This is a genomic window from Paracoccus gahaiensis (assembly GCF_005048225.1).
GTDB lineage: Bacteria > Pseudomonadota > Alphaproteobacteria > Rhodobacterales > Rhodobacteraceae > Paracoccus > Paracoccus gahaiensis.
In genome coordinates this window covers 1-57671 of record NZ_SUNI01000017.1, presented here as the reverse complement: position 1 = coordinate 57671, position 57671 = coordinate 1, and the positions used below count along the sequence as shown (strand labels likewise).

At 68.4% G+C, this 57671-nt stretch carries 49 protein-coding genes (1 of these 49 running past the window's edge); 11 read left to right on the top strand and 38 right to left on the bottom strand.

Translation table 11 applies throughout. The features are described 5' to 3' along the window. The 3 genes in view from FA743_RS15595 to FA743_RS15585 are tightly spaced (at most 3 nt apart) and all read right to left on the bottom strand, a layout consistent with a single transcriptional unit that may run on beyond the window. Positions 1–1479, bottom strand: the 5' portion of a protein-coding gene (locus tag FA743_RS15595; RefSeq protein WP_211242291.1) for a chemotaxis protein CheA. Its footprint begins 696 nt before the window's first position; the window shows 1479 of its 2175 coding nt (coding positions 1–1479); it begins with the start codon at positions 1477–1479; its stop codon lies beyond the left edge, outside the window. A gap of 3 nt (positions 1480–1482) precedes the next feature. Beyond that, positions 1483–1851: a response regulator gene (locus FA743_RS15590; RefSeq protein ID WP_136887021.1), complete on the bottom strand. Its 369-nt coding sequence runs from the start codon at positions 1849–1851 to the stop codon at positions 1483–1485. Continuing rightward, positions 1848–2123 (bottom strand): STAS domain-containing protein, encoded by a 276-nt coding sequence (locus tag FA743_RS15585; protein WP_169308912.1) that lies wholly within the window; start codon positions 2121–2123, stop codon positions 1848–1850. The genes FA743_RS15590 and FA743_RS15585 overlap by 4 nt, the downstream gene beginning before the upstream one ends. A gap of 162 nt (positions 2124–2285) precedes the next feature. Here FA743_RS15585 and FA743_RS15580 point away from each other — a divergent pair, with 162 nt between their 5' ends. From FA743_RS15580 to FA743_RS15570, 3 genes are all read left to right on the top strand, one after another. Further along, a complete protein-coding gene (locus tag FA743_RS15580) occupies positions 2286–3251 on the top strand; it encodes a CheB methylesterase domain-containing protein (protein ID WP_136887019.1) in 966 nt (321 codons plus the stop codon). After that, the gene (locus tag FA743_RS15575; protein ID WP_136887018.1) at positions 3248–3763 is read left to right on the top strand and encodes a chemotaxis protein CheD; all 516 of its coding nucleotides are present in this window, start codon (positions 3248–3250) and stop codon (positions 3761–3763) included. Before FA743_RS15580 ends, FA743_RS15575 begins: the two co-directional genes overlap by 4 nt. Positions 3764–3842: 79 nt before the next feature. Then, complete coding sequence (locus FA743_RS15570) at positions 3843–6044, top strand: methyl-accepting chemotaxis protein (RefSeq protein ID WP_246054989.1); 2202 nt, start codon at positions 3843–3845, stop codon at positions 6042–6044. Positions 6045–6291: 247 nt separating this feature from the next. Here the strand turns inward: FA743_RS15570 and FA743_RS15565 are convergent, their stop codons facing one another. Next, positions 6292–7233 (bottom strand): DMT family transporter, encoded by a 942-nt coding sequence (locus FA743_RS15565; RefSeq protein WP_136887017.1) that lies wholly within the window; start codon positions 7231–7233, stop codon positions 6292–6294. 86 nt (positions 7234–7319) lie between these two features. Continuing rightward, a complete protein-coding gene (locus FA743_RS15560) occupies positions 7320–7889 on the bottom strand; it encodes a DNA-3-methyladenine glycosylase (protein WP_136887016.1) in 570 nt (189 codons plus the stop codon). Positions 7890–8180: 291 nt separating this feature from the next. Here FA743_RS15560 and FA743_RS15555 point away from each other — a divergent pair, with 291 nt between their 5' ends. From FA743_RS15555 to malQ, 4 genes are read left to right on the top strand one after another with little or no spacing between them, the layout of a single operon-like run. Beyond that, positions 8181–10154 (top strand): alpha-1,4-glucan--maltose-1-phosphate maltosyltransferase, encoded by a 1974-nt coding sequence (locus FA743_RS15555; protein ID WP_136887051.1) that lies wholly within the window; start codon positions 8181–8183, stop codon positions 10152–10154. After that, complete coding sequence (gene treS, locus FA743_RS15550; RefSeq protein WP_136887015.1) at positions 10154–13444, top strand: maltose alpha-D-glucosyltransferase; 3291 nt, start codon at positions 10154–10156, stop codon at positions 13442–13444. The genes FA743_RS15555 and treS overlap by 1 nt, the downstream gene beginning before the upstream one ends. Then, entirely contained in the window at positions 13441–15624 is a 2184-nt protein-coding gene (glgB, locus tag FA743_RS15545) for a 1,4-alpha-glucan branching protein GlgB (RefSeq protein WP_136887014.1), read from the top strand. The genes treS and glgB overlap by 4 nt, the downstream gene beginning before the upstream one ends. Beyond that, positions 15621–17414: a 4-alpha-glucanotransferase gene (gene malQ / locus FA743_RS15540; protein WP_246054988.1), complete on the top strand. Its 1794-nt coding sequence runs from the start codon at positions 15621–15623 to the stop codon at positions 17412–17414. Before glgB ends, malQ begins: the two co-directional genes overlap by 4 nt. A 99-nt stretch (positions 17415–17513) precedes the next feature. Here the strand turns inward: malQ and FA743_RS15535 are convergent, their stop codons facing one another. The 6 genes from FA743_RS15535 to FA743_RS15510 all read right to left on the bottom strand — a co-directional run bounded on the left by FA743_RS15535 (position 17514) and on the right by FA743_RS15510 (position 22812). Further along, positions 17514–18209 (bottom strand): prolipoprotein diacylglyceryl transferase, encoded by a 696-nt coding sequence (locus FA743_RS15535; protein ID WP_136887013.1) that lies wholly within the window; start codon positions 18207–18209, stop codon positions 17514–17516. Between the two features lie 97 nt (positions 18210–18306). Further along, entirely contained in the window at positions 18307–19602 is a 1296-nt protein-coding gene (locus FA743_RS15530; protein ID WP_136887012.1) for a PQQ-dependent sugar dehydrogenase, read from the bottom strand. A 94-nt stretch (positions 19603–19696) separates the two neighbouring features. Continuing rightward, the gene (locus FA743_RS15525) at positions 19697–20314 is read right to left on the bottom strand and encodes a YitT family protein (RefSeq protein WP_136887011.1); all 618 of its coding nucleotides are present in this window, start codon (positions 20312–20314) and stop codon (positions 19697–19699) included. A gap of 143 nt (positions 20315–20457) precedes the next feature. Continuing rightward, positions 20458–20883 (bottom strand): GlcG/HbpS family heme-binding protein, encoded by a 426-nt coding sequence (locus tag FA743_RS15520; RefSeq protein WP_136887010.1) that lies wholly within the window; start codon positions 20881–20883, stop codon positions 20458–20460. Between the two features lie 114 nt (positions 20884–20997). Next, entirely contained in the window at positions 20998–21579 is a 582-nt protein-coding gene (locus tag FA743_RS15515) for a response regulator (protein ID WP_169308911.1), read from the bottom strand. A 165-nt stretch (positions 21580–21744) separates the two neighbouring features. Continuing rightward, the gene (locus FA743_RS15510) at positions 21745–22812 is read right to left on the bottom strand and encodes a Fic family protein (RefSeq protein ID WP_136887008.1); all 1068 of its coding nucleotides are present in this window, start codon (positions 22810–22812) and stop codon (positions 21745–21747) included. A gap of 219 nt (positions 22813–23031) precedes the next feature. Here FA743_RS15510 and repA point away from each other — a divergent pair, with 219 nt between their 5' ends. The 3 genes from repA (at position 23032) to repC (ending at position 26485) form a co-directional block, all read left to right on the top strand. Continuing rightward, entirely contained in the window at positions 23032–24216 is a 1185-nt protein-coding gene (gene repA / locus FA743_RS15505; RefSeq protein ID WP_136887007.1) for a plasmid partitioning protein RepA, read from the top strand. Next, positions 24216–25136: a plasmid partitioning protein RepB gene (gene repB, locus FA743_RS15500; RefSeq protein WP_136887006.1), complete on the top strand. Its 921-nt coding sequence runs from the start codon at positions 24216–24218 to the stop codon at positions 25134–25136. The genes repA and repB overlap by 1 nt, the downstream gene beginning before the upstream one ends. Positions 25137–25321: 185 nt before the next feature. Beyond that, positions 25322–26485, top strand: a complete 1164-nt coding sequence (repC, locus tag FA743_RS15495; protein WP_136887005.1) for a plasmid replication protein RepC — start codon at positions 25322–25324, stop codon at positions 26483–26485. Between the two features lie 109 nt (positions 26486–26594). Here repC and FA743_RS15490 read toward each other — a convergent pair whose 3' ends face one another. The 7 genes from FA743_RS15490 to FA743_RS15460 all read right to left on the bottom strand — a co-directional run bounded on the left by FA743_RS15490 (position 26595) and on the right by FA743_RS15460 (position 34032). After that, positions 26595–28079, bottom strand: coding sequence for a mannitol dehydrogenase family protein (locus tag FA743_RS15490; RefSeq protein WP_246054987.1), 1485 nt, complete (start codon positions 28077–28079; stop codon positions 26595–26597). A 72-nt stretch (positions 28080–28151) separates the two neighbouring features. Continuing rightward, positions 28152–29165, bottom strand: a complete 1014-nt coding sequence (locus FA743_RS15485) for an ABC transporter ATP-binding protein (RefSeq protein WP_136887004.1) — start codon at positions 29163–29165, stop codon at positions 28152–28154. Between the two features lie 10 nt (positions 29166–29175). Continuing rightward, a complete protein-coding gene (locus FA743_RS15480; protein ID WP_136887003.1) occupies positions 29176–30000 on the bottom strand; it encodes a carbohydrate ABC transporter permease in 825 nt (274 codons plus the stop codon). A 10-nt stretch (positions 30001–30010) separates the two neighbouring features. Next, on the bottom strand, positions 30011–30880 hold the full coding sequence (locus FA743_RS15475; protein ID WP_136887002.1) for a carbohydrate ABC transporter permease: 870 nt from the start codon (positions 30878–30880) through the stop codon (positions 30011–30013). A gap of 79 nt (positions 30881–30959) precedes the next feature. Beyond that, a complete protein-coding gene (locus tag FA743_RS15470; RefSeq protein WP_136887001.1) occupies positions 30960–32285 on the bottom strand; it encodes an ABC transporter substrate-binding protein in 1326 nt (441 codons plus the stop codon). A gap of 134 nt (positions 32286–32419) precedes the next feature. Continuing rightward, entirely contained in the window at positions 32420–33376 is a 957-nt protein-coding gene (locus tag FA743_RS15465; RefSeq protein ID WP_136887000.1) for a sugar-binding transcriptional regulator, read from the bottom strand. Further along, complete coding sequence (locus FA743_RS15460) at positions 33373–34032, bottom strand: HAD-IA family hydrolase (RefSeq protein WP_136886999.1); 660 nt, start codon at positions 34030–34032, stop codon at positions 33373–33375. Before FA743_RS15460 ends, FA743_RS15465 begins: the two co-directional genes overlap by 4 nt. Before the next feature lie 179 nt (positions 34033–34211). Between FA743_RS15460 and FA743_RS15455 the strand changes: the two genes are divergently transcribed. Continuing rightward, complete coding sequence (locus tag FA743_RS15455; RefSeq protein ID WP_136886998.1) at positions 34212–35615, top strand: ferredoxin reductase family protein; 1404 nt, start codon at positions 34212–34214, stop codon at positions 35613–35615. A 107-nt stretch (positions 35616–35722) separates the two neighbouring features. On the opposite strand, the gene FA743_RS15450 is transcribed toward FA743_RS15455, so the two are convergent. The 20 genes from FA743_RS15450 to mmsA form a co-directional block, all read right to left on the bottom strand. After that, positions 35723–36811 carry a mechanosensitive ion channel family protein gene (locus tag FA743_RS15450; RefSeq protein WP_136886997.1) on the bottom strand — a complete coding sequence of 363 codons (1089 nt, stop codon included), beginning with the start codon at positions 36809–36811 and terminating at the stop codon, positions 35723–35725. Positions 36812–37059: 248 nt separating this feature from the next. After that, positions 37060–38013, bottom strand: a complete 954-nt coding sequence (locus FA743_RS15445) for an ornithine cyclodeaminase family protein (RefSeq protein WP_136886996.1) — start codon at positions 38011–38013, stop codon at positions 37060–37062. Positions 38014–38042: 29 nt separating this feature from the next. After that, entirely contained in the window at positions 38043–38930 is an 888-nt protein-coding gene (gene yghX, locus FA743_RS15440; protein WP_136886995.1) for a YghX family hydrolase, read from the bottom strand. Positions 38931–39013: 83 nt separating this feature from the next. Next, a complete protein-coding gene (gene arsJ / locus FA743_RS15435) occupies positions 39014–40264 on the bottom strand; it encodes an organoarsenical effux MFS transporter ArsJ (RefSeq protein WP_136886994.1) in 1251 nt (416 codons plus the stop codon). Beyond that, the gene (locus tag FA743_RS15430; protein ID WP_136886993.1) at positions 40261–41271 is read right to left on the bottom strand and encodes an ArsJ-associated glyceraldehyde-3-phosphate dehydrogenase; all 1011 of its coding nucleotides are present in this window, start codon (positions 41269–41271) and stop codon (positions 40261–40263) included. Before FA743_RS15430 ends, arsJ begins: the two co-directional genes overlap by 4 nt. A gap of 7 nt (positions 41272–41278) precedes the next feature. After that, positions 41279–42127, bottom strand: a complete 849-nt coding sequence (locus FA743_RS15425) for a metalloregulator ArsR/SmtB family transcription factor (protein ID WP_136886992.1) — start codon at positions 42125–42127, stop codon at positions 41279–41281. Between the two features lie 106 nt (positions 42128–42233). Continuing rightward, positions 42234–42395 (bottom strand): hypothetical protein, encoded by a 162-nt coding sequence (locus FA743_RS20375; RefSeq protein ID WP_169308910.1) that lies wholly within the window; start codon positions 42393–42395, stop codon positions 42234–42236. A gap of 124 nt (positions 42396–42519) precedes the next feature. After that, complete coding sequence (locus FA743_RS15420) at positions 42520–42939, bottom strand: response regulator (RefSeq protein ID WP_136886991.1); 420 nt, start codon at positions 42937–42939, stop codon at positions 42520–42522. 16 nt (positions 42940–42955) lie between these two features. Beyond that, positions 42956–43951, bottom strand: coding sequence for a PAS domain-containing sensor histidine kinase (locus FA743_RS15415; RefSeq protein WP_136886990.1), 996 nt, complete (start codon positions 43949–43951; stop codon positions 42956–42958). 235 nt (positions 43952–44186) lie between these two features. Continuing rightward, positions 44187–45167: an aldose epimerase family protein gene (locus FA743_RS15410; protein WP_136886989.1), complete on the bottom strand. Its 981-nt coding sequence runs from the start codon at positions 45165–45167 to the stop codon at positions 44187–44189. After that, complete coding sequence (yjfF, locus tag FA743_RS15405) at positions 45164–46138, bottom strand: galactofuranose ABC transporter, permease protein YjfF (protein ID WP_136886988.1); 975 nt, start codon at positions 46136–46138, stop codon at positions 45164–45166. The genes FA743_RS15410 and yjfF overlap by 4 nt, the downstream gene beginning before the upstream one ends. Next, on the bottom strand, positions 46135–47181 hold the full coding sequence (locus FA743_RS15400) for an ABC transporter permease (RefSeq protein WP_136886987.1): 1047 nt from the start codon (positions 47179–47181) through the stop codon (positions 46135–46137). The genes yjfF and FA743_RS15400 overlap by 4 nt, the downstream gene beginning before the upstream one ends. Further along, entirely contained in the window at positions 47178–48686 is a 1509-nt protein-coding gene (locus tag FA743_RS15395) for a sugar ABC transporter ATP-binding protein (protein ID WP_136886986.1), read from the bottom strand. The genes FA743_RS15400 and FA743_RS15395 overlap by 4 nt, the downstream gene beginning before the upstream one ends. A gap of 58 nt (positions 48687–48744) precedes the next feature. After that, positions 48745–49695: a galactofuranose ABC transporter, galactofuranose-binding protein YtfQ gene (gene ytfQ / locus FA743_RS15390; RefSeq protein WP_136886985.1), complete on the bottom strand. Its 951-nt coding sequence runs from the start codon at positions 49693–49695 to the stop codon at positions 48745–48747. 43 nt (positions 49696–49738) lie between these two features. Further along, complete coding sequence (locus tag FA743_RS15385) at positions 49739–51247, bottom strand: aldehyde dehydrogenase (NADP(+)) (RefSeq protein WP_136886984.1); 1509 nt, start codon at positions 51245–51247, stop codon at positions 49739–49741. A 10-nt stretch (positions 51248–51257) separates the two neighbouring features. Continuing rightward, the gene (locus FA743_RS15380) at positions 51258–52169 is read right to left on the bottom strand and encodes a Gfo/Idh/MocA family protein (protein ID WP_136886983.1); all 912 of its coding nucleotides are present in this window, start codon (positions 52167–52169) and stop codon (positions 51258–51260) included. Continuing rightward, the gene (araD, locus tag FA743_RS15375; RefSeq protein ID WP_136886982.1) at positions 52169–53911 is read right to left on the bottom strand and encodes an L-arabinonate dehydratase; all 1743 of its coding nucleotides are present in this window, start codon (positions 53909–53911) and stop codon (positions 52169–52171) included. The genes FA743_RS15380 and araD overlap by 1 nt, the downstream gene beginning before the upstream one ends. 11 nt (positions 53912–53922) lie before the next feature. Continuing rightward, positions 53923–54912, bottom strand: coding sequence for an AraD1 family protein (gene araD1, locus FA743_RS15370; protein WP_136886981.1), 990 nt, complete (start codon positions 54910–54912; stop codon positions 53923–53925). Positions 54913–54916: 4 nt separating this feature from the next. Next, positions 54917–56104: a multiple monosaccharide ABC transporter permease gene (gene mmsB, locus FA743_RS15365; RefSeq protein ID WP_246054986.1), complete on the bottom strand. Its 1188-nt coding sequence runs from the start codon at positions 56102–56104 to the stop codon at positions 54917–54919. Positions 56105–56119: 15 nt separating this feature from the next. Next, positions 56120–57640 (bottom strand): multiple monosaccharide ABC transporter ATP-binding protein, encoded by a 1521-nt coding sequence (gene mmsA, locus FA743_RS15360; RefSeq protein ID WP_136886980.1) that lies wholly within the window; start codon positions 57638–57640, stop codon positions 56120–56122. Positions 57641–57671 lie beyond the last annotated feature (31 nt).

The following is a 57671-nucleotide window of genomic DNA, read 5'->3' as shown; positions in this document are numbered from 1 at the left end:
ACGGGGCCGGTCGATGCCGCCGCCATCGTCCGACACCTCGATCTGCACCCGTCCCGAGCGATGCGCGGCCGACAGGGTGATGACCCCCTCTGCCGGCTTGCCCCGCCGCTGGCGGGTCACGCTGTCCTCCAGCCCGTGATCGACCGAGTTGCGGATCATGTGCGTCAGCGGATCGACGAGGCGCTCGATCATGGTCTTGTCGACCTCGGTCTGCTCGCCCAACGTGATCAGCCGCACCGGTTTTCCGGTCGCATCCGCCGCCTCGCGCAGGATCCGGTGCATGCGCTGAAACACCAGCTTGAGGGGCTGGGCGCGGATCGCCATCACGCTTTCCTGGATCTCTCCGGCCAACTGGCGGATGGAATCCAGTCCGGCGACCACGTCGGGTGCATCCTGCAGACCCGCCGTCTGGATCGTCTGCGACAGCATGGCCTCCTTGATGACCAGTTCGCCGATCATGTTCATCAGCCGGTCCACCCGTTCCAGACCGACCCGGATCGTAGGGGCCGGGGCGGCGGCAGCCTCGGGCGCGGACGATGCGACCCGAAGGCCGGGAACGGCCGGGATCGGATCGGCCGGTTCGGGATCGGGGGTCGCCGGTGTCTGGGGGGCCAGTTGGACCGGCGCCGGATCGATCCGTGCAGGACCCGGCGGCGGCAAAGGGGCCATCGGGGGCGCCGCGTCGGGCGCCGGCACGGCGAGGAAATCGGCCAGCGGCGCAAGCGAGAGCGCAGGACCCGGCACCTCCGCCAGCCTGTCGATGAACAGCCGGCAGCAATCCTCGACGAATTCGAAGACCGTGAGGATCTGGGCCTCGGTCACCGAGGAGGGCATGCGGATGTCCCAGGCCAGGCCGGGCTGATCGGGATCCCAGGATTCGAGCGGCGCGACCTCCTCCGCCAGAAGCGAGACCTCGGCGGGCCCCAGCTTGCGCAAGGCGGTCATCAGCGCGACCGGATCGTTGCCGGACCGGTAGAGATCGGCCGAGGGGGACATGCGGATCCTGAGCGCGGCGGCGGGCGGGCTTGCCGCGACATCGCCGAAATCCAGCGTGATCGGGGTGAAGACGATGGGCTCGCCCTCGTCCGACCCGTCGCTGTCGATCAGCGCGTCCAGTTCGGCCAGAAGCGCGCCGGTCAGGCCGCGATCGGCATCCAGCCCCGCGCGCGCCGATTCGATCAGATCCGCCAGCCCGTCCGAGCAGCGATGCAGCAGCGTCATCACCGGAGCCTCGATCTCCATCCGGTCCGAACGGATGAGGTCCAGCACCGTCTCGAAGCGGTGGGCGAAGGTGACCAGGTCGCTCAGCCCGAAGGCGGCCGCGCCCCCCTTGATTGAATGCACCGCCCGGAACACGCTGTGCACGATTTCCTTCTCGAGATCTGCAGCCTCCATCTGCCGCAGGCCGCCAGCCAGCACCTCGAGCAGCTCGTCGCATTCGACGAAGAACATCTCGCGGAATTCGTCCAGGTTTTCCATCTTTCAGCGCCCCAGAACCTTGTCGATGACCGCGATCAGACGCGCATCCTCGAACGGTTTCACGATCCAGCCGGTCGCCCCGGCGCTGCGGGCCCGCGCCTTGAGGTCCTGCCCCGATTCGGTCGTCAGCACCAGGATCGGCACGTCGGCATAGTCCCCGCTGGACCGGACGTTCTCGATCAGCCCGAACCCGTCCATATGCGGCATGTTGATGTCGGTGATGATCAGATGCGGATCGGCATCGGGCAGGCAGCCCAAGCCCTCGACCCCGTCGGAGGCCAGAAAGACCTCGAACCCGGCGGCGCGCAGGGCCCTGCCGACCAGTGCCCGGATCGTTGGGGAATCGTCCACGGCCAGGATCCTGACGGTCATGTTTGCGGCCCCGTCTGCAGCATGTCCAGATCGGCCCCGAGGGCCTCCAGCGCGGCCAGGAAGGCCGGCGACGGGTTGGTGATCCTGAGCTCGCGGCCATCGACCTGCCATTGCTTGCGGGCCGAGATCAGCGCCTCGACCGCAAGGGCACCAAGGCGTTCGACACCGGCGCCATCCAGCGCGGCATGGCTGCCACGAAGCTCCAGAAGCGATCTTGCAAGCTCTGACGTGGCCTTCCGGTCCAGCGTCCCTGGCAGGGGCAAGGCATGCACGGCGTCCACCTCTCATATCCACGACATGGCTATGGCTAGCAGACGAATCTTAAGAAATCCCTGCCGGCTGGTTCCAATTCGATTCAATTAAGCCGTTTCGACTGAACGACTTTTTAACTTTCTGGCCGTAGGTCTTGGGGAACCCGAGCTGGAGGTCGTCCCGTGTCACAACCGGTCTTGCTGATTGCCGATCCGGACATCATGCGCCGCAACACCGCGTTCCGGCGCTGTGCCGATCACGGGGTCCGCGTCCTTGGCGCGGCCGATCTGGCCGACGCGCTGCAGCTTGCCGAAGGACACCGGCCGGACCGGGTGGCGATCGCCTCGGACCTGACGATCCAGCCGGGATTCGGGGTCCTCAGCGACCTGCTGATGCGCATGAAGGCGCGGGTGGTCATCTATGGCCCGCCCCAGCCCGGGCTGACGCTGTTTCGCACGGTCCAGGCCGATCAGCTGGTCGCGGCGCTGCTGGGCGATCTGCTGGGGGCCCGTCTGCCGGTGCCCAGCCTCGACCTGCAAGGCGATTCGGATGACATGCCGGATCTGATCCTCATCGGCGCCTCGACGGGCGGGATCACCGCGCTGGAGGCTGTCCTGTGCATGTTCCCGGCCGATTGCCCCCCCACCCTGGTCGTCCAGCATATCCGGCCCGGATTCGTCGACGGGCTGATTCGCCGGCTGGACAAGCTGCTGGCGCCGAACGTGCGTGCCGCCGACGACGACACCCCCCTGCGCCGGGGGACCGTCCTGATGGCCGCCGACAGCGACCGGCACCTGCGCCTGATCCTGCGCGGCGGCTTGCGGGTGCGCCTTCAGGACGAGCCGCCCGTCTCGGGCCACCGTCCCTCGGTCGACGTGCTGTTCCGCGACGGTGCCAAGCTGGCCGCCGGTCTGGACGTCCGCGCGGCCCTGCTGACCGGCATGGGCGCGGACGGGGCACAGGGCATGTGCGAGCTGCGCCGCGCCGGTGCGCAGACGATCGCGCAGGATCGGGACAGTTCCGTGGTCTGGGGCATGCCGCGCGTGGCGATCGAGATGGGTGGCGCCTCCGAGGTGCTGCCGCTGGTGCGCATCGGGCAGGCCCTGCTGCGGCCGGTGCAGGCCTCGCGCGCGAGATCCTCGGCATGACCCGCGCCGCCAAGGTGATCCATGTGGTTCAGGGCGAGAACGCCATCTCGGATGACGAGGACGTGATGATCACCACGGTCCTCGGATCCTGCGTCTCGGCCTGCATCTGCGATGCGGATCGCGGGATCGGGGGGATGAACCATTTCCTGCTGCCCGAGGACGGTCCCGGCGGCACCGACATCCGCTATGCCGCCGCCGCGCTGGAACAGCTTGTCAACGGGCTGATGCGGCGCGGCGCGGCGCGCGGGCGCATGCGCGCCAAGCTGTTCGGCGGCGCCCGGATGATGGCCGGGCTTCCCGATATCGGCCGCCGCAATGCCGAGGCCGCGCAGCGGTTCCTGCAGGCCGAGGGGATCGCCCTCATCGCCTGCGATCTGGGCGGGGTCCAGGCACGCCGGATCCGGCTGTGGCCGGTCAGCGGACGGGTCCAGCTGCAATTCGTGGGCGCCGCGCAACTGCCCGCCCGGGAAACCCCGATGCGCCTGCGCGCGCCCGAAGCGGAGCTGTTCTGATGACCCCCCGACCCCCTGGCGGCGTCATGCTCCCGCCCCCGCCCTGCCCCCACACCCTGCTTTCCGAAGGAATGTCCCGATGCTGAAGAACATCAAGATCACGCGACAGGTGATGGCCGGCTTCGGTGTCATCCTGCTGGCCCTGGCGCTGTTTGCCGCGTTTGCCTGGAGCCAGATGAACAGCCTGCGCAGGGTGCAGGAGGGGGCGCTGGCCTCGTCCCGGCTGGCCCTCAGGGTCACCGATATCGGCCAGCAGGTCTCGGAAACGCAAACAGCGCTCAATAGCTTCCTGACGACCGCAGCCCAGCAGGAGGCCGATGCCCTGCTTCGGGAAATGCACGACGTCCGCGACATCGCCGTCGAGATCGCCAAGCTGGGAACCCCCGATGCGGATCGCGTCGTGGCATTGAAGGACCTGCACCTGCGGCAGGCCACCAGCTTCATCGACGCATTTACCGGGCAGGCCGCGCGGGTTGCCGAAAGCCGCGAACTCGGACTGAGCATGCACGGCCTTCTGGACCGTGTCCGGGAACTGGCAGTTGCCCGGGCAAGCCCCGAGCAGATCCTGGCGGCAGAGCGGGCTGCCGGCGCGCTGTCGCTGGCCCAGCTTCGGGTCGAGGAATTCCTGTTGACGCGCAGTACAGGCAGGTACGAAGCCGCCGAAACATCCGTCGATGCTCTGCAAGGCAGCATGTCCGCGCTGACCGTCAGCCTGTTGCCGCCCGAGGCGGCGGCCCTCTTGACCCAAATCCGGACCCAAACCGACGCTTACTGGCAAACGGTCACGGCCATTCACGACAGCGAACCGGCCTTGGCCGCCTCGTTAGAGGAGGTGGTCTCGACCACGAACCAGACGGTCGCCCTCACGGCCCAGCTTCGCCACGCCGCCGTCGCCATCAAGGAGGATTTTGACCTGCAGGCGGCCAGCATCTCGCAGCGCACCGTCTCGTCGATCCTGGTCGGCGTGGCCATCGCGATCCTTCTGGGAACCTGCGTCGCGGGGCTGCTGACCCGGGCCCTGTCCAGGGGTCTGTCGCGGACCGTCGAACAGACGCGTCGCCTGGCCACCGGGGATCTGGATGTCCAGATCACCGGCGGCGAGGGGCGCAACGAGCTGGGCGAACTGGCCCGGGCGCTGACCATCTTCAAGGACAATGCCCTGGAACGCCTGCGCCTCGCCGCCGAGGCCCGCGACATCTCCGAGGCGGCGGCGGCGACGCGCGAGGCCGAGATGACGGAACAGGCCCGCGTCGTGCGGGATATCGGCGACGGCCTGAACCGGCTGGCCGATGGCGATCTGACGGCGCAGATCTCCAGCCCGGCCTCGGACCCCTTCCCGGCCAGCTACGAGGCGCTGCGTCAGGCCTATAACAGCGTCCTTCTGACCCTGTCGGGGACGATGTCGCGCATCTCGGACGTGTCCGATCAGGTGCGCGGCGGGTCCGACGAGATCACCTCGGCGGCCCATGACCTGTCCAGCCGGGCGGAGACCCAGGCCGCCACGCTGGAGCAATCGGCGGCGGCCCTCAACCAGATGAGCGAAAGCGTGCGGTCGACCGCCGAACGCGCCCGCCAGGCCGAGCAGGCCAGCCAGCAGAACCGCGAGATCGCCGAGACCAGTTCGGCCATTGTGCGCGAGGCGGTCGATGCCATGAAGGGGATCGAGAAATCCTCGGACCAGATCACCCGGATCATCGGCGTGATCGACGACATCGCCTTCCAGACCAACCTGCTGGCCCTGAATGCCGGGGTGGAGGCCGCGCGGGCGGGCGAGGCGGGGCGCGGCTTTGCCGTCGTCGCCTCGGAGGTGCGCGGGTTGGCGCAGCGCGCCTCGGAATCCGCGCGCGAGATCAAGGCACTGATCTCGGACAGTGCCGCGCAGGTTAAGGCGGGATCCTCGCTGGTCGGGCGCACCGGCGAAAGCCTGGATCTGATTCTGGAGCGTGCCCGCGAGGTGTCCGAACAGGTCTCGGCCATCGCCCGGGCGGCCAACGAGCAGGCGACGGGCCTGTCCGAGATCAATGCCGGCGTGAACCAGCTGGATCAGGTCACGCAGCAGAACGCCGCCGTCGCGGAAGAGACGAACGCGGCTGCCGTATCGCTGCAGCAGCGGGCCGAGGATCTGATGCGCGAGATCTCGGGCTTCCGGGTCGGCGGCAAGGGACGCGCCCCGGCGGGTCGTCCGCAGGGCGCGCGCCCCAGCCCGGTCGATCACGGCCCGGCTCCGTTGCGGGTGGTGGCCGGACGCGGCGAGGCGGCGGCCCAGCTTTACGAGTTCTGAGCCGATGCCGCGTCCGATCTGCGCCAGGACCTGCCATCGGGGGCATCGCCAACATGCCAGCAGGCGATCTTCCGGAAGGGGGCGTCGTGATCGGGCCGGGACACGATCCATCGTCCATCTGCCAGCGGTCTGGTCGACCCGGAACGGAGAACCGCCATGTCCAGGATCGCCAGCGGGCGGGGACCCCCCCGCCACGGCCGGCGCGGGATCGGGCCTGTGCCCGCGACGCCGGCCTCTGCGCTGCCCATTACCTCCGGGGCGGTTGAGGATCGACCAGTGGCTCGGTGGCCAGCGCGCCGGTCATCTGGCCGCGCCGCTCGGCCAGCACGGCCTGTAGGTTCGACAGCAGGATGATGCCGCCGCCCAGGAACACCCACAGGTCGATCGCCTCGCCATAGGCATAGAAGCCCACCACGGCGGCCATCGGCACGCGCAGGAAGTCGATGGGGATGACGACCGAGGCCTCCAGCCGCTTCAGGGCCTGCGCCTGACAGAAATGCGCCGAGAGCGCACCGATGCCCGCGACCAGCATCCACGGCACGTCGGTGACATGGACCGGGCGCCAGTCGGTCAGCGCCGCGATCAGGCCCAAAGGCAATTGGATCAGGATCATCCAGACGACGATGGCGCCGGGCGAACAATGCCCGGTCAGCCGCTTGACCATGATCAGCGACAGGCCGTAGCCGGCGGCGGCGATCAGCACCAGCCCCGCCGCCGGATCGACCATGCCGATGCCGGGCCGCACGATGACCAGAACGCCGATGAACCCCCCCACCGTCGCCAGCAGGCGCTGGCGGCTGACCTTCTCGCGCAGCAGAAGCCAGGCGAACAGCGTCACCCAGATCGGCATGGTGAATTCCAGCGCGAAAACCGAGGCCAGGGGAAGCAGCACGATGCCGATGGTCCAGAAATACTGCGCGGTGAAATGGACCGCGTTGCGCGCCAGATGCAGCGGCACCTTCTGCATGCGCCGGATCTCGGGGAAGACGGCACGACCGACCGCCAGGATCACGAACAGCCCTACCAGTGCGCGGAAGAACAGCACCTGCCGGATCGACAGCGTCTCGGCCATCTCGCGCGATCCGACCGACATGGCGATGAACGAGACCATGCTGAAGCCCATGCAGATCAGCCCCTGGGTGAAGGGCGATCCGGGCAGGGCGCGGCCAGCGACGGGGATATCGGTCATGACAGACACCTTGGATGCGGAAGGAGGGCTCCCTTGTTGCCCGGAAAGCAGGCAGAGGGAAGGGCTTGCGGTGCTTTTGTGCGCGCCTAGCCCGCGGGCTTGGGAAAGGGCCGGCTGAGGCCCCGCGCCCCCGCCAGACCGAAGCGCCAGAGCCGGTCCTGCGCGCGGCTGATGCCGATGCGCGGACCCTGGAGCAGGTCGGGCCGTGCGTCGGACAGGACCAGCGCCAGATCGCCGCCGTCGAAGGGGGCGCCGTCATCCTCGGGGCGCAGGCCCAGGGCCTGGCTCAGCCGTCCCGGCCCGCTGCACAGCGGCTCCTGCCCGCGGCGGGCATGCATCAGGTCCAGCCCCTCGGTAGGGTCCAGCGCGCGGATCAGCACCGCCTCGCCGGGCAGGCCCACCACGTTCAGGCACAGGTGGATCCCATAGGAGCGATAGACATAGGCATGCCCCGCCGGCCCGAACATCGCGGCGTTGCGGGGCGTCGGCCCTCGGAAGCTGTGCGAGGCGGGGTCGTCGCGCAGATAGGCCTCGGTCTCGATGATCACTCCGCCCGCGCCCCGGACCACCAGCAGCGCGCCGATCAGCCGACGGGCCAAGTCGACCGCGCCGAGGCCGGCGATGGCGAAGGAGAGGGCGGGATCGGGTTCGGTCATCGGCGGATCCTTGGGCCGGGGCGGGATGGCCGGACCCTGCCCCGGATCGGTGGCGAGGACCATGCCCCCCTGTTCCCCGAAAGCGATGCCGCAGCGCGGCAAGATGGGCCTGCCCATCGCGCGGGCGGGGCGTGAGGTTCCCGGCCAAGGCCGCCGGACAGCGGAACATATCCCGCGCTGATCGGTTGAAGGGGCTGACAATTCCGGGAGTGCCACATGACAGCGCAGAAGGTTTCGGCCGACCAAGCGACAGGACAGGCGGCCATATCTGGCAGCACCGACCCGCAGCTGATGGCCCTCGCCGCCGAGCGGCTGGCCATCGAGGGCGTCTCGATCGAGGTCGATGGCGGGCGCTTTGCCGCCAAGGTCGTCGCGGGCCAGCCCTACGAGGTCGAGGCCGACATCTTCTCGGACGGCCATGACAGCATCGACGCGGTCGTGCTGTTCCGGCGCAAGGGCTCGGACGAGGTGGGCGAGACGCCGATGACCTTCGTCGAGAACGACCGCTGGACGGCCGACCTGACCCTGCCCGATCCCGGCGACCACGAGGTGTCGATCCTGGCGTGGCGCGACCTGTTCCTGACCTGGCGCAAGGAGGTGGCCAAGAAGCATGCCGCCGGCCAGTCCATCGCGCTTGAACTGGAAGAAGGGCGCCAGCTTCTGTCCGCCGCTCTGGACGCTGACGGCCGCGCCGACGAGGCCGGTCGCCAGACCATCACCGCGCTGCTGGACGAGGATGCGGCGCAGCCCGCTTCCGAGGCCGATCACGAAGGGCTTCGCTTTGCCCGGCTTGGCGCCCCCGATGTGGTGGCGCTGATGCGCCGGATCGGGCCGCGCACCAATGCGACGCCCTACAAGTGGCTGCCGGTCTTCGCCGACCGCGAGGCCGCCGCCTTCAGCGCCTGGTACGAGTTGATGCCCCGGTCGCAATCGGGCAGTATGGACCGCCACGGCACCTTTGACGACGTGATCGGCCGCCTGCCCTATATCCGCGATCTGGGCTTCGACGTGCTGTATTTCCCGCCGATCCATCCGATCGGCAAGACGAACCGCAAGGGCCGCAACAACACGCTGACGCCCGCGGAGGATGATCCCGGCAGCCCCTATGCCATCGGCGCGCCCGAGGGCGGGCATGACGCGCTGCATCCCGAACTGGGCAGCTTCGACGATTTCGCCCGGCTCGTCTCGGCCGCCCGCGACCACGGGCTGGAGATCGCGCTGGACTTCGCCATCCAGTGCTCGCCCGACCATCCTTGGATCCGCGAGCATCCCGAATGGTTCGACTGGCGCCCCGACGGCACCATCAAGTTCGCCGAGAACCCGCCCAAGAAATACGAGGACATCGTCAACGTCCATTTCTATCGCGGCGCCCTGCCCGATCTGTGGATCGCGCTGCGTGACATCGTGCTGTTCTGGGTGGACAAGGGCGTGCGCATCTTCCGTGTGGACAACCCGCACACCAAGCCCTTCCCCTTCTGGGAGTGGATGATCGCCGAAGTCCGCGCCAAGGATCCCGGCGTGATCTTCCTGGCCGAGGCCTTCACCCGGCCCAAGGTCATGGCGCGCCTGGCCAAGGTGGGCTTTTCGCAGAGCTATTCCTACTTTACTTGGCGCAACACCAAGGACGAGTTGACGGAATATCTGACCGAGCTGACCGCGACTGATGTGCGCCATGTCATGCGCCCGAATTTCTTCGTGACGACGCCCGACATCAACCCGCGCTTCCTGCATGCCAGTGGGCGGCCCGGCTTCCGCACGCGACTGGTTCTGGCAGCGACGCTTGGGGGCAATTACGGCCTGTATAACGGCTACGAGATCTGCGAGGCCGCCGCCGTGCCGGGCAAGGAAGAGTTCCTCGACAGCGAGAAATACCAGATCCGGGTTTGGGACATGGACCAGCCGGGCAACATCCAGGACGATATCCGCCTGATGAACCGCCTGCGGCACGAGCATCCCGCCCTGCAGCAGTTCGAGAACCTGACCTTCTTCGAGGCCGACAGCGACCATGTGCTGGCCTATGGCAAGCAGGCGGGCGACGATTTCGTGCTGGTTCATGTCAACCTGGACCCGCACAATGCGCATGAGTTCCGGCTGGAGGTTCCCCTGTGGAAGTTCGGCCTGCCCGACGAGGCCTCGATCGAGGTCCGCGACCTGATCCACGGCAACAGCTTCACCTGGCACGGCAAGTACCAGTGGCTGACGCTTGAACCTGACACCCGGCCCTATGCGGTCTGGCAGCTGATTGCCCCGGGGGTGGCACGCTGATGAATATTCCGAACGACCAGAAGACCCAGAGCCAGTTTGCCGTGCGCGGCGGCGTCGACCGCAGCGTGTCCGACTGGTACAAGGACGCCGTCATCTATCAGCTGCACATCAAGGCGTTCATGGATTCGAACGGCGACGGCATCGGCGATTTCGCCGGCCTGATGCAGCGGCTGGACTATGTGCAGGAACTGGGGGTCACGGCCATCTGGCTTCTGCCCTTCTATCCCTCGCCTCTGCGCGACGACGGCTATGACATCGCCGATTACCGGTCGATCAACCCGTCCTACGGTGCGATGAAGGACTTCAAGGCCTTCGTGGCCGAGGCGCATCGGCGCGGCATCCGCGTGATCACCGAGCTGGTCATCAACCACACCTCGGACCAGCATCCGTGGTTCCAGAAGGCGCGGCACGCCAAGCCCGGCTCGGCGGCGCGCGATTACTATGTGTGGTCGGATACCGACGAGAAATGGCCAGAGACGCGGATCATCTTCCTCGATACCGAGCGGTCGAACTGGACTTGGGACCCGGTCGCGGGGGCCTATTACTGGCACCGCTTCTATTCCCACCAGCCGGACCTGAATTTCGACAACCCAAAGGTGCTGAACGAAGTCCTCAAGGTCATGCGCATGTGGCTGGAAATGGGCGTCGACGGGCTGCGGCTGGACGCGATCCCCTATCTGGTCGAGCGCGACGGCACCAACAACGAGAACCTGCCCGAGACGCATGACGTTCTGAAGGCGATCCGCGCCGATCTGGACACCCATTTCCCCGACCGGATGCTGCTGGCCGAGGCGAACCAGTGGCCCGAGGACACGCGCCCCTATTTCGGGGACGGCGACGAATGCCACATGGGCTTCCACTTCCCGCTGATGCCGCGCATGTACATGGCGCTGGCGCAGGCGGATCGTCACCCGATCACCGACATCATCCGCCAGACGCCCGAGATCCCCGAAAACTGCCAATGGGGCATCTTCCTGCGCAACCATGACGAGCTGACGCTGGAAATGGTGACGTCCGAGGAACGCGACTACCTGTGGCAGACCTATGCCGCCGACACGCGCGCGCGGATCAACCTCGGCATCCGGCGCCGCCTGGCGCCGCTGATGCAGAACGACCGGCGCAAGATCGAGTTGATGAACTCGATGCTGCTGTCGATGCCCGGCACGCCGATCATGTATTACGGCGACGAGATCGGCATGGGCGACAACTATTACTTGGGCGACCGCGACGGCGTGCGCACGCCGATGCAATGGTCGGGCGACCGCAATGCGGGCTTTTCCACCGCAAAGCCGCAGCAGCTGTACCTGCCCGCCATCATCGACGGCGTCTATGGCCATCAGGTCATCAATGTCGAGGCGCAGGCCGACGACCCGTCATCCTTGCTGAACTGGATGCGGCGCATGATCAATGTGCGCAAGCAGCACCCGGCCTTTGGGCGGGGCACGATGACGCTGCTGTATCCCCGCAACCGCAAGGTGCTGGCCTATATCCGCGAACACGAAGACCGCGCCTATCTGTGCGTGGCCAACCTGTCGGATGCCGCGCAGGCGGCGCAGCTGGACCTGTCGCGCCACCGTGACAAGGTGCCGGTCGAGCTGACCGGGCGATCGGCCTTCCCGCCGATCGGCGACCTGCCCTATATGCTGACGCTGCCGGCCTATGGCTTCTACTGGTTCGCGCTTGGCACCGCCGAGGACATGCCCTCCTGGCACGAGCAGCTGCCCGACATCCTGCCCGAGTTCATGACGCTGACCACGCGGGACGGCCATGTGCAGACCGCGCTGAAGGGCCGCGAGGGCACGCAGTTCCAGAACGACGTGCTGCCGCAATGGCTGCCGCTGCAGCGCTGGTTCGGGGCCAAGGACACGGCCATCTCGGGCGTGAAGATGACCCCCTTGGGCCAGATCGACGCGGATCACGCGATGGTGTCGATCGATGTAGAGCTGGAGGACGGCACCCACAGCTACTTCCTGCCGCTCTCCGCGCGGTGGGGGGACGAGAACCTGCGTCCCGGCGCGCCCAAGCTGTCCTACACGCTTGGCAAGATCCGCCACACCTCGCGCGTCGGCGCGCTGGTCGACGGCGCCTATGACGAGCGCCTGCCGCAGATGCTGCTGGACCTGATGCGCGACGAGGCCACCAAGGGCGACCTGCGCTTCACGGGCAGCGAGACGTTGCGCCAGATCACCGATCCGGGCGAGCCGCGCCAGCTGGGCGTGGAACAGTCCAACATCTCGATCGCCTTCAGCGACCAGGTGATCCTGAAGCTGTATCGCCGCCTGCGCAGCGGGCGCCAGCCCGATGTCGAGGTCGCGCGCTTCCTGACCGAGACAGCGGGCTATGCCCATACCCCGCGCTATCTGGGCCAGTTGGTCCATGACGGCGATCAGGAAACCGTTCTGGCCGCCGCCTTCGCCTTCGTCGCCAATCGCGGCGATGCCTGGGCCGGCGTGCTGGATGCTCTGATGCTGGAATATAACGAGCACGAGGCCTGGCCCTCCGAGCAGGAGCCCCAGATCGACCAGACCGCCTTCGACTTCCCGCTGAGCATCGCCTCGCTGCTGGGCGAGCGCACGGCGCAGCTGCACAAGGCCTTGGCAACACCAACCGACGATCCGGACTTCCAGACCGAGGACCTGACGGCGGACCACCTGAAGGCCTGGGTCCAGTCCGCCGAGGACGAGGCCACCGCGATGCTGTCGCGGCTGGAACAGGCCGAAGGCCAGTTGCCCCCCGAAGCGGCGCCGCTGGCGCGGTCCGTGCTGGACCGGCGCGACGACCTGCTGGCGCGCATCCGTGCCGCCGGGCAGATCGAACCCTCGGGCAGCCTGTCGCGCATCCATGGCGACTATCACCTGGGGCAGGTGCTGCTGGCGCAGAACGACGTGGCGATCATCGATTTCGAGGGCGAGCCCTCGCGGACCCTGGACGAACGCCGCGCCAAGTCTTCGCCGCTGCGCGACGTGGCGGGCATGCTGCGGTCCTTCGACTATGCCGCGCTGTCGGTCATCGCGCGCCACCGGAACGATCCCCCCGCCGGGGCCGAGCGGGCCTCGGCCCGGATCGAGGCCTGGCGCAAATCGGCCGTGGCCGACTTCCTTGCCGCCTATCGCAGCCATATCGAGGGTGCGGCCAATCTGCCCGCCACCCCTGATGCGACGCAGGCCCTTCTGGACCTGTTCCTGCTGCAAAAGGCAGTCTACGAAACCGGATACGAGCTGGGGAACCGCCCGACCTGGGTGGGCCTGCCCCTGCGCGGCATCCTCGACCTGCTGGACGAGGCATCATGAACGACTCCGCCATCCTGAACGACGCTCCCGCCACCTCGGATATCGAGGCGATCCTGCGCGGCAACCACCACGATCCCTTCGCGGTCCTGGGCCGCCATCACGGGACGCTGCGGGTCTTCTCTCCGCAGGCGGCCGAGGTCACGGCCCTGTCGCCCTCGGGCGAGGTGCCTCTGCAGCGCATCCATCCCGAGGGGTTCTTCACCGGCCCTGCCCCCGAGGGCGACTATCGCCTGCGGATGCGGGCGGGCGAGAACACCTGGGAGGCCGAGGATCCCTATCGCTTCGGCCCCGTCATGGGCGAGATGGACGAATACCTGTTGGCCGAGGGCAGCCATCGGCGCCTCTATGACAAGCTGGGCGCCCATCCGGTGACCCATGAGGGCGTCGAGGGCGTGGCCTTCGCGGTTTGGGCGCCCAATGCCCGCCGCGTCAGCGTGGTCGGCCCCTTCAATGCCTGGGACGGCCGCCGCCACCCGATGCGCAAGCGCATCGGCCCGGGCATCTGGGAACTGTTCATCCCCGGCATCGGTCGCGGCGAGACCTACAAGTACGAGATCGTCAGCGCGCATGGCGAACGCCTGCCGCTGAAGACCGACCCGGTCGGCTTTTCGCAGGAGCAGCCGCCCGAGACCGCCTCGGTCGTCGAGGGCCTGAACCGGCACGACTGGCAGGACGGCGACTGGATGTCGGTGCGCGAAGCCCGGCAGGATCGCAAGGCCCCCATCTCGATCTACGAGGTGCATCTGGGATCTTGGCGCCGCGGCGCCGAGGCCGAGATCCTGGACTATGACACCATGGCCGACCTGCTGGTCCCCTATGTGACGCGCATGGGCTTCACCCATGTCGAGTTCCTGCCGGTCAGCGAACATCCCTTCACCGGATCCTGGGGCTATCAGCCGGTAGGTCTGTTTGCGCCGACCAGCCGCTTCGGCGATCCCGAAGCCTTCGCCCGTCTGGTCGAGCGTCTGCACGCGGCCGAGATTGGCGTGATCCTGGACTGGGTGCCCGCGCATTTCCCCTCGGACGCGCATGGTCTGGCCCGGTTCGACGGCACGTCGCTGTACGAGCATGCCGATCCGCGCCAGGGGTTCCACCAGGACTGGAACACGCTGATCTACAATTTCGGGCGCCGCGAGGTGTCGAACTTCCTGCAATCCAGCGCGCTTTACTGGCTGGACCGGTTCCATGTGGACGCGCTGCGCGTTGATGCGGTGGCCTCGATGCTGTATCTGGACTATTCGCGCAAGGATGGCGAATGGGTCCCCAACGAGTTCGGCGGCAACGAGAACCTGGAGGCGATCAGCTTCCTCAAGGATGTGAACGAGCGCGTGCGCCAGGACCATCCCGGCGCCATCACCATTGCCGAGGAATCCACCGCCTTCCCGAAGGTCAGCCGCCCTGTGGACGATGGCGGGCTGGGGTTCAATTTCAAGTGGAACATGGGCTGGATGCACGACACGCTCGGGTACTTCCGGCGCGATCCGCTGCACCGCAAGCATCACCAGCACGACCTGACTTTCGGCCTCGTCTATGCGTTTTCCGAGGATTTCGTCCTGCCGCTGAGCCATGACGAGGTCGTCCATGGCAAGGGATCCCTGATCCGGCAAATGGCAGGCGACCGCTGGCAGAAATTCGCGAACCTGCGGGCCTATTTCGGCTTTATGTGGACGCAGCCCGGCAAGAAGCTGATCTTCATGGGCGGCGAATTCGCGCAGGACCGCGAGTGGAACCACGACCAGTCTCTGGACTGGCACCTGCTGGAGGATCCCCTGCACGAGGGGGTCCAGTCGCTGGTGGCCGACCTGAACCAGGTCTATCGCGACCAGCCCGCGCTGCACCGGCTGGATTGCGACCCGGCGGGCTTCGAATGGATCGATGCCAGCGATACCGAGAATTCGGTGCTGGTCTATCTGCGCAAGTCCGATGACGACGCGCCGCCCTGCCTGGTGATCTGCAACCTGACGCCCACACCGCATCACGACTATCGCATCGGCGTGCCGCTGCCCGGGTTGTGGCGCGAGGTGATGAACACAGACGAGGCGCGCTATGGCGGCTCGAACATGGGCAATCACGGGCTGGTGGCGACCGAGGACGCGTCCTGGCACGGGCGTGACCAGTCGCTGGTGCTGACGCTGCCGCCGCTGTCGACCATCATCCTGATGCCGGAGGCCGCCGCGTGAGCGATCTGCACGACCGGGCCCTGCGCGCCGGGATCCAGCCCGATTACCTCGGGATGGGCGGCGAAGTCCATCAGGCGCCCGACGCCACGCTGGAAAGCCTGTTGCAGGCGCTTGGCGCCGATACCGGTGCGGTCGCCTCGGGCAATCACGCGCTGGAGGCCTATGCCGGCACCCGCTGCCACCTGCCCGACGAGGGGGGCCGGTCCTGGGGCGTGGCGCTGCAGCTCTATCAGCTGCGCTCGACCCGCAACTGGGGGATCGGCGATTTCGCCGATCTGGCGCAACTGGCGGGTACCCTGGGGGCGGCGGGGGCGGATTTCATCGGTCTGAACCCGCTGCACGCGCTGTTTCTGGCCAATCCGGCGCATTGCAGCCCCTTCTCGCCCTCGAACCGGCGGTTCCTGAACCCGCTCTATATCGCGGTGGACCGGGTGCCGGGCTTTGCGCCGCAGTTGGCCGACCCCGAACGCATCGCCGCGTTGCAGCAGGCGGAGCTGGTCGATTACCCCGGCGTCGCGAGCCTGAAGCTGGAGGTGCTGCACACGCTTTGGCTGGCGGCGGACTGCCCGGATGCGGCGCCCGAGGTGCTGGCCGAGGGCGGCGAGGACCTGCAGCGCCACGCGCTGTTCGAGGCGATCTCGGCCCGGATGGGGGCGCAAGGGCATGGCGCGGGCTGGCGCGATTGGCCTGCCGACTGGCAGGATGCGCAGGGCGAGACGGTCGCCCGCTTTGCGCTGGACCATCCCGCCGAGGCGCGGTTCCACCGCTGGCTGCAGGGTCTGGCGCATGAGCAGCTAGATCAGGCCCGTGCGGCCTGCGACCAGGCGGGCATGTCGATCGGCCTCTATCTGGACTTTGCCGTGGGCGAGGCCGCGGACGGGTCGGGGGCCTGGGGCAACCCGATGGTCGTGCCCGGCATCCGCATCGGCGCACCGCCCGACTATTTCAACGAGACCGGGCAGGACTGGGGCCTGGCGCCCTTGTCCCCCGTGGCGATGGCCGCCGACCGGGCGCGGCCCTTTGCCGATCTGATGGCGCAGGCCACGCGGCAGGCGGGCGCGCTGCGCATCGACCATGCGATGGGGCTGTGGCAGCTGTTCCTGATCCCCGGCGACGCGGGTCCGGCCGAGGGCACCTATGCCCGCTATCCGCTGGCCGACATGCTGCAGGGGCTGGCCGAGGCGTCGCGGGCGAACCGCACCATCGTCATCGGCGAGGATCTGGGCAATGTGCCCCCGGGGTTCCGCGAGGTGATGGAGCAGGTCGGCATCCTGTCCTATCGCATCCTGCTGTTTGAGCGGACCGAGGACGGGTTCATCCCGCCCGCCGACTATCCCCGCGATGCGCTGGCCTGCTTGTCCACCCATGACCTACCGACCTTCCAGGGCTGGTGGCGGGGCGACGACATCACCCTGCGCCATGGCCACGGCCTGATCGGCGATGCCGCAGCGCAGGAGCAGTCCGACAGCCGCCAGGTCGAGCGGGCGCAGCTGCTGGCCGATCTGACCGAGGCCGCGCTGTGGACTGGCCAGACCCCGGACACCGACCGCGCGCCCGAGGATCTGGTGGCCGCCGTCCATGCCTGGCTGGCCACCGCGCCCTCGCGTCTGTTCGTGGTGCGGCTGGAGGACATCACCTCGGAAACCGATCCGGTGAACATTCCCAGCACCACCGACGAGCATCCGAACTGGCAGAGCAAGCTGGGCGCGACGGTGGAACAGATCCCGACCCTGCCGCTGTTCGCCCAGATCGCGGACAAGCTGCGCGCCGCGCGCCCGCGCCCAGAATAAGGCGCCCGGCCCAATCGTCTGACATGAACGACCCCGCGCACCCGATCAGGATGCGCGGGGTTTTCATTGGCTGACCCGTGGATCAGGCTGGGCCTCGGCTCAGATCGTTTCCATCTGATCGACGGCGGCGCGGCAGGCCTCCTCGTCCCCCGCCGCCAAGGCGGCTTCCGCTTCGGCGATCAGCGCGGTGCGGTCGGGCATGGCTTCGGCGTCCATGGTCTCGGCGCTGTCCATCGTGGCGGCATCGTCCGAGGCCATGTCACCGCCCGCCTCGGTCGTCGCGACATCCGAACCCTCGGTGGTGGTGTCGTGGGGCATGTTGGTGGTCTCGACCTGATCAGCCTCTTCCGCGGCGGTCGGCGCGCCCTCCTGCTGGGCGGCGACGTCCTGACCGGATGTCGCGACCGGGGTGCCGGATTCGGCTTCCGTGCCCTGCAGGGGCGCCAGCGAGCCGTCCTGAATGATTCCGCCGTCGATCTCGTCCTCGTCCGACGCGGCCATGTCGGTGTCCGTGGCCGCCCCGTCACCCGTCTCTGCGGCCATGTCGTCCGAGGCGGTCATGTCCCCGGAATCCGCTGCCATGTCGTCGGAGGTGCTGTCCATCGGCGCAGCCGTGCTGTCCGTCTCGGGCGTTTCCAGCGGCGCCAGCGAGCCGTCCTTGGCGATGCCCTCGCTTGCACCGCCTTCGGCATTGGCGCCCTGCAAGCGGGCCAGATCCTCGGCGCAATCGGCCATCGCGGTGGTGCCGATCAGGGCCAGCGCACAGCTGGCCATCAGGGTGGTGTGCAGTCTCATGTGATCCTCCCAGATCCGCCCGTCCTCCCGGGCATGGGGATCCAACCGCAACGGATGCAGGATGTTCCCACCCTGCACCTTTAGGAGGACGCTCGGTTCAGTGCGGTGCGGCGGTCACCCGCCAGATCACGTCGCCCACATCGTCGGCCACCAGAAGCGAGGCGCCGTCCGCGCCGATCGCCACGCCCACCGGGCGCCCGAAGGCGATCTTCTCGTCCGGCGACAGGAAGCCCCACAGGATGTCGCGGGGCGGACCGGACGGGCGGCCATCGGCAAAGGGCACGAAGATCACCCGGTATCCGCTGAGGGTCGAGCGGTTCCACGACCCGTGCTGGCCGATCACCATGCCCTCGCCAAAGCCCGGCAGCGTGCCTGCGGGCATCCAGCAGAGGCCGAGCGACGCGGTATGCCCGCCAAGCGCGTAATCGGGGGTGATGGCGCGGGCGACCAGTTCGGCGTCCTGCGCGACGCGGTCGTCCACCGTCTGGCCCCAGTAGCAATAAGGCCAGCCGTAGAACCCGCCCTCCTGCACCGAGGTCAGGTAGTCGGGCGGCGTCTCGTCGCCCAGACCGTCGCGTTCGTTGACCACGGTCCACAGGGTGCCGGACCCCGGCTCCCACGCCATGCCCACGGCATTCCTCAGCCCCGAGGCGAAGATGCGCGCCTGCCCGCTGGCCAGGTCCAGTTCCCAGATCGCGGCGCGGCCCTCTTCGGCGGCCATGCCCTTGTCGCCGATATTGCTGAGCGATCCGACGCCCGCATAGATCTTCGTTTGGTCGGGCGAGACGATCAGGCTGCGCGTCCAGTGGCCGCCGGGCTTGAAGGTGACCAGGCGGCGGCCCTCTCCGGTCAGCTGCGTGGCGCCGCCCTGATAGTCGAAGGCCACGATGCCATCGGTATTGCCGACATGGAAGCTGTCGCCCACCAGCGCCATGCCGAAGGGCTGGTTCTGGTCGGTGAGGAAATCATGGCGGATCTCGGCCACGCCATCTCCGTCCGCGTCGCGCCACAGGCTGATGCGGTTGGCGCTGATGCCGATGGCCTTGGCACGGCGCATGGTGGCCTGGGTGGCGCGGTCCATCAGCGTCTTGGGCGGGCCCGGCTGCTCCTTGCTTTCGGCCACCAGCACGTCGCCATTGGGCAGGACCTCGATCCAGCGGGGATGGTCCAGACCCGTGGCGAAGGCATTGACCGCCAGTCCCGGCGCGGCGGTCGGGACATGGCCCTGCGCCCAGCCCCCGGCGGTGGGCATCTTCAGCGTCATGATGCCCTGCTTGCGCGCCTCGGGGATCTGGGGTTCCTGCCCCACCGCCCGCGTCCGGGGCGCCCCGAACCGCCGGATCGCCACCATCGTGCCACCCACCAGCGCCGTCGCCTTCGCCATGAAGTCCATATCTGCCCCGCCCTGTTTGCCTTTGCACCATAGCCCGCTGCCCGGCAGGGTCAAACGGCGAAGGCGCGCAGGGGGCCGGGCTTGATCCTTGCCCTCAGGCGTCCGACCGGACCTCGGGCGCGGGCGCGGGGGGCAGCTTGAAGTTCCAGGCGATCACCGCGTTCAGCACCACCGCGCCGATCAGCGAATAGACCACCCGGTCCACCGGCAGCACCGCCAACGCCACCAGAAAGACCAGCGCGTCGAAGCACATCTGGAACCAGCCGGTGCGAAAGCCCGTGCGCTCCTCGACCATCAGCGCGACGATGCCCAGGCCCCCCGCCGAGGCATTGTGGCGAAACAGCGCCAGCAGCCCCGCGCCGCTGCAGCTGCCCGCCAGGATCGCCGCCAGCAGCGGCGGCAGGGTGTCGAAGGTGATCCAGCGGCCCAGCAGCGCGCTGGTGACCGAGATGCCCAGCACCGCCACCGTGGTCCGCAGGGCGAAGCTGCGGCTGCGATGCTTGAAGGCGAGCCACAGGAAGGGCAGGCTGACCAGCAGGAAGACCAGGCCGAAATCCAGGGGCAGCACATAGGACAAGAGCACCGCCGCGCCCGCCGTCTGCCCCGTGGTCAGCGCCGCCGCCTTGAGGAAGGTCACCCCCAGGCTGGTCAGCAGGATGCCGAAGGCGATGCCTTGGAGGTCATAGATCGGCACGGGCGATTTCAGCGTCATCGGCAGGGCATCCTTGCAGGGCGGCGGCGGGGTCCGGGGGCATCGTGGCCGGGCGGGGGCGGCAGGTAAAGGCCCGGCGGTGTCCGCCGGGCGCCGGACGGCTGGACGCTGCCCCCTGAAAGGCGGCGCCATGGCCGGACGGGTCAGCCCTGTGCGGCCATCCAGGCATCGATGCCGGCCTGCGCAACCTGCTGGTCCTGCGCGGGGCTGCCCGACGAGATGCCGATGCCGCCCACGACCTCGCCCTGCCAGATCACCGGCAGACCGCCGCCCACGACCATCAGCCGCCCCCCGATCGCCGAGGCGATGCCATAGGCGGGCTGGCCCGGCTGGCTGGCGGTGCCGTAATCATGGGTGGCCTTCTTGGCGGCGGCGGCGGTGAAGGCCTTGTCGATGGCGATGGTTGACGAGGTGACCTTGCCGCCCTCCATCCGTTCGAAGGCGATCAGCTGGCCGCTTTCGTCGGTGATGGCGATGCACATCGGCACGCCGATCCGCCCGGCCTCGACCGAGGCGCCCTCGATCAGGCGGCGGGCATCGTCCAGGTCCAGTCGCGTGACTGATTTCATGTGGGTGGTCCTTTTTACTTGGCCCGCCACCACAACATCGCTTCGCGCCCCGCGTCCACCCCCCGGGCACCCGCTATGCGACGATGGCGCGGCGGGCGGACCCGGCTTCCGGCTTCAGTGCAGGTGGATCCGTCCGCGCAGCTGGTGTTCGTCCTGCAGAAGGCTCAGCAGCCAGGGGCGCATCGCGGGGCCCTGCAACCGGGCGCCGGCCTCGGCGATGGCGCGCAGCAGCACGGCCTCGACCAGCCGCTCGGCCGAGCTTTCGTCGGGCATCAGGCGTCGCGCGCGGCGCAGCAGTTCGATCACCACGGCGTCGAGGCTGTCCGCATCCTCGTGCAGCACTGCGTCATGCTGGCTGTGCAGCGTGACCAGCAGCGGCTGCGCCGTGCTGGGCTTGGCGAAGACGCCGCGACCCTGAAAGCGGGCAGGGATCTGGCAGCGGTCGTAGCCGGTCAGGAAGACGAAGGGGATGCCGCATTCGGACAGGAAATCGGCGACCGGAAACGAGGTGCCGCCCTGCATCCGCACATCCAGGATGGCGCCCTGGATCAGGCCGATCCGCCCGATGGCGTCGTGGATGTCGGCAAAGGGGCCGATGACCCGATCGCCATGCGCGCGGATCTCGTCGGCCAGCTTGCTGGCGACCAGGAAATCATCCTCGACCACCATGATGTTCAACCCGTTGCCCGTCATCATGGCTCCTGTGCGGTCTTGGCTTGCCCGGTCCCGGGACGGGCGGGCGACAGACGGAGACATGAGTATCCGACATGCCGGCACGGATGACCAGACCGGATCGTTCACCATCTGTCCCCGAAGTTCTGCGGAGTCTGCGCCACGGCCGCGCGGGTGTCGGGACGCGGGTCAAAGCACCAGAAGATAGCGCGTCGAGCGTCCGCCCTCCGGGCCGCGCTGCAGGGCGCCCGAAGCCTCCATCTCGGCCAGATCGCGGGTGGCGGTGGCCGCCGAGACGCCCGCAATGCGCGCATAGGGCGCCGCCGACAGGCCCTGCGCGATGCGGCCCGGGCCTTCCGCGAACAGCCGCCGCAGCACCTTGGCGGCGCGGGGCGGCAGGGCGTGGCGGGCCAGATAGGCGTTGCGCGCGACCAGGAAGCGGGCATCCGCGACCGCGTCATCCACCCCCGCGATCAGCCGGTCCAGGAACCACAGCACGAAGGGTGTGGCGTCCAGATGGTCGCCCGTCACCTGACGCCCGGCCTGCAGGGCGGCATAATAGCCGCGCTTGTCCGCCTCGATCTGGCGCGACAGCGAGAAGGGCAGCGCGCCGCCTTGGGCAAAGACATGTTCGACCAGCGCCCGGCCAAGGCGCCCGTTGCCATCCGAGAAGGGGTGGACAGATTCGAACCACAGATGCGCCAGCGCCGCGCGGATCGGCACCGGGCGGGGGTCGCCCGCCAGCGCGGTTAGGAAGTCGTCCATCATCGCGGGCACCCGGTCGGGCGGTGGCGCGGTGTACAGCACCTCGTCGCGGCCCGCCGTCGCGCTGCGGGTGATGACCATGGGAAAGCTGCGCCAGCGGCCCTTGTCCTCGACCTCCAGCCCGTGGAACAGCAGCCGGTGCCAGTGCCACAGCGTGGGGGCGTCCAGCGCCCCCTGCCCTGCCCGCGCCTCCAGCATCAGATCCGCGATGGCATCCGCGCGCCGGCGCGGTTCGGCCCCGCGATGGGCCAGCGAGGCCACGACCGAGGCCTGCACCTCGGCGGTAGGCAGGCTGGCGCCTTCGATGGCAAAGGACGACACCGCCTCATTGGTGACGGCGCGCAGGAACGCCTCGCGCCGCTCGTCGGGCGAGAGCGATTCGTGCAGCCCGCTTATGGCGCCGAGCCGGATGGAAAACGCCGCCAGTGGCGCCTCGGTCCGGGCGGGGTCATGGCGGAAATGCGGCCAGGCAGGGCTGTTCCAGATGTGCATGAGGGGAATGTGCGCGTCATTCCCCTCAGGATCAAGGCGGATCTGAGGGGAATAACGCCGGTATTCGCTTCAGTAGGGGTTTGGGGGCCGATCCCGGCCTTGGGGGCGATCCGGCCACAGCGCGTTGAAATCTGTTGCAGGAATCGGAATGCTGCGTTTAACTTACGGCACAAAGTGAATAAGACGCCGCAAAGCGTAACAGACCGAGGCAGGACCAGAATGAACGCCAAAGAGCGGATCGACCGCCTGGTCGGGGACCATGCTGCCCGGCTGTCCGAGCGGCTGCAAGCCCATCGGGCGCAGCTGTTCCCCCCCGATGCCCGGCGCGAGCTGCGCAAGTTCACCTCGGGCGAGGTCGCGGAGTTGCTGGGCGTCAAGGATGCCTATCTGCGCAAGCTGAACCTGGACGGGCGCGGCCCCTCGCCCGAGACGCGGGCCGGGGGGCGGCGCTATTACTCGCCCGCCGACATCCAGGCCCTGCGCGAGATGCTGGAGAAGGGCGCGAAAAGCCCGGGCACCTACCTGCCGGGCCGCCGCCCGGACGACCACATGCAGGTCATCGCGGTCATCAACTTCAAGGGCGGTTCGGGCAAGACCACCACCGCCGCCCATCTGGCGCAGAAGCTGGCGCTGGACGGCTATCGGGTGCTGGGGATCGACCTGGACCCGCAGGCCAGCCTGTCGGCGCTGCACGGCTTCCAGCCCGAGTTCGACCTGCTGGATGGCGGCACGCTCTATGACGCGATTCGCTATGACGATCCGGTGCCGTTGCGCAACGTGATCCAGCGCACCTACTTCACCAATCTGGACCTGATTCCCGGGAATCTGGACCTGATGGAGTTCGAACACGACACGCCCCGCGCGCTGATCGGACGGTCGGGTAACCTTTTCTTCACCCGGATCGGCGACAAACTTGCCGAGGTTCAGGACGATTATGATGTCGTCGTGATCGACTGCCCGCCGCAGCTGGGATTCCTGACCATGTCGGCCCTGTCGGCCGCCACGGCGATCCTGGTCACCGTCCACCCGCAGATGCTGGATGTCATGTCGATGTGCCAGTTCCTGCTGATGACCTCGAACCTTCTGGGCGTGGTGGCCGAGGCCGGGGGCAACATGAACTATGACTGGCTGCGCTATGTCATCACCCGCTACGAGCCCGGCGACGGGCCGCAGAACCAGATGGTCAGCTTCATGCGGTCGATGTTCGGGGACCATGTCCTGAACCACCCGGTGCTGAAATCCACCGCCATCTCGGATGCCGGGATCACCAAGCAGACCCTCTACGAGGTCGAGAAGAGCCAGTTCACGCGCGGCACCTACGAGCGCGCGATGGAAAGCCTGAATGCCGTCAATGGCGAGATCGAGGGCCTGATCCAGGCCGCATGGGGCCGGGAGGACCGCTGATGGCACGCAAGGACCTGCTCAAGGACCTGATGGCGGGCAAGCCCGCCGAGGATCATCCCGCCCCGACGCCCCTGCCCCGCTCGCAGCGCGGCGCGATCGGCGCGGTCAGCCAGTCCATCGCCGACCTGAAGTCGCGGGCCCTGATCGAGGTGCCGGCCGAGCTGATCGACATGGCGGGATTTGCCGACCGGCTGGACGGCGACCCGCAGGGCATCGCCGCGCTGAAGGCCTCGATCCTGGATTACGGCCAGCAGGTGCCTGTGCTGCTGCGCCACAGCCCGACCGCCGAGGGGCGGTTCGACATCGTCTTCGGCCGCCGCCGGGTGCAGGCCCTCAAGGAGCTGCGCCTGCCCGTCAAGGCGATGGTGCGCGACCTGAACGACCACGACCTGGTCATCGCGCAGGGGCAGGAGAACAGCGCCCGCAAGGACCTGAGCTTCATCGAGAAGGCGAATTTCGCCGCCCAGATGCAGCGCGGCGGCTATGACCGCAAGGTGATCTGTGATGCGCTGTCGATCGACAAGACGGTGATCTCGCGCATGCTGTCGATCATCGAGGCGCTGCCGGAGGGGCTGGTCGCAGCCATCGGCGCGGCGCCCTCGGCCGGGCGCGACCGCTGGCTGGCCCTGGCCGACCAGGTCCGGGGCCGCCCCGCATCCGAGCTGATCGCCGCCGCAAAAGGCGCCGATTCGGACGCGCGCTTTCTGGCGGTGCTGGCCGCCGCGAGGCCCACCCCGCCCAAGCGTGCCCCTGCCCCGCCCGCACCCCTGACGGGCGCCAAGGGCACGATCTTGGGCAAGGTCAGGACAACACATGGAAAAGCTGTGATCGAACTGACCGGGGAAGGCCGTGCCTTTGCCGACTGGTTGCTGGATCACATCGAGGATCTTCACCGCGACTGGTCGGACAAGAACCGGTAACGGGAAGACGGCAGGACACACAAGCAAGGAGGCACGACGGGTCAGAACACAAAGAAAAGCCCTCCAGGACATACATCCCGAAGGGCCGCTTCTCGAACTCGCACCTCGAAGATAGCGGCTTTCGTTGACAGCTGTCAACACCGTCCTTGCGGGCGAACGATGGTTCGTACCCTGTGATCGACATCATGAGGCATATTTCAATGACGCCCTTCGGGCGGCAACCGGTCACAGCTGGCCTGCTGGCAACGCATGCGCTGGCCGAGGTCTCGGCCCCGCAGGCCAGCGTCGACAAATGGGCGCTGCTGCGCGACCTAACCACGGCGCGCACCGCCTTCGGGGTCAGCGACCGCGATCTGGTGGTGCTGTCGGCGCTGCTGTCCTTCCACCCTGCCCCGCAGCTGGTGGACGGCGCGATGCTGGTCGTCTTTCCGTCCAACGCCTCGCTGGCGCAGCGCGCGCATGGCATGGCGGAAAGCACCCTGCGCCGGCATCTGGCCGCGCTGGTGCGGTCCGGGCTGATCCTGCGCCGCGACAGCCCCAACGGCAAACGCTATGCCCGGCGCGGGCCCTCGGGCGCCCTGACACGGGCCTTCGGCTTCGATCTGCGGCCCCTGCTGGTGCGGACCCCTCAGATCGCCGCCGAGGCCGCCACGGCGCGTGAGGCACAGGAAGCCCTGCGGTCGTTGCGGGAGACGGTCGTGCTGCGGTTGCGCGATCTGACCAAGCTGATCACATGGGCGATGACGGACCACCCCGGAGATTGGGACGGCGTCATCGAGGATTGCGCGAACCTGCAGCGGCGTCTGCGGCGGCGCCTGTCGGGTGACGAGCTGCATGACCTGGACCTGCGGATCGGGCGGATGATGGCGCTGATCATGCCGGTGGCCCCCTCCATGAACGACCCGAAAACAGCCGGAATGGACGGCAGCGACGCCCAGACTGAGCGGCACTATCAGAGTTCAAAGAAAGATAACCTTGAATCTGACAGCTGCAATGAGCGGGTCCATGTGACCGCCCCAGACCTTCCTCTGGACATCGTGCTAAAGGCGACGCCCGAAATCGTGGCCTTTGCGGTGGAACCGGTGCGAAGCTGGCGGGATCTGACAGGGCTTGCGGGGCTGATCGCGCCGATGATGGGGATCGTCCCACAGCTCTGGCGGCGAGCCTGCGACCGGATGGGGGCCGACACGGCGGCCGTCGCCTTGGCCTGCATCCTGCAACGCGGTTCCGCCATTGCCAATCCCGGCGCTTATCTGCGGCGGCTGACCGATCAGGCGGAGGAACGCGGCTTTTCCGCGACACCGATGGTCATGGCACTGATCCGGGCCGAGAACCGACATGCCGTGTAACCCTCGGCGCCGCAACGGCACGCCGCCCCCATGCAAACGGCCCGAAGGGCGACTGCCTCCGGGCCGGAACGTAAAGGTCGGGGAAGTTGACAGCTGTCAACTCGGTCGCTCAGCCCAGATAGGCGGCCAGCGCAGCCCTGACCCCGTCGCGGTGCAGCGCCGTCAGGGCATCGGTGAACGCCTGCGCGAAGCGCTCGTCCTGCGGCAGATCGCCGAAGATCGCAGGCTGGTCCAGGAAGGCCAGAGGCCGGTCACGGGCGGCAAGGGCATGCTGCTGCAGGACTGCATGCGCGTCGTCGTTCGGCGCGAGCGGCGTGCCATCCTCGGTCGTGCCCTCGCAATAGCGGCACCACAGCGCCAGTTCCAGCGCCAGACCCTCGACCGATCCGCGCGCCGCCAACCGGTCGCGCAGGGTCGGCAGGATGAACTTGGGCTGGCGGTTCGATCCGTCCAGGCACAGCCGGGGGATCGTGTCGCCAATTCGAGGGTTCGAGAAGCGGTCCACGATCAGCGCCAGATAGTCGTCATAGCTGACGCCGTCGATCGGCTGCAGGGTCGGGATGATCTCGCGCGTCTCCAGCGCGACCAGCCAGTCGCGGATCTGTGGGTCGGCCATCGCGTCATGGACGAAATGGTGGCCCAGAAGCGCCGGAGCATAGGCGATGGCCGCATGGCCGCCATTGAGGATCCGCAGCTTCATCAGCTCGTGCCGGCCGACATCCGCGACGAACTGCGCGCCGGCGTCCTGAAGGGCAGGGCGGCCCTGCGGGAAATTGTCCTCCAGCACCCATTGGCGGAAGGGTTCGCAGACGACCGGGGCGTCATCCTCGATCCCGAACTGGTCGCGCACCAAGGCACGCTCGCGGTCCGAGGTGGCGGGGGTGATGCAATCGACCATCGAGTTGGGAAAGGCGATGGTCGCCGCGATCCAGTCGGCCAGCGCCGGGTCGGACTGTCGGGCGAGGCCGATGACGGTCCGTGCGCAGACATGGCCGTTCTCGGGCAGGTTGTCGCAGGACAGCACCGTGAAGGCCGCAAGGCCCGCATCGCGGCGTGCGCGCAGGGCGGCCAGGATCATGCCGAAGACGCTGCGCGGCGCGTCGGGATGGGCGGCGTCATGCGCCATGTCGGGATGGGCCGCATCGAAGCCGTCGGTCTTGGCATCGACATAGTATCCGCCCTCGGTGATGGTCAGCGAGACGATGCGGATGGCGGGATCGACCATGGCGGCAATGGTGGCGGCCGGGTCGACTTCCACGAAGTCGATCATCGATCCCAGCACCTGCGCCGACAGGCCCGAGGGGTCCAGCTCGACCAGCGTGGTCAGCCAATCCTGCCGCGCCAGCCGGTCGCGCATGGCGGTGTCGCCCGGGCGCACCCCGGCGCCGACCAGCGCCCAGTCATGGTCGCGGCCCTGCGCGAACAGCCGGTCCAGATACCAGGCCATATGCGCGCGGTGGAAATTGCCCACACCCACATGCAGGATGCCGGGGCGCAGCGCCGCGCGGTCATAGCCGGGGCGCGCCACCTGGGGCGGAAGCTGGGGCAGGGCGGTTTGGGTCAGCCGGATGGCCATGGTCGGACCTTTCATCATGGCGCCATCCCCCGCACCCCCTGGGGCGCGAGGAAAGACGTTCTGCATCAATGGGTTAAGATGGATCGGGTGTCAGATCGGCGCGGCGATGCGATCGCCCGCGGCGTCAAAGCGGTGCATCTGCGCGGTGTCGGGGGTCAGGAAGACCGTATCGCCGTGATGCAGGTCGATATCGCCGCCCGCGCGCACGGTGATCGTCTCGGCCAGTCCCGTGCCTTCGACATAGAAGAAGGTGTCGGAGCCCAGATGCTCGCTGACGCCCACACGGCCCTGCCAGGTGCCCGTCGTCGCCGAGACGCCGATATGCTCGGGGCGGATGCCGATGGTCTCGGCCCCGTATTCGGCCGCGGCCGGGCCCGAGAGCAGGTTCATCTTGGGGCTGCCGATGAAGCCCGCGACGAACAGGTTCTTCGGTGCGCGGTACAGCTCCATCGGGCTGCCAACCTGTTCGATGTGACCGGCGCGCAGGACCACGATCTTGTCGGCCATGGTCATCGCCTCGACCTGGTCGTGGGTCACGTAGACCATCGTGGTCTTCAGGCGGTTGTGCAGCTCGCTGATCTCCAGCCGCATGCCGACGCGCAGGGCGGCATCCAGGTTCGACAGCGGCTCGTCGAAGAGGAAGGCCGAGGGCTCGCGCACGATGGCGCGCCCGATGGCCACGCGCTGGCGCTGGCCGCCCGACAGCTGGCCGGGCTTCCGATCCAGGTAGTCGGTCAGGTTCAGCGCCTTGGCGGCGGCCTCGATCCGGCGGTCCTGCTCGTCCTGCGGGACCGAGGCCATGCGCATCGGGAAGGCGATGTTCTTCCGGACCGACATATGCGGGTAAAGCGCATAGGATTGGAACACCATCGCCAGACCGCGCTTGGCGGGGGGCGTCTCGGTGGCGTCCTGACCGTCGATCAGGATGCGCCCGCCGGAGGTATCCTCCAGCCCCGCGATCAGGCGCAGCAGGGTCGATTTCCCGCAGCCCGAGGGGCCCACGAAGACCACGAACTCGCCGTCATCGATGTCCAGGTTCAGGGGCGGGATGACCTCGACGTCTCCGAACCGCTTCGTCACGTTTTCCAGGGTGATGCGTCCCATGGTCGTCCCCTTATTTCACCGCGCCGAAGGTCAGGCCGCGGACAAGTTGTTTCTGGCTGAACCAGCCCATGATCAGGATCGGCGCGATGGCCATGACCGAGGCCGCCGACAGCTTGGCCCAGAACAGGCCCTGCGGGCTGGAAAAGGACGCGATGAAGGCCGACAGCGGGGCCGCGTTGGTGGTGGTCAGCTGGATGGTCCAGAAGGCCTCGTTCCAGGCCAGGATGACGTTCAGAAGCATGGTCGAGGCGATGCCCGGGATGGCCATCGGCGTCAGCACGTACAGGATCTCGTCGCGCAGGCCGGCGCCGTCCATCCGCGCGGCCTCCAGGATCTCTCCGGGGATCTCGCGGAAATAGGTGTACAGCATCCAGACCACGATCGGCAGGTTGATCAGCATCAGCATGACGGTCAGGCCGATCCGCGTGTCCATCAGCCCGGTGCGCAGGAAGATCAGATAGATCGGCACCAGCACCGCCACGGCGGGCATCATCTTGGTGGACAGCATCCACATCAGGATGTTCTTGGTGTGCTTGGTAGGCGAGAAGGCCATCGCCCAGGCCGCCGGGATCGCCACGATCAGCGCCAGGATGGTGGACCCGACCGCCAGAATCACCGAATTGGTGAAGGGCTTCCAGTAGTCGTTCTGGGTCTGCACCGCCTCGAAGCTGGACCAAGTGAAGGACGGGATCAGGCTGAAGCCCGAGATCGCCTCCTGTTCCGTCTTCAGGCTGGTGATGATCGTGTAGAGGATCGGAAAGAACAGCGTCAGGGCTACGGCCCATGCGGCGATGGTATAGCCGATCTTGCTGCGGGTGCTGCTTGCGCGTGCCATGATATCCCCCTCAGTCCAGGTTCTTGCCGACGGCGCGCATCAGGAAGATGGCGACCAGATTGGCCAGGATGACCGCGATGATGCCGCCGGCTGCGGCGCCTCCGATGTCGAAGTTCAGGCGTGCGGCGCGATAGATCAGATAGGTCAGGTTCGTGCTGGCATTGCCGGGGCCGCCATTGGTGGTCACCAGGATCTCGGCATAGATGCCCAAAAGGAAGATCGTCTGGATCAGGATCACCACGGTGATCGCGCGCGCCATATGCGGCAGGGTCAGGTGGATGAAGCGGCTGACGGATCCGGCGCCGTCCATCTCGGCAGCCTCCATCTGCTCGCCGTCCAGCGATTGCAGGGCGGTCAGCAGGATCAGCGTCGCGAAGGGCAGCCATTGCCAGGCCACGATGATGACGATCGAGGTCAGCGGATATTGCGCGAACCAGTCCACCGGCTGCAGGCCCAGGAAGCGCGCGATGTCGGCGAAGACCCCATAGGAGGGGTGCATGATCATGTTCTTCCAGATCAGCGCGGCCACCGGCGGCATCACGAAGAACGGCGAGATGATCAGGATCCGCACGATCCCCTGGCCCCAGATCGGCTTGTCGATCAGCAGCGCGATGGCGATGCCGCCGATCACGGTGATGGCCAGCACCCCCAGCACCAGGACCAGCGTGTTGACGATCGCGGCCATGAAGGCAGGGTCGGTGACGAAGTACTGATAGTTGAACCATCCGGCCCAGCTGGTCACCGCCGGGTTCAGCAGATTGTAGTTCAGGAACGAATAATACAGCGTCATGCCCAAGGGGACGACCATCCAGATCAGCAGCAGGATGATCGCGGGCGCGCGCATCAGGCGCGCAAGACTCTGGGTCTGGCGGGTGGCCATGGCGGGCGTCCTCCGGGGCGCATGGGTGGGGCAGGGGGGTGCGCCGCCCCGTCAGGCGGGGGGGCGGCGCGGGGGGCGCTTACTTGGGATAGCCGGCGCGGGCCATCTCACGCGCGGTCGCGGACTGGGCTGCGGCCAGCGCATCCTCTGCCGACATCTGCCCGGCAAGTGCCGCCGAGAAGGTCTGCCCGACCTGCGTGCCGATCCCCTGGAACTCGGGGATCGCGACGAACTGTCCGCCCGTATAGGGGATGTCCTGCACCGAGGCCTTCTGCGTCTCGGCCGCGTTGATCGACTCCAGCGTCATCGCGGCGAAGGGCGCGGCTTCCTGGTACTCGGGGTTCTCGTAAAGCGAGGTCCGCGTGCCCGGAGGGGCGGCGCGCCAGCCTTCGGCCTCGGCCACCATGTCGGTATATTCCTTGCTGGTCGCCCATGCGACGAAGGCCTTGGCCGCGTCCTGCTTCTGGCTGGAGGCCGGGATGGCCAGGTTCCACGCCCACAGCCAGTTGCCGTGGTTGTCGACGCCGTCCTTGTTGGGGAACTGCGCAAAGCCCACGCTGTCGGCGACGGTCGAATCCTCGGGGTCGGTCACGAAGCTGGCGGCGACGGTGGCGTCGATCCACATGCCGCACTTGCCCTGCTGGAACAGCGACAGGTTCTCGTTGAAGCCGTTCGAGGACGCGCCCGGAGGCCCGTATTCGTTCATCAGCGTCAGATAGTCGGTCAGCGTCGCCTGCCATTCCGGGCTGTCGAACTGCGGGGTCCATTCGGTGTCGAACCAGCGCGCGCCATAGCTGTTGGACATGGCGGTCAGGAAGGCCATGTTCTCGCCCCAGCCCGGCTTGCCGCGCAGGCAGATGCCATAGATCTCGGCGTCGCGGTCGGTCATCGCCTCGGCCGCCGCGGTGATCTCGGTCCAGGTCGGGTTGTCGGAAATGGTCACGCCCGCCGCCTCGGCCAGGTCGGTGCGGTACATCACCATCGCGGATTCGGCATAGAAGGGCGCGGCATAGAGCGTGTCGTCGACCGACAGCGCGTCGCGCACGGCGGGGACCAGATCGTCCACGTCGTAATCCTCGGGCAGGTCGTCCAGCGGGGTCAGCCAGTCCTGCGCGGCCCAGATCGGCACCTCGTAGGTGCCGATGGTCAGCACGTCGTACTGCCCGCCGCTGGTGGCGATGTCGGTGGTCACGCGCTCGCGCAGCACGTTCTCCTCCAGCGTGACCCATTCCAGCGAGATGGTCGGGTTCGCCTCGGTGAAGGCATCCGTCATCTGCTGCATGCGGATCATGTCGCCATTGTTCACGGTGGCGATGGTCAGGGTGACGGGGTCCTGTGCGGCGGCGATGCTGCCTGCGGCGCACAGGGCCGTCGCGCCCAGAAGGGCGCGGAATGTCGTGGTCATGGTAGTCCTCCCTTGGCGGTTGAGCATTTGCCCTTCCGATGGGCATATTCTCACCAATCTGCACGAATCTGTCAACGCCCATTCCCCGCCGCGCTGCGGCGAGGGTGCAAGCCGTTCATCCGTCGGGAAAAACCTCAGTCCAGCAGCCGCTCGGCGGTGGCTTCCGAGGTGACCAGCCCGGTGATCAGCCGTCCGGCCAGCGCGGCGCGAATCGCCGGCAGCTTGGACTGGCCCGAGGCGAGGGCGATCACGTCGCGGGCCGGCCGGCAGGGCAGGGGGGCCGAGGCCACGCGCCGGTTGAAGGCGCAGTCGAGGATCCGGCCCTGCGCGTCATAGACCCAGCTGGTGATCTCTCCGACCGCGCCCGCACGGGCCAGCTCGGCCATCTCGGCCTCGGACAGGAACCCGTCCACATGCAGCGGCGCGGTCATGTCCATCTGCCCGATGCCGACCAGCGACAGGTCGGCCCGCGCGCACAGATCGATCGTGTTCCGCGCCGCCTGCTGCGCCTGCATGGCCGCCAGTTCCGCCGGATCGCGGGCCAGCACCGGCAGCGGATAGGGAAAATGCGGCGCGCCGATGCGCTCGGCCAGCCGGATCGTGGCATTGTAGGGCGTGGCCGAGCCGTCCTGCATCATGTTGCCAAGCCGCGAGACGACGACATGCTGCGGGCAGGTCATGCGCGGCAACTGCTCGACCATGGCGCGCAGGTTGCGCCCGGTGCCCAGGCTGACGATGCGGCGCTCGGGCGATTTCAGCACGCGTTCCAGAAGGGCGGCGGCGGCGATGGCGATGCCCGCCAGCAGGTCCGGCGCCTCGGGGTCCGAGGGCGCGACCTCTGCCAGCGTCAGGCCATAGCGGTCGGTCAGCGCCGCAGCCAGGTCCATGCAGCGCCCGATCGGATGGTCCAGCCGTACCTTGACCAGCCGTTCGGACAGGGCCATCGCCACCAGCCGCTGCGCGCTCTGGCGGCTGACGCCCAGCTTGCGGGCGATCTGGTCCTGCGTGTTGCCCGCCACGTAATACAGCCACCCCGCGCGGGCGGCGTCGTCCAGGCGCGTGGTCTCCGGGGTGAAGCGGTCGGCGCTCATCCGGGCAAACCCTCGACCCGGGCCAGACGGGCAGGAAAGTCGCGCCAGTCGGCAAAGCTGTCATGGCCCTCGGGCGCGGGCTGCCCTGTCAGATGCGTGCCGCCCGCGTAATGCAGCACGCGCATCCCGGCGGCGCGGGCGGCGGCCAGGCCCGGGGCGCTGTCCTCGATCACCAGGGCATGGGCGGGGTCCGCCCCCATCTGCGCTGCGGCGAACAGGAACAGGTCGGGCGCCGGCTTGCCGCGCGCCACCTGGCTGGCGGTGAAGACATGCGGCCCGAAATGGTCCGCCAGCCCCAGAAGCTGCAAGGTCCGCGCCACCCGGGGCGGGCTGGACGAGGTCGCCACGCAGACCGGGCGGTCCAGCGCCGCGAGCAGGTCGACCACACCGTGCGTCGGCGCCAGATCGGTGGCAAAGCGGTCCAGCAGCCGGGCGCGATAGCGGGCCTCGAAATCGTCGGGCAGCACCCGGGCCAGCCGGTCGCGGATATGGGCGGCGACGGTGGGAAAGCTGCGGCCCAGGAAATCGCGCCGCACATCGTCCAGCGTCAGGGCAAGGTCCAGATCCGCCAGCTGGTCGATCAGCACCTCGGCCGACAGGATCTCGCTGTCGGCCAGCACGCCGTCGCAGTCGAAGATGATCAGGTCCACCCGCATCGTGTCGCCTCCTGTCGATGGGCGCAGCCATAGTCGCAATCGCGCCCGTGGGGAATAGGCCCGCATCGCGCCGGACCTCTGCGCCCGTCCGGCAGGATCGGGCAGGCGGATCCCGAAGGCCTCCATGCCCGCCCATCGCGCCTCACGGAACCGCCCCGCCCCCCTCGGGTTGACCCCGCATGAGCACAACCGACGCCGCCCGGACCCATCCCGCCCGCCATGTCCGCCCCGAGGACCATGACCGGGCCGTCTGGCTGCGGGCCGGGGCCTGGCTGGCGCTGGCCGCGGGGCTGCTGGCGCTGCCCTTCATCGTCATCCTGATGGGCGATCCGCCCGCCGCGCGGGGGTTGACGCGCGACCTGTCCCTGGGCCTGGGCTTTGCGACCCTGTCGCTGGCGGGGATGCAGTTCGCGCTGACGGGTCGGCTCAAGCCGCTGCTGCATCCCTTCGGCGCCGATATCGTGGTGGTGTTCCACCGCTTCCTGTCCTGGGGGCTGGTGGCGCTGATGCTGGGGCATTTCGGGATGCTCTACATCTGGCATCAGGACGATCTGGGCGTGCTGAACCCGCTGCAGGCGGAACCGCACATGACCGCCGGGCGCGTGGCGATGGGCTGTTTCCTGGCGCTGGTCGTCAGCTCCGAGTTCCGCAAGCGGCTGAAGCTGGACTATCTGTGGTGGCGGTATCTGCATGTCGCGCTGGCGATCACCGGCTTTGTGATGGCGATCTGGCATGTGCTGGGCGCGGGGCATTTCACCGGGCAGGACGGCACGCGCGGGCTGTGGCTGGCGGCGACGCTGGCCTGGCTGGGGTTGATCCTGTGGACGCGCGTGCTGCGCCCGTGGCAGCAATCGCGCAACCCCTGGCGCGTGACCGAGAATCGCGACGAGGGCGACGGCGTCCACACGCTGGTGCTGGCGCCCGAGGGCAAGCCGCTGCGCGGCTGGCGGCCGGGGCAATTCGCCTGGCTGGCCGTCGGCAACAGTCCGTTTGCTTTGCGCGAACACCCCTTCACCATCTCGACCGCACCCGACAAGGGCAACCATGTGCGCTTCTCGATCAAGCCCTTGGGCGATGACAGCAAGCGCCTGTCGCAAACCCCGGTCGGCGCGCGGGCCTGGGTCGACGGCCCCTATGGCACCTTCTCGGTCGACCGCGAGGCCGATGCGGGCGGCTTCGTGATGATCGTGGGCGGGGTCGGGGTGACGCCGGTCATCGCCAACCTGCATGCGCTGCAGGAACGCCGCGATCCGCGTCCGGTGATCCTGCTCTATGCCAATGACGATTGGGATCAGATCGCCTTCCGCGACCAACTGGCCCGCATCGCGCAGGATATCGACCTGCGCGTCACCCATGTGGTCAAGACCCCGCCCGATGGCGGCGACTGGCCGCCCGAGGATCACGTGACCCGCGACGGCATGATCGACGCCGAGGCCTTGGCCGATCTGCTGCCCCCCGAAAGCCGCGACTGGCCGCATATGCTGTGCGGGCCCCCGCCGATGCTGGACGCGGTCCGCAAAGCCCTGCTGAAGATGGGCGTGCCGCGCCGCCGCATCGACAGCGAAATCTTCGAGATGGTCTGACAGATGCGCCCGATCCTCGCCCGCGTTCTCGCCGCCGCGATGGTGGCCCTAGCCCTGGGGCTGGCCACCGCCTTCGCGCTGGCCTTGCCCTCGGCCTGAACCCCGCCTCAGCCGGGCATCTGCAGGATGCCCTTTTCAGCCAGCGTCTTATCGGCTGGCCCTGTGTTGGGCGGAGTCTCCACCTCCAGCCGGCGGCGGGGCAGGGCGCCCGGCTGCTCGCGCTGCAGATAGGCCAGCAGATGCTCGCGGATCTCGCAGCGCAGATCGAAGGCGCGGCCCGCATTGCGCGCGCTGGCCAGGATCCGCACCTCGGTCACGCTTTCGCGGAAGTCGGTGACCTGCAGCGCGAAGACATCCTTGTCCCACAGCGCCGAGGCGCGCACGATCCGCTCGGCCTCGGCCCGCAGGTCGGGGATGCTGACGGCATAGTCCACATACAGCATCACCACCCCGATCAGCGTCGCATCCGAGCGGGTCCAGTTCTGGAAGGGCTGTTCCATGAAATAGCTCAAGGGCACGATCAGGCGGCGCTTGTCCCAGATGCGGATGACGACATAGGTGCCGCCGATCTCCTCGACATTGCCCCATTCGCCCTCGACGATCACCGCGTCGTCGATGCGGATGGGCTGGGTGATGGCCAGCTGGATGCCCGCAAACAGGTTCCGCAGCACCGGCTGCAGCGCCAGACCCACGACGAGGCCCGCCGCGCCGGCCGAGGCCAGCAGGCTGACCCCGTATTGGCGCACCCCGTCGATGGTCATCAGCATCGCGCTGATGCCCACGGCCAGAATCAGCATGGAGCCCACCTGCTGCAGGATGCGCGACTGCGTGACATGCTTGCGCGCCAGCAGGTTGTCCTCGACATCCATGCGGAAGCGGCGCAGGTGCAGCGCCACCCAGATCTGCAGCGCCGCCCGCGCCACCATCGTCAGGCAGGCGATGAAGGACAGAAGCAGGACATGGCGCAGGGTCGCGGTCTGATCGACCGTCAGGGGGGCGATGCGGGCGGCCAGCGACAGGCCGACGATGATCAGCGCCAGCTGCACCGCCATCCGCGTGCGGGCCAGCAGCGGCCCCCAGAAATCGCTGCGTCGTGAAATCAGGCGCAACACGACGCGCTGGATCACCAGCCAGCCCAGCCATGACAGGCCCAGGGCCACCAGAAAGATCAGCGCGGTTTCAGTCCAGCGGTCCATGCAATCCTCGTGCGTCGTGACGGTCTCGGGGGCGCGTGTGGCCTGCCCCCGTCCGGGGCGCAACCCCCGCGTGCAGGGCGCCGTTCCGGGGCCGACCGCCGATCCGGTGCAGGTTCGGCCCCGCGCCGCAAGGCGGGCAGGGGGTGCCACCCTGCGGGTCGGTCTGCCCGCCGGATGGGCAGATGCCGGTCAGCAGGTCGAGATGCCCGGCGCGGACCGCCGCCCCGTCCGTCCGGACCGGGAGGCCGTCAGTCCGCGCCGCCGGGCAGCGTGCCGCCGATCCGCTCGGCGATATGGGCCGCGATCATCGTGTCCAGATGCGCGCCGCCGCCATTCTTGAAGACGGTGATCTCCTCCGACCCGGTCCGCCCGCAATGGCCCGGCACCAGATCATAGAGATCGCCGATCACGTCGGCCTCGGTCAGCACGCCCGAGGCGAGGGGGATCATCAGCTCTCCGATATGGTGGATCGTCGTCGCGCGGCTGTCCACGAAGACGCGGGCCTTGCGCATCAGGGCGTCATCGGCCTCGCGCATGTCGGCCTTGTAGGCGCCGATCAGGTCGACATGGGTGCCGGGCCGCACCCAGTCCCCCTGCAGGACCGGCTGGCGCGCCATCGTCGCGGTCGAGATGATGTCGGCCTGACCCGCCGCCGCCGCCAGATCGGTCACGGCGGTGACGCCATAGCCCTCGTCGGCCATCTGCCGGGCCAGCGCCTCGGCCTGCTCGGGGCGGCGGGCCCAGACCTGGATGCGGTCGATCTGCGGCAGCCCGGCGGCGTAGGCGCGGACCAGCCCCCGCGCCAGCGTGCCCGCGCCCACGATCAGCAGGCTGGTGCTGTCGGGCCGCGCCAGCAGCTGCGCGCCCAGCACGGAATCCCCCGCCGTCTTGAATTCGGTCACCAGCGCGCTTTCGATGACGGCGCAGAGGGTGCCGTGGTCGGGCTCGAAGAACATCATCGCGCCCTGCACGGTGGGCAGGCCATGGGCGGGGTTCCGGTCGAAGACCGTCACCGCCTTCACGCCATAGCCCACCCCCGGCAGATAGGCCGCCCGCGTCAGCATCGTCCCCTGCGCGGGCCCCAGGAACAGATCGCCCAGTTCGGGGCGGCCCGCCTTGTGGCCTTCGCGCAGCGCGCCGATGGCGCCGGTCCAGTCGATCCGGCCATGGGCCTCGGCATAGGTGATCAGGTCGAGGGGCATGGCCACTCCTTCGGGTCAGAGATCAGGGGTCAGGCCAGGTGCTGGCGGAACCAGTCGATGGTGCGGGTCCAGGCCAGCTCGGCCGCCTCGGCATCATAGCGGGGCGTGGAATCGTTGTGAAAGCCGTGGCCGGTGCCTGCGTAGATATGCGCCTCGTAGGGGGTCCCGGCCTCGTCCAGGGCCTGCTGGTAGGCGGGCCAGCCCTCGTTCACGCGCGGATCCTCTTCGGCGTAATGCAGCAGCAGGGGCGCGCGGATGCGGGGCGCGTCGGCGGGATCGGCCTGCCGCCCGTAGAAGGGCACCGCCGCGCCCAGATCGGGAAAGGCCACCGCCGCCGCATTGGCCACGCCGCCGCCATAGCAGAAGCCGGTGATGCCGACCTTGCCGGTAACATCCGCATGCGCCGTCAGGAAGTCGATGGCGGCGAAGAAGTCGTTCATCAGCTTTTCGCCATCGACCTGCTGCTGCAGCGCGCGGCCCTCCTCGTCATTGCCGGGATAGCCGCCCATGGGCGTCAGCCCGTCAGGGGCCAGCGCGATGAAGCCCGCCTTGGCGACGCGCCGCGCGACATCCTGGATATAGGGGTTCAGTCCCCGGTTCTCGTGCACCACGACGACGCCCGGCGCGGTGGCCGTGCCGGTGGGGCGGACCAGATAGGCGCGCACCTCTCCATGGCCCTCGGGCGAGGGATAGGTGATCCATTCGGCACGGATGTCGGGATCGTTGAAGCTGACCTGCTCGGCCAGCGCATAATCGGGCGACATCATCCCCAGGATCGCCACGGCGGTCAGCCCGCCCACCGCGAACTTGGCCGCCCGGTCCAGGAACTGACGCTTGGTGATCACGCCATGGGCGTAGAAATCGTACAGCTCTCGCAGCTCGGGGCTGAAATCCTTGGCGGTCAGGCGCGGGCTCATCGGCGTCTCCTGGGGCTGGACTGGGACGTGCAGAGTGTCGGCCCACCGCCCGCCGCGTCAAGGGGCAGCTTGACCCACCCCCCTCACAGCGCCACCAGCCGCCGCGCGGCCCACCAGCTGGCCGCCGCCAGCACCCCGGCGGTAGCCAGGCACAAGGGCAGCCCGCCCAGCTGATAGCTGAGCCCCGACAGCAGCGTCCCCATCAGCCGCCCCGCCGCATTGGCCATGTAGTAGAATCCCACGTCGCGGGTGATCCGCTCTGCCGCGCCGAAGGCCAGGATCAGGTAGGAATGGACCGAGGAGTTGATCGCGAAGACGAAGCCGAACAGCAAGAGCCCCCCGATCAGCGTCCCCGTCAGCCCGGCCGTGGGCTGCGGCACGATCCATGCGGCGGCGGCCAGCGCCAGCGGGATCGGAACCAGATAGGCCGCCCACCTGACGGCCTTGCCGGTGATCGCCGCCTCGGGCTGCTGGCGCCCGCCCAGCAGGCGGGGGGCTGCGGCCTGCACCGCGCCGTAAAGGATGATCCACAGCGCCATGAAGCTGCCGACCAGGAAGAAGGCCTCGCGTCGCCCCTCGGGCGTGCCGTCCGACAGGACCGCCTGGAAATAGATCGGGATGCCCACCACGAACCACACGTCGCGGGCCGCGAACAGGAACATCCGCGCCAGGCTGAGGCGGTTGACGCGGGCATCGCGCGACCGCCAGCCCGACCAGCCCTCGGACGACTTCATCCGGCCCGGCAGGCCCGGCGGCAGGAAGAGCACCACCGCCAGCAGGATCGCGGCCAGCACGGCGGCCATGGTCCAGATCGCCGCCTGGAACCCGGCCAGCCCCAGGGCGGCGGCGCCCAGGAAGAAGCCCAGGCCCTTGACCGCGTTCTTCGATCCGGTCAGCGCCGCGACCCACCGGAAAAGGCCCCCGTCCTCGGCGGGCGCCAGCACCTTCACGGCGGATTTGGACGACATCTTGGACAGGTCCTTGGCCACGCCCGACAGCCCCTGCACCGCCATCACGAAGACGACCGAGGCGCCCACGCCCCAGGCCGGATCCAGCTGCGCCAGCGCCGCCAGCGCCACGATCTGCAGCCCCAGTCCCGCATAGAGCGTCGCCGCCAGCCCGAAGCGCGCGGCCAGCCAGCCCGCCGCCAGATTGGTGACGATGCCCGCGACCTCGTAGAAGACGAACAGATAGGCCAGCTGTACCGGCGAGAAGCCGAGCGCGTTGAAATGCAGCAGCACCAGCATCCGCAGCGCGCCATCCGACAGCATGAAGGCCCAATAGGCCGCCGTCACCGCCCCATAGGCGCGCAGCGGGTTCGCGGTCGTGCTCATGCAAGCGACCCCGCCACCAGGCGCGTCACATCCGCCAGGCGGCAGGCATAGCCCCATTCATTGTCGTACCAGGCATAGATCTTGACCTGCGTGCCGTTCACCACCATCGTCGAGCCCGCATCCACGATCGCGCTGCGCGGATCGTTGACGTAATCGGTCGACACCAAGGGCCGCGTCTCATAGCCCAGGATCCCCTGCAGCGGGCCCTCTGCGGCGGCCTGAAAGAGGGCGTTCACCTCGTCCACGGTGGTCGGGCGCTCGACCTCGAAGACGCAATCGGTCAGCGAGGCATTGAGCAGCGGCACCCGCACCGCATGGCCGTTCAGCCGGCCCGCCAGCTCGGGATAGATCAGCGTGATCGCGGTGGCGCTGCCGGTGGTGGTGGGGATCAGGTTCAACAGCGCCGAGCGCGCGCGGCGCATGTCCTTGGCGGGGCGGTCGACGATGGTCTGGGTGTTGGTCACGTCATGGATCGTGGTGATGGAGCCGTGGCGGATGCCAAGCGCCTCGTGGATGACCTTGACGACTGGCGCGAGGCAGTTCGTCGTGCAGCTGGCCGCCGTCACGATCCGCTGGCTGCCGTCATAGAGATCGTCGTTCACCCCATAGACGAGGTTCAGCGCCCCGCCATCCTTGACCGGCGCGCTGACCACCACCTTGGCCACGCCCGCGTCGAAATAGGGCGCGATCCGGGCGGCGGTCTTGAAGACGCCGGTGCAGTCGATGACGAGATCGACGCCCATCTCGCGCAGGGGCAGGGCCTCGATCGTGCGGGCATGGGTCAGGCGGATGGGCTGGCCGTCCAGCACCAGCTGGTCGCCCTGTGCCGCAACGGGCGTGGTCCAGCGCCCGTGGACGCTGTCGAACTCCATCAGCAGGGCGTGCTGGTCGGCGTCTCCCTCGGGATCGTTCAGCAGCACGATGTCGCCTCCGGCACCCTGATCGATCAGGGTGCGCAGGGCCAGCTTTCCGATGCGGCCAAGGCCGTTCACGGCGATACGAGTCATGGGGGTGTCAGTCCTTCGTCAGGGCGTCGGCGTCGATGCTGTCGACATGGGCCTGCAGCGTCAGCCGGTCCAGGCTGGCCACGGGCAGGGCGGTGAAGGCCTCGATCCGGCGGCGCAGGGCGCCATAGGTGCGCGCGAAGGCCAGCGCCTTTTCGGCATCCGTCCCCTCGGCCTTGACCGGATCGGGCAGGCCCCAATGGCCGGTGATCGGCTGGCCGGGCCAGGGCGGGCATTCCTCGGCCGCCGCCGTGTCGCAGACGGTGAAGACGAAATCCATCCTGGGGGCCCCGTCCGCCTGAAACTCGGACAGGTGCTTGGACCGCATCGCGCCCGTGTCATGGCCGTTGCGGGCCAGAACGTCCAGCGCGAAGGGGTTCAGCTGGCTGCCCGGGCGGGTGCCTGCCGAATGGGCGACGAACTTGTCTCCGCCCAGATCGCGCAGCAGCGCCTCGGCAAAGATCGAGCGGGCGGAGTTGCCCGAGCAGATGAACAGCACGTGATAGCCGGTGTCGCGCATGGTCGTGTCCTGCGATGAGAGAAGGGGGGCCAGAAGCGGGGACAGAAGGTCGGGCCGGGCGCGGCCCAGATCCAGGGCCAGATAGCCCAGAAGCGCCTCGGCACTGCCGAGATCGACGGAATAGAACAGCGACCGCCCCTCGCGGCGCGGCACCACGAGGCCGCATCCGGCCAGATCCGAGAGGTGATGGGACAGGGTGTTCGGCTTCAGATCCAGCGCCTGCGCGATCTCGGTCGGGCGCACGCCGCGCGGCGCAAAGCGCATCAGCAGGCGGAAGACCGCCAGACGGCCGGGATGGCCGAGCGTGGCGAAGGCATGAGCGGCGTGAGTTTGTTCCATGATTCCTGAATACAGGAAATATCAAAGAACGCACGTGAAAGTCTGATGACGCCCCGGTGACGGAGGTCGAAGGCCGCGCATCGGGCGCGGCCTTCGGTCGGGCCGGTCAGGGCTTCTTTGGGGTCCCGGGTTTGGTCTTGTCCATCTTGGCGGGGTTCAACGCGTCGAAATCCTCGGGCGAATGGGGTACGCCGTGATGGGCGCCCTGTCCGTTCTCGCGCTCGGGCTCGTCGTCCTTGCCCATGCCGGTCTCGTGGTTCTTGGTCATCGCCGTCTCCTTGGTTGGCCGTCACCCGGAGCGTGCACGGGGAGGAGCCGAGGAGGACGGGCTCCGGGTGGCGGGACTGGGAAACGGCCCAGATGGTCGGATGTTCCCGCGCCGCGATCGATGGTCAGGACGGGCGCGGGGCGGCCGGGGGGCCGCAGGCCGAGGCGCGGCCCAAGGCCTCCAGCAGGCAGCGTTCCAGGATGGGTTTGTCGACCCGCTGCACATCGGTGAAGATGCGGTTGCGCCCGGTGAACTCGGCCGAGGCATAGGCCGAGGCCAGGATGAAGGGCACGCCGAGGGCCAGCAGGCGTTCGGCCACCGGCAGGACCAGCTTGCCGTGCAGGTTCAGGTCCAGCACCGCCAGATCGGGCCGGGCGCGGTCCAGCAGCGCCAGCGCCGCCTCGATCGACCCGGCGGGGCCCTGCACGCCATAGCCGTGATCCTCCAGCATCATCTGGATGTCCAGCGCGATCAGCGGCTCGTCCTCGACGACAAGGACAAGGCGCAGGGCGGCGTGGGGATCGTCGTCTTGCATGCGGGTCATCCCGTCTCCTTGTGCATCAGTCGCGCCGGGGAAAGACCAGCTCTGCCCGCAGCCCCTCGGGGCGAAAGTCGAACTCGGCCCGCCCGCCCAGCTCGTGCTCCATCGAGACCGTGATCAGCCGCGTGCCAAAGCCGTGGCTGTCGGGCGGCGCGGTCTTGGGGCCGCCGCTTTCGTCCCAGTGCAGGCGCACCATCGCCACCCCGTCGGGGTCCTCTTCGGGCGCCCATCCGATCCGCACCTGCCCGCCGGCCCCCGACAGCGCACCGTATTTCAGCGCATTGGTCGCCAGCTCGTGCAGCACCATCCCCAGGGACATGGCCTGCGCCGAGATCAGCGGCACCGGCGGCCCCGGGGTGACCTCGATGCGGCTGGAGCCGCCCTGATAGGGCTCGATCAGCTGGGCGGTCAGCTCGGACAGGCTGGTGGTGTCGCGATTGGCCGAGACCTGCAGCGACCGGCCCAGGGCATCCAGCCGGGCGATCAGGTCGTCGCGGTAATCCGCCGCCGAGCGGCCCTTGACCGTGGTCTGGCGGGCCAGCGCGCGGGTGACCGACATCAGGTTCTTCAGGCGGTGGTCGAACTCTCCGATCAGGATGTCCTTTTCCGCCTCCTTGCGCCGGCGCGCGGTGGCGTCGACGATCGAGACCAGCAGGATGCGGTGCTGGCGGTCGGGATGCTCGACCCGCTGCGCGGTGATCAGCATGGTCTTGCGGCCCACATGCGGGAAATCCGCCGTCACCTCGTAGTCATAGATCGACGCGCTCTTGGGCACGACCTCGCGCAGCAGCTGGTTCAGCTCGTCGATGTCCCACTGCCCGTTGCCGAGCGTGGTGAAGGACTGGCCGACGGTCTCGTCGGCGCTGGCCTCGAAGGCGCGATAGAAGGCGGGGTTCGCGCTGATCACTGTCAGGTCCGGCCCCAGCACCACGAGCGGGTCGCGCAGGGTGTCCACAATGCCCATCGCGCGCACATGCGAGCTGCGCAGCAGGCGATACAATTCATCCAGATCCAAGCAGGGCCTCCGTCGCTGATCGTCGTTGGCGGGATCATCGCATCCGGGCCCTGCCGGCAACATATGACATATGCTGGTCGCGATCCTTTGGGCAAGCGCCCTGTCCTGTCCCCAGATGGTCCCTGACGCCTCTGCACATTGCATGGGCAGAGGCGTCGGAGCACGTGCCGGATCCGATCTGAACAGTTCGATACATAATCATGTTTATCTATGAAATGGAGGCCCCCCAACCCGGTCAGGTCGAGAAGCGATAGCAGATGGTCTGCGACCAGACCGCCCCGGGATGCAGGATCATGTCGGGAAAGCCGGGGCGGTTCACGGCATCCGGCCAGAGCTGCGCCTCCAGCGCAAGGCCCGCATGGGGGCCGTAGGTCCGCCCCTCCAGTCCCGGCACGTCCTGCAGGTGCGCGCCATCGTAGAGCTGCAGCCCGCAGGCAGTGGTCGACAGGCGCAGGGTCAGGCCCTCGCGCCCGGTCAGCCGCGCGACCTCGCGCAGGGGCTGCGGGCCGTCCGACAGGCACAGGTTGTGGTCATAGGCGCCGGGCCGGATCGGGCGCGGGTCGCGGAAGTCGAAGGGCGTGCCCGCGACCGGGGCGATATGGCCGGTGGGGATCAGGTCGTCGTCCACGGGCAGGTAGCGGTCGGCATCGATCCACAGCGTCTGGCCCGCCACGCCGCCCTGCCCGTCCAGCGCGAAATAGCCGTGATGGGTCAGGTTGCAGGGCGTGGCGCGATCCGCCATGGCGGTCAGCTGAAAGCGCAGCGTGTCGTCCTGCAGCGCGATGCGGGCGGTGATGCGCATCCGTCCGGGAAAGCCCATGTGACCGTCCTCGAGGACCAGCCGCAGCGTCACCGAGGCGGGCGTCAGGTCCACGATGTTCCACAGCTGCAGATCGGTGCCCTGCGATCCGCCATGCAGGCAATGGCGGTCGCGGAAGTTCAGATCGACCTGATGTGCCTGCCCCTCCAGCCGGAAGCGGCCGCCCGCGATGCGGTTGGCGCAGCGCCCGACGATGGCGCCCAGATAGCGGCCCCGGTCGAGGTAATCGGCAAGGTCCGGGCAGCCCAGCACCAGCGGGTGATCCACGCCCGCCAGGCGCAGATCCTGCACGATGGCGCCAAGCGTTAGGATCTGGGCCTGCAGCTGCCCGTCCTGCAGGGTGATGCGCTCGACCTGCCGCCCGTCGGGCAGGATGCCGGCCGGGGCGACGCTCATGCCCCGCCCCCCGCCAGCCGGCCCCGCGACAGGCGCAGCAGCCCCTTCTGCAGCAGGATGAAGGCCAGCAGCAGCAACCCGATGACGATCTTGGTCCACCAGCTGGACAGCGACCCGTCGAAGACCAGATAGGTCTGGATCAGCCCCATCGTCATCACCCCCACCAGCGTTCCGAAGACATAGCCCGCCCCGCCGCTCAGCAGGGTGCCGCCGATGACCACGGCGGCGATGGCGGTCAGTTCGGTCCCCACCGCCGCCAGCGCATAGCCCGATCCGGTATAGACCGAGAAGACGATCCCGGACAGCCCGGCCATCAGCCCCGAGAAGGCATAGACCAGCACCGTCGTGCGCCCCTGGTTGACGCCCATCAGGCGCGCGGTCTGCTCGCCTCCGCCCAGGGCATAGACGGATGTGCCGAAGCGGGTCCGGTGGGCGAGGGCCATGCCCAGCCCGACCACCGCGACCATCAGCACCCCGATCAGCGTCAGCCGCCCCTTGCCCGGCATCAGCACATAGGCGCCCTGCAGCGTCTGGTAGAAGGGATGCGTGATCGGCACCGAGGGGATCGACAGCATATAGGCCGCGCCGCGTGCCAGGAACATGCCTGCCAGCGTAACGATGAAGGCGGGCATGGCCAGCCGGTCGATCAGGAACCCCATCCCCGCCCCGAAGGCTCCGGTCAGCAGCAGCAGCAGCGCAAAGACCGGCAGCGGGTGCAGGCCGGTGTCGCGCAGCATCACCGCGATGAACACGCCCGAAAAGGCGATGACCGCGCCCACGGACAGATCGATCCCTCCCGACAGGATGACCAGCGTCATGCCCACCGCGACGATGCCCAGATAGGCGTTGTCGGTCAGCAGGTTGCCGAAGACCCGGGTCGAGAGGATGTTGGGAAACTGCGTCCAGGCCAGCGCGCAGGCCAAAAGGAAGATCACGATGGTCGCGTAAAGCGGCAGCGCGCGGGTGTTCATGTCCGGTCCTCCGGCGCGGGTCTGGTCGGGGTGGCCTTCGCCGGGGCGGGTTTCGGCTGGACCCTGCGGCTGTCGCGCATCAGCCGCCATTCCGCCGAGATGCGGGGCGATTGCAGGATCAGGATGACCAGCACCAGCCCGGCCTTGATGACCAGATTGTATTCGGACGGAAAGCCCGCCAGCAGGATGCCGGTGGTGATCGTCTGGATGATCAGCGCCCCCAGGATCGAGGCGGCGATCGAGAACCGCCCCCCAAGCAGTGAGTTGCCTCCGATGACCACGGCCAGGATCGCGTCCAGCTCCAGCCACAGGCCTGCGTTGTTGGCATCCGCCCCGCGGATGTCGGCGGTCTCGACGATGCCCGCCAATGCGGCGCAGAGGCCGGATGCGACATAGACCGCGACCAGCAGCACCGTCGCGTTCACCCCCGCCAGGGCCGAGGCGCGGCGGTTGATCCCGACCGCCTCGATCAACAGGCCAAGCGCGGTGCGCCGCATCAGTGCCGCCACGAAAAGCCCCGCCAGCAGCCACAGCCAGACCGGCACCGGCAGGCCCAGGGCGGTGCCGGATCCCAGCCAGGAAAACCCGGGATCGGTGAAGGTCAGGATGCGCCCCTCGGTGATCAGCTGCGCCACGCCGCGTCCCATGGTCATCAGGATCAGCGTCGCCACGAAGGGCTGGATGCCGAAGCCCGCGATCAGCAGCCCGTTCCACAGCCCGGCCCCGGCCCCGGCGGCCAAGGCCAGGGCCAGCGCCGCCCCGGTGCCCCAGCCCGAAGCCAGCGCCCAGGCCGCCGCCGCGCCGCAGATGGCCATGATCGCGCCCACCGACAGATCGATGCCCCGCGTTGCGATGACCAGCGTCATGCCGATGGCCAGCAGCGCCACCGGCGCGCCGCGCTTCAGCACGTCGATGACCGGCCCGACCAGCCGCCCGTCATTCATCTGCACCGACAGGAACGCCGGATAGAAGACCGAGACCAGCGCCACCAGCGCGGCCAGGGCAATCAGCTGGGGCGCGATGCGCTGCAGGGTCCCGCTCATGCCGCCACCCCGCCCGGCAGATCCCCCTCGGCGATGGCGCGCATGATCGCGTCGCCCGAGACCTGATCGCCGGTCAGTTCCGCCACATGGGCCCGGTCGCGCAGCACGATCACGCGGTCGGCCACCGCCACCATCTCGTCGATCTCGCTGCTGATGATCAGGACCGCCATGCCTTGCCGGGTGAGTTCGGCGATCAGGCGCAGGATTTCGGCATGAGCGCCCACGTCGATGCCGCGCGTCGGCTCGTCCAGGATCAGGAAGCGCGGGTTCATCGCCAGCCAGCGGGCCAGCACGGCCTTTTGCTGGTTGCCGCCGGACAATTGCCCGATGGGCTGTTCGCGCCCCGAGGTGCGGATGTCGAGGCGCCGGATATAGTCGTCGGCCAGCCGGTTCTGCTGGGCGCGGGGCATGGGCCGCGCCCAGCCCCGCCGGGCCTGCAGGCCCAGGATGATGTTCTCGCGGATCGTCAGGTCGGCGACGATGCCGTCGGTCTTGCGATCCTCGGGGGCGAAGCCGAAGCCCGCCCGGATCGCGGCGCGCGGGCTGCGCAGGTCCAGCGGCCCCTGGGTGTCGCGGGCGCTGCCGGTCTGCAGGGGCCGCACGCCGAACAGCAGTTCCGCCGTCTCGGTCCGTCCCGATCCCAGAAGGCCCGCCAGGCCCACGACCTCGCCCGCCCCGATGGACAGATCGAAGGGCGCGATGGCCCCTGCCCGCCCGGTGCCGTCGAAATACAGCACCGGCTCGGGCGCCGATGCGGCAGCGCCCGCGGGGGCGTGGGTCGCCTCGTCCAGCGCCCGGCCCAGCATGTGTTCGACCAGCGTCATCCGGGACAGGCCCTTGGTGGGGGTGGTGACGATCTTGCGGCCGTTCCTCAGGATCGTGACCCGGTCTGTCAGATCGAAGACCTGATCGAGGAAATGCGACACGAAGACGATGCCCATGCCCCGGTCGCGCAGGGACCGCACCACGTCGAAGACCATCGCCACCTCGGCGGCGTCCAGGCTGGCGGTCGGCTCGTCCAGGATCAGCACCTTGCCCGAGATCTCGACCGCCCGCGCGATGGCGACGATCTGCTGGATGGCCACGGAAAAGCTGCCCAGATCGCGGTCCACGTCGATCGTCAGCCCATAGCGGGCCAGCGTCTCGCGCGCCTGCACCCGGGTCGCACGCGGGTCGATCATGCCGAAGCGCCGGGGCTCGCGCCCGAACATCAGGTTCTGCGCGACGGTCAGGTTGGGCAGCAGGTTCACCTCCTGATAGACGGTGCCGATGCCCAGCTCCTGCGCCTCGCGGGTGGACCTCGGGTCGATGGCCGCGCCCTCCAGCGTGATGGTGCCCGCATCGCGGCGATAGGCGCCGGTCAGGCATTTGATCAATGTGGACTTGCCCGCGCCGTTCTCGCCCAGAAGGGCGTGGACCTCGCCCGCCGCGATGTCCAGATCGACATCGTCCAGCGCCCGCGTGCCGGGAAAGACCTTGGTCAGGGACCGGATCGAAAGCAGCATCGTCGTGAGTCCTTTCCAAGGGTCGGGCGGGCCACGGCTGCGGCCCGCCCGCGAGGGATCAGTAGCCCAGATCCTTGCGGCGGTCGTATTCGCCCTGCGGATCGTCGGCCTGCGTATAGAGCCGCGATTCCGTCTGGATGAACTTCTCGGGCTCGGTGCCGTCGGCCCAATAGGCCTCCAGCGCGTCGAAGGCGGGACCGGCCATGTCGGGGGTCAGTTCCACCGTGGCATTGGCCTCGCCTGCGGCCATCGCCTGGAAGATGTCGGGCACCGCGTCGATGGACACCACCAGGATGTCCTCGCCCGGGGCCAGACCGGCCTCCTTGATGGCCTGGATCGCGCCCACCGCCATGTCGTCGTTATGGGCATAGAGCGCGCAGATGTCGGCGCCGCCATTCTCGGCCTGCAGGAAGCTCTCCATCACCTCCTTGCCCTGCGCGCGGGTGAAATCGCCCGTCTGGCTGCGCACGATCTCCAGGTTCTCGTGATCCGCGATGGCGGCCTCGAAGCCCGCCTTGCGGTCGATGGCCGGGCTGGAGCCGGTGGTGCCCTGCAGTTCGACGATGCGGCAGTCCTCGCCCGCCACCTGATCGACCAGCCACTGGCCCGCGACCTCGCCCTCATGGACCAGATCCGAGCCCACGGCGGTCAGGTACAGATCCTCGGCGCTGTCGACGCGGCGGTCCAGCAGCACCACCGGGATCTCGGCCTCCTGCGCCTCCTGCAGGACCGAATCCCAGCCCGTGGCCACGACGGGGGCCAGCAGGATCGCATCGACCCCCTGCGCCACGAAGGACCGGATCGCGGCGATCTGGTTTTCCTGGCGCTGCTGGGCATCCGAGAATTGCAGCTGATAGCCGCGCTCCTCGGCCTGCTGACGGGTCAGCGTGGTTTCCGCCGCCCGCCAGCCCGATTCAGAGCCGATCTGCGAAAAGCCGACGGTCTGGGCCGAGGCTGCGGTGCCGCACAGCGCAAGCGCCGCGACGGTCGTCATCAAGGTTCTGGTCATGGGGTCCTCCCTGGACGTCTGACATGGAACGCGACCTTTGGGGTCAGTCGCGCAGATCCTCCGGCAGCAGGGCGCCGGGGATGTTCTGGAACGAGACCGGGCGCAGGAAGCGCCGGATTGCCATCGTCCCCACGCTGGTCGCGCCGAAATTGGTCGAGGCCGGATAGGGCCCGCCATGCACCATCGCATCGGCGACCTCGACCCCGGTGGGCCAGCCATTGGCCAGGATCCGGCCCGCCTTGCGTTCCAGCACCGGCATCAGCCGGGTGGCCAGCGCGGTGTCGCCCTCGTCCATCTGCAGGGTGATGGTCAGCTGCCCCTCCAGCGCGCGGGCCAGATCCAGCATCTGATCGTCGCTGTCGGTGGCGACGATCAGGCCGGCGGGGCCGAAGATCTCTTCGCCAAGCGTGTGGTCGGCCATGAACTGTGCGGCGGTGGTGCGGAAGACCGCGGGCCGGGCCTGGCGCCCGCTGTTGTCGCCGATGGCCACCGGCGTCGCGCCGTCGCCCAAGCGGGCCACGTCAGAGCGATAGGCCTCGGCGATGCCGTCGGCCAGCATGACCTGCGCGGGCGCCTCGGCCAAGGCCGCCGTGGTGGCGGTGGCGAAGGCGTCGGCATGGGCGGCAGGCAGGATCACCAGACCGGGATTGGTGCAGAACTGCCCCGCCCCCATGGTCAGGCTGCCCGCCCAGCCCTTGGCGATGGCCTCGGCCCGGGCGGCCAGCGCCTCGGGCAGAAGGAAGCAGGGGTTGATGCTGCCCAGCTCGCCATAGAAGGGGATCGGCTCGGGGCGGGCGGCGCAGAGATCATAGAGCGCACGGCCCCCGCGCAGGGACCCGGTGAAGCCCACCGCCTTGATCAGCGGGTGGGTGACCAGCGCCTGGCCCACCTCGTGCGTGTCGCCATGGATGAAGCTGAAGACGCCCGCCGGCATTCCGGTCTGGCGGATCGCGGCGTCGACGGCCTCGGCCACGATCTGGCCGGTGCCGGGATGGGCGGGGTGGCCCTTGACCACGACCGGGCAGCCCGCCGCCAGCGCCGAGGCCGTGTCGCCCCCCGCCGTCGAGAAGGCCAGCGGAAAGTTGGAGGCGCCGAAGACCGCGACCGGGCCGATGGGCCGTTGGATCATCCGCAGGTCGGGGCGCGGCAGGGGTGCGCGGTCGGGCAGCGCCGCGTCATGGCGGCGGTCCAGATAATCCCCCGCCCGGATGTGGTCGGCGAACAGGCGCAGCTGGCCGGTGGTGCGGCCCCGCTCGCCCTGCAGGCGCGCCTCGGGCAGACCTGTTTCCTGCGTGCCGATGGCGGTGATGGCGTCGGCCCGCGCCTCGATCTGGTCCGCGATGGCCTCCAGAAAGGCCGCGCGGTCGCTGCGGGTGGTGGCGGCATAGGCCGCGAAGGCGCCTTCGGCGGCGAGGCAGGCGCGGTCGACCAGCGCGGCGGTTCCCGAGGCATAGTCGCGTCCCTCGCCCGTCGCGGGCGCGGATCGGAACACGCCCTCGCCGTCCAGCCAGTCGCCCGCGATCAGATGCTTGCCATGGGTGTCTTGGGTCATGTCTTGTCCTTCAGAAGTCGAAGGGGTCAACGGTCGTCCGCTGCCCCAAGGTGAATGCGTCGGCGACCAGCACCATCGGTGCCAGGTCCAGATCCGACGCGCCGTCGCGCACCAGCCCGGCCATGCGGGCGTAAAGCGCAGGGTATTCCCCCATGATGCTATCCTGCCCTTCCACGCGGGTGCCGTCGACCTCCAGCAGGTTGCCGCCCATGCGCAGGGCCAGATGGCCCGCATCGGTCTGCAGCTCGATGTCCCAGGTCTGCGGACCCTCCTGCCGGAAGTCGAGATCGGCGGTGATGTCCTGCGACAGGTTCAGGCGCGCCGCGATGGGGGCCTGTCGGTTGGCGGGCACGTCCAGATCGGCCGCCGTCAGATGCACGGGGGCGGGCAGGATCTCGGTCAGGATCGACAGGGCGTTGATGCCGGGATCGAAGACCCCCATGCCGCCCGCCGCCAGGATCCAGTCCTGCCCCGGATGCCATTTGCGGATGTCCTCGCGCCAGATGATCCGGCCCTCATGGATGATCTTGTCGGCCAGCCAGGCCTTGGCGGCGGCGACTGCGTGCGCCATGCGGCTGTGCCAGCTGGCAAAGATCGTCACCCCCTGCGCCCGGGCCAGATCGGCCAGCACATGCACCTCGGACAGGGTCGCGCCGGGGGGCTTTTCCAGCATCAGATGCCGCCCCGCGCGCAACACCTGCACGGCGGCCTCGAAGCGGGGCACGGGGGGCAGGCACAGGCTGACGGTGCCGATATCGGGATGCGCCTTCAGCATCGCGTCGATGTCGGTGAAGGCGTCCACCCCGGGCACGGTGCCGCTGCGCGACACGGTGGCGGCCAGATCCCAATCGGGGCTCTCCGCCAGCGCGGGCACGTGCTGGTCCAGCGCGATCTTGCCGATGCCGACCAGGGCAATCTTCATCAGTGGCTGTCCTTTCCGACCGCATTGCCCCGGCAACCGACCAGAAAGTCCATGTCCGCGCCGGTATCGGCGCCCATCACATGGGCCTGGTGGAGGAAGGCATAGCCGCTGGTCGGCTGGTCGGGCAGCGGCTGCCATGCGGCCAGCCGGGCCATCAGCTCGGCCTCGGGAATGTCCAGATGCAGGCGGCGGTTCGGCACGTCCATCTCGATCATGTCGCCGTCGCGCACGACGGCCAAGGGACCGCCTGCCGCCGCCTCGGGCGAGGTGTGCAGCACGACCGTGCCATAGGCCGTCCCCGACATGCGCGCGTCCGAGATGCGCACCATGTCGGTGATGCCCCGCCGCAGCACCTTGGGCGGCAGGCCCATGTTGCCGACCTCGGCCATGCCGGGATAGCCCTTGGGGCCGCAGTTCTTCAGGACCATCACGCAGGTCTCGTCGATGTCCAGCGCCTCGTCGTTGATCTTGGCCTTGTAGTCGTCGATATCCTCGAAGACGACCGCACGGCCGCGATGGACCAGCAGATGCGGGCTGGCGGCCGAGGGTTTCAGCACCGCGCCCCGGGGCGCCAGATTGCCCTTGAGGACCGCGATGCCGCCCTGCGGGGTCAGGGGATTCTTGACGGGCCGGATCACGTCCTCGTTCCAGTTCACCACGTCGCGGACCTCGTCCCAGATGGTCTGGCCGCTGACGGTCAGCGCATCCCGGTGCAGCTGCCCCGCCTCGGCCAGCCGCTTGATGACCACGGGCAGGCCGCCGGCATAGAAGAACTCCTCCATCAGATAGGCCCCCGAGGGCATCAGGTTCACGATGGTCGCCACGTCGCGCCCGCAGCGGTCCCAATCCTCCAGCGTCACGTCGACGCCCACGCGCCCGGCCATGGCCAGCAGATGCACGACCGCATTCGTTGATCCGCCGATGGCGCCGTTGACGCGGATCGCATTCTCGAAGGCCTCGCGGGTCATGATGTCCGAGGGCTTCAGGTCGTCCTTGACCATCTGCACGATGCGCCGCCCCGACATCTGCGCCATGACACGGCGGCGACTGTCCACCGCCGGGATCGCGGCATTGCCCGACAGCGCCATGCCAAGCGCCTCGGCCATCGAGGCCATGGTGGAGGCCGTGCCCATCGTGTTGCAGGTCCCCGAGGATCGCGACATCGAGGCCTCGGCTTCCAGGAAATCGTCCTGGCTCATCGCGCCGGCCTTCACCGCCTCGCTGAACCGCCACAGATGCGTGCCCGAGCCCACCCGCTCGCCCCGAAAATGGCCGTTCAGCATCGGCCCGCCGGTGACCACGATCGAGGGGATGTCGCAGGATGCCGCCGCCATGATCAGGCTGGGCGTGGTCTTGTCGCAGCCGACCAGCAGCACGGCGCCATCCATCGGCTGGCCGCGAATGGTTTCCTCGATGGCCAGTGCCGCCAGGTTGCGGAACATCATGGCCGAGGGGCGGAAGGTATTCTCGGAGGCCGAAAAGACCGGAACCTCGACCGGAAAGCCCCCTGCCTCCCACACGCCCGCCTTCACCTTTTCGGCCAGCTCGCGCAGATGGCCGTTGCAGGGCGTCAGGTCGGACCAGGTGTTCAGGATGCCGATGATCGGACGCCCGTCGAACAGGTCGTGCGGATAGCCCTGATTCTTCATCCAGCCGCGGTGATAGATGACGTCGCGGGACGTGCCGCCATACCATTCCTGAGAGCGCAGGCGGCGGGGCCAGGGGGCGGGGGTGAATGTCATGACCGGGACCTTCAGAGGGCGGCGACGGCGACCAAGGCCGCCGCGTCGTCGGATTGCGTCAGGGGATTGCCAAGCGGCAGGCCGAAATCGGGGCAGTCGATCTGGAAGACATCGCCCGTTTGCGCGCGGATGCCATCGGCGAAGGACAGCGTGGCGGTGCCGAAGAAATGCACATGCACGTCGCCGGGCTGGCGGAAGATGTCGTACTTGAAATGGTGATGTTCCAGATTGGCCAGGCTGTGGGACATGTTCGCCTCGCCCGACAGGAAGGGCTTTTCCCAGATCACCGCGCCGTCGCGGATCACCCGGCTGGTGCCCTCGACATGGGCGGGCAGGTCGCCCACGCGCAGCTCGGGGCCGAAGCTGGCGGGGCGCAGCTTGGAATGGGCCAGCCACAGATAGTTGCCGCGCTCGGTCACGTGGTCGGAGAACTCGTTGGCCAGCGCGAAGCCCACCCGCAGCGGCGTGCCGTCCGGGGCGATGACGTAGAGGCCAGCGACCTCGGGCTCCTCTCCGGCATCCATCGCGAAGCCGGGCGAGGTCAGGGCGGCACCGGGCGCCACCGCCGCATGGCCGTTGCCCTTGTAGAACCATTCGGGCTGCGCGCCCACCGCGCCGGTGGCGGGCTTGCCGCCCTCGACCCCCATGCGGAACATCTTCATGCTGTCGGTCATGCTCTGCGGATCGGGGTTCTTGTGCATCGCGTCGCGGGTGGCGGCGGATCCCAGATGGGTCAGCCCGGTGCCGGTCAGGTGCAGATGCGCCGGGTCGTCGTGATCAAGCGGGACCAGCACCCGCCCCTCGGCCAGCGCGGCGTCCAGATCGACGGCCTCGCCGGTGCCGCGCGCGGCGACCTCGGTCGCCAGATCATGGCCCGCGGCCCATGCAGCCAAGGCCAGCTCTCGGGTCGAACTCGTGCCTTGGACCAGATGGGCGCCGGTGTCGCGGCGGAGGGCGACGGCGCGGGTGCCGTCGGTCAGGGTCAGTTGGGACAGCCACATGAAATCAGGCCTCTCGGTTCTTGTTGTAGACGTCGAAGAAGACGGCGGCCAGCAGCACCATCCCCTTGATGACCTGTTGGTAATCGATGCCGATCCCCATGATCGACATGCCGTTGTTCATCACGCCCATGATGAAGGCGCCGGTGACCGCCCCCACGATCCGCCCCACGCCGCCCGACATGGACGCGCCCCCGATGAAGACGGCGGCGATCACGTCCAGCTCGACCGCGAAGCCCGCGCGGGGGGTGGCGGTGTTCAGCCGCGCGGCGAAGATCAGCCCGGCCAGCGCGGCCAGAAGGCCCATGTTCACGAAGGTCAGGAAGGTCAGCCGTTCCGTGCGGATGCCCGACAGTTTCGCGGCCTTGGCATTGCCGCCCACCGCATAGATGCGCCGCCCGATGGTCGTGCGCTCGGTCAGGAAGACATAGATGACGGTCAGCACCACCATCGACAGCAGCACGTTGGGCAGGCCCCGGAACCAGGCCAGCTTCCAGGTGACGAACAGGATCGCCGCGGCCACGATGCCGGTGCGGATCAGGAACAGCGCGAAGGGCTCGTCGTCGATGCCATAGCGCGCGCTGCGGGCCCGGCTGTGCAGCCCGGTCCACAGGATCAGCGCCACGGCCAGCACGCCCGAGGCCAAGGCCAGCCCGTTCGGACGCCCGATGCCCATCAGGTCGGGGATGAAGCCCGTCGACAGCAGCTGGAAGTTCGCCGGGAAGGGCCCGACCGACTGGCCCGCCAGCAGCCACAGCGACAGGCCGCGAAAGATCAGCATCCCCGCCAGCGTGACGATGAAGGACGGGATCTTCCAATAGGCCACGAAATAGCCCTGCACCGCCCCGATCGCCATGCCCGCGACCAGGCAGATGGCACCCGCCAGCCAGACCGGCATCCCCCAGGTCACGATCATCACCGCCGCCAGCGCCCCGATGAAACCCATGACGGACCCCACGGACAGATCGATATGCCCCGCCACGATCACCAAGAGCATGCCAAGTGCCATGATGATGATGTAGCTGTTCTGCAGGAACAGGTTGGTGATGTTCACGGGGCGCAGCAGCACGCCGCCGGTCACGATCTGGAAGAAGGCCATGATCGCGATCAGCGCGAAGAGCAGCCCGTATTCGCGCAGATGCCGCGCAAGATAGTCGCCGATGCCGGTGCCCGGCGCGCGTTCAGCCTGTTCCACGGCCCGTCCCTTTCCTTAATCCCTGACGATCAGCGACATGATCGCTTCCTGGCTGGCCTCGGCCGCCGTCAATTCGCCGACGAAGCGGCCCTCGTTCATCACGTAGATCCGGTCGCACATGCCCAGCAGCTCGGGCATCTCGGACGAGATCATGACGACCGCCTTGCCCTGGGCGCTCAGGTCGTTGATGATGCTATAGATCTCGTATTTCGCGCCCACGTCGATGCCGCGCGTGGGCTCGTCCAGGATCAGCACCTCGGGGTCGGTGAACAGCCACTTGGACAGCACGACCTTCTGCTGGTTGCCGCCCGACAGGTTCACGACCTTCTGGAAGACCGACGGCGTGCGGATGCGCATGGCGCGGCGGTATCCCTCGGCCACCTCGGTCTCGCGCCCCTCGTCGACGATCCCGCGCGTGGCGACCTTGTCCAGGTTGGCCAGCACGGTGTTGCGGCGGATCGTCTCGTCCAGGATCAGGCCCAAGGTCTTGCGGTCCTCGGTGACATAGGCCAGCCCGGCGGCGATCGCGCGGTCCACGGTGGACACATCGACCACCTGCCCGTGCATCCGGGCCACGCCCGAGATGTTGCGGCCATAGCTCTTGCCGAAGACGCTCATCGCCAGTTCGGTCCGCCCCGAGCCCATCAGCCCGGCGATGCCCACCACCTCGCCGGCGCGGACGGTCATCGACAGGTCGCGGATCATCTGGCGGTCGCGGCTGTCGCGGTGCCAGACGTTCCAGTTCTGCAGTTCGAAGACCACCTCGCCCGCCCGCCGCTCGCGGTCGGGATAGCGATGCGCCATGTCGCGGCCCACCATGTCGCGCACGATGCGGTCCTCGGTCAGATCGCCCGCCCGCGCGTCGATGGTGCTGATGGCTGCGCCGTCGCGGATCACCGTGACGCTGTCGGCCACGCGGCGCACCTCGTTCAGCTTGTGGCTGATGATGATGCTGGTCACGCCCTGCGCCTTCAGCTCCAGCAGCAGGTCCAGCAGCGCCTGGCTATCGCCTTCGGACAGGGCGGCGGTGGGTTCGTCCAGGATCAGCAGGCGCACGTTCTTGGACAGGGCCTTGGCGATCTCGACCAGCTGCTGCTGGCCCACGCCCAGGGATTCCACGCGGGTGCCGGGCGTCTGGCGCAGGCCGACCTTGGCCAGCAGAGCCTCGGTCTGGCGGAAGGTCTCGGGCCAGTCGATGACGCCGCGGCTGGCGCGCTCGTTGCCCAGGAAGATGTTCTCGGCGATAGTCAGCAAGGGCACCAGCGCCAGTTCCTGATGGATGATGATGATGCCCCGATCCTCGCTGTCGCGGATGGTGCGGAAGGCGGCAGGCTGGCCGTCATAGACGATCTCGCCCTCATAGCTGCCGGTCGGATAGACCCCGGACAGGACCTTCATCAGCGTCGACTTGCCGGCGCCGTTCTCGCCGCAGATGGCATGGATCTCGCCCTCGGCCACGGACAGGCTGACATCGTCCAGAGCCTTCACGCCCGGAAAGCTTTTGCTGATGCGGCGCATTTCAAGCAGCGCGGTCATGGCCCATCCCCCCTTGGCGGCGCCGCCCCGC

Bases quoted from the DNA above. Each gene is read 5' to 3' on its own strand.
- FA743_RS15480 (WP_136887003.1), bottom strand. From the start codon at position 30,000: ATGGCACGCGCAAGCAGCACCCGCAGCAAGATCGGCTATACCATCGCC.
- FA743_RS15525 (WP_136887011.1), bottom strand. From the start codon at position 20,314: ATGACGCTGAAATCGCCCGTGCCGATCTATGACCTCCAAGGCATCGCC.
- FA743_RS15475 (WP_136887002.1), bottom strand. From the start codon at position 30,880: ATGGCCACCCGCCAGACCCAGAGTCTTGCGCGCCTGATGCGCGCGCCC.
- yjfF (WP_136886988.1), bottom strand. From the start codon at position 46,138: ATGAACACCCGCGCGCTGCCGCTTTACGCGACCATCGTGATCTTCCTT.
- FA743_RS15565 (WP_136887017.1), bottom strand. From the start codon at position 7,233: ATGACCGATATCCCCGTCGCTGGCCGCGCCCTGCCCGGATCGCCCTTC.
- FA743_RS15425 (WP_136886992.1), bottom strand. From the start codon at position 42,127: ATGGAACAAACTCACGCCGCTCATGCCTTCGCCACGCTCGGCCATCCC.
- FA743_RS15395 (WP_136886986.1), bottom strand. From the start codon at position 48,686: ATGCTGCTTTCGATCCGGTCCCTGACCAAGGTCTTTCCCGGCACGCGG.
- FA743_RS15445 (WP_136886996.1), bottom strand. From the start codon at position 38,013: ATGCCCCTCGACCTGATCACCTATGCCGAGGCCCATGGCCGGATCGAC.
- treS (WP_136887015.1), top strand. From the start codon at position 10,154: ATGAATATTCCGAACGACCAGAAGACCCAGAGCCAGTTTGCCGTGCGC.
- FA743_RS15520 (WP_136887010.1), bottom strand. From the start codon at position 20,883: ATGAAATCAGTCACGCGACTGGACCTGGACGATGCCCGCCGCCTGATC.
- FA743_RS15455 (WP_136886998.1), top strand. From the start codon at position 34,212: ATGAGCACAACCGACGCCGCCCGGACCCATCCCGCCCGCCATGTCCGC.
- FA743_RS15400 (WP_136886987.1), bottom strand. From the start codon at position 47,181: ATGAGCGGGACCCTGCAGCGCATCGCGCCCCAGCTGATTGCCCTGGCC.
- FA743_RS15590 (WP_136887021.1), bottom strand. From the start codon at position 1,851: ATGACCGTCAGGATCCTGGCCGTGGACGATTCCCCAACGATCCGGGCA.
- FA743_RS20375 (WP_169308910.1), bottom strand. From the start codon at position 42,395: ATGACCAAGAACCACGAGACCGGCATGGGCAAGGACGACGAGCCCGAG.
- FA743_RS15575 (WP_136887018.1), top strand. From the start codon at position 3,248: ATGACCCGCGCCGCCAAGGTGATCCATGTGGTTCAGGGCGAGAACGCC.
- repA (WP_136887007.1), top strand. From the start codon at position 23,032: ATGAACGCCAAAGAGCGGATCGACCGCCTGGTCGGGGACCATGCTGCC.
- yghX (WP_136886995.1), bottom strand. From the start codon at position 38,930: ATGAGCCCGCGCCTGACCGCCAAGGATTTCAGCCCCGAGCTGCGAGAG.
- glgB (WP_136887014.1), top strand. From the start codon at position 13,441: ATGAACGACTCCGCCATCCTGAACGACGCTCCCGCCACCTCGGATATC.
- FA743_RS15530 (WP_136887012.1), bottom strand. From the start codon at position 19,602: ATGGACTTCATGGCGAAGGCGACGGCGCTGGTGGGTGGCACGATGGTG.
- FA743_RS15560 (WP_136887016.1), bottom strand. From the start codon at position 7,889: ATGACCGAACCCGATCCCGCCCTCTCCTTCGCCATCGCCGGCCTCGGC.
- FA743_RS15555 (WP_136887051.1), top strand. From the start codon at position 8,181: ATGGCCCTCGCCGCCGAGCGGCTGGCCATCGAGGGCGTCTCGATCGAG.
- araD1 (WP_136886981.1), bottom strand. From the start codon at position 54,912: ATGTGGCTGTCCCAACTGACCCTGACCGACGGCACCCGCGCCGTCGCC.
- FA743_RS15570 (WP_246054989.1), top strand. From the start codon at position 3,843: ATGCTGAAGAACATCAAGATCACGCGACAGGTGATGGCCGGCTTCGGT.
- repC (WP_136887005.1), top strand. From the start codon at position 25,322: ATGAGGCATATTTCAATGACGCCCTTCGGGCGGCAACCGGTCACAGCT.
- FA743_RS15485 (WP_136887004.1), bottom strand. From the start codon at position 29,165: ATGGGACGCATCACCCTGGAAAACGTGACGAAGCGGTTCGGAGACGTC.
- FA743_RS15380 (WP_136886983.1), bottom strand. From the start codon at position 52,169: ATGAAGATTGCCCTGGTCGGCATCGGCAAGATCGCGCTGGACCAGCAC.
- FA743_RS15535 (WP_136887013.1), bottom strand. From the start codon at position 18,209: ATGAGACTGCACACCACCCTGATGGCCAGCTGTGCGCTGGCCCTGATC.
- FA743_RS15465 (WP_136887000.1), bottom strand. From the start codon at position 33,376: ATGAGCGCCGACCGCTTCACCCCGGAGACCACGCGCCTGGACGACGCC.
- FA743_RS15510 (WP_136887008.1), bottom strand. From the start codon at position 22,812: ATGCACATCTGGAACAGCCCTGCCTGGCCGCATTTCCGCCATGACCCC.
- arsJ (WP_136886994.1), bottom strand. From the start codon at position 40,264: ATGAGCACGACCGCGAACCCGCTGCGCGCCTATGGGGCGGTGACGGCG.
- FA743_RS15490 (WP_246054987.1), bottom strand. From the start codon at position 28,079: ATGATGAAAGGTCCGACCATGGCCATCCGGCTGACCCAAACCGCCCTG.
- FA743_RS15450 (WP_136886997.1), bottom strand. From the start codon at position 36,811: ATGGACCGCTGGACTGAAACCGCGCTGATCTTTCTGGTGGCCCTGGGC.
- repB (WP_136887006.1), top strand. From the start codon at position 24,216: ATGGCACGCAAGGACCTGCTCAAGGACCTGATGGCGGGCAAGCCCGCC.
- FA743_RS15385 (WP_136886984.1), bottom strand. From the start codon at position 51,247: ATGACCCAAGACACCCATGGCAAGCATCTGATCGCGGGCGACTGGCTG.
- ytfQ (WP_136886985.1), bottom strand. From the start codon at position 49,695: ATGACCAGAACCTTGATGACGACCGTCGCGGCGCTTGCGCTGTGCGGC.
- FA743_RS15460 (WP_136886999.1), bottom strand. From the start codon at position 34,032: ATGCGGGTGGACCTGATCATCTTCGACTGCGACGGCGTGCTGGCCGAC.
- FA743_RS15420 (WP_136886991.1), bottom strand. From the start codon at position 42,939: ATGACCCGCATGCAAGACGACGATCCCCACGCCGCCCTGCGCCTTGTC.
- araD (WP_136886982.1), bottom strand. From the start codon at position 53,911: ATGACATTCACCCCCGCCCCCTGGCCCCGCCGCCTGCGCTCTCAGGAA.
- FA743_RS15430 (WP_136886993.1), bottom strand. From the start codon at position 41,271: ATGACTCGTATCGCCGTGAACGGCCTTGGCCGCATCGGAAAGCTGGCC.
- mmsA (WP_136886980.1), bottom strand. From the start codon at position 57,640: ATGACCGCGCTGCTTGAAATGCGCCGCATCAGCAAAAGCTTTCCGGGC.
- FA743_RS15515 (WP_169308911.1), bottom strand. From the start codon at position 21,579: ATGATGACGGGCAACGGGTTGAACATCATGGTGGTCGAGGATGATTTC.
- FA743_RS15410 (WP_136886989.1), bottom strand. From the start codon at position 45,167: ATGAGCGTCGCCCCGGCCGGCATCCTGCCCGACGGGCGGCAGGTCGAG.
- FA743_RS15470 (WP_136887001.1), bottom strand. From the start codon at position 32,285: ATGACCACGACATTCCGCGCCCTTCTGGGCGCGACGGCCCTGTGCGCC.